Source organism: Micromonospora sp. USAFONa4, assembly GCF_057197825.1.
Genome location: NZ_CM170072.1, coordinates 455,078 through 512,748, shown reverse-complemented (window position 1 = coordinate 512,748; position 57,671 = coordinate 455,078). Strand labels below are relative to the sequence as shown.

Below are 57,671 nucleotides of genomic sequence, written 5' to 3'. Positions count from 1 at the left end.
GGCAGGCCCGCCCCGACGTCGATGAACTGCCGGATCCCGCACTCCTCGGCGAGGTGCCGGACGGCGCGGCCCAGGAACCGGCGGTTCTCCCACACCACGTCGCGGGTGAGCGTCTGTCCGACCCGCCCGATCACGGCCTCCGCCGCGGCCCGGTCCACCGGGTAGTTGTTCGTGCCGTGGAGGAAGTAGTCGTACATCCGCGCCGGCGACGGCCGCTCCACGGACTGGGCAGGTTCTGTCGACATCGGTCTCTCTCCTCGTACGTCGTTGGTGGGGAGTGCGGGTGGGGGCCGGCCCCGTCGGGGCCGGCCCCCGGGGTCAGCCGGTGACGGGGCTGCTCTGGTGCGAGAGCAGCAGCGGGCGGCCGTCGTCCTGGCGGACGATGATCCAGGTGGCCCGGATGTGCCGCTCGGGGGCGACCTCGCTCTCGCCGGCGAGGATGATGCCGCCGCCGGTGACCACCATGGCGACGTCCGGGTGCAGGAAGTTCACCGACACCGGGTAGCCCTTGACGTAGGCGCCCCGGTACGGGCCCGCGAACCCCTTGGTCATGAAGGCCCGGATCTCGTCGCGGCTGGTCAGCTGCTCGTCGCCCATGAGCAGGCTGCCGTTCTCCGCGAAGAGGTCGGCGAAGAAGTCCGGGTCGTTGGCCTTCCACGCGGCCTGGATCAGCTGCGGTACGGCCAGGACGGCCTTCTCGTCGTCGCTGACGAATTCCCGGTAGTAGGAGTGGTCCTCCGCGACGCGGGCGGCCTCGAGGATCTCCGTCGCGTCGCCCCACCGCGACGCTGCCTTGGTGGTCATGGGTGCTCCTTGCCGATCGTCACGGGGGGATGGACGGTCACCAGCGCAGCGTCGCGCCGGCGCCGCGCGGGCTGTTCTGGTAGCCGGCGAGCTTCCACTCGCCGTCTCGCTTGACGACGATCCACGTGGAGCGGACGGCGAGCTCCGGGGCGATCTCGGTCTCGCCCGGGGCGAGGATGCCGCCGTGGGTGCGCAGCAGGGCGACCTCGTCGTTGACGAACCGCACGTCGACGGGGTTGCCGGTGACGCCGGTGCCCTTGAACGGGCCGGCGTACGCGGCGGCCATGAACGAGTAGATCTCGTCGCGGCCCTTCTTGTAGACGTCGCCGGGGAGGATGAGGATGCCGTCCTCGGTGAAGCTGTCGGCGACGCCGGCGGCGTCGTTGCGGCTCCAGGCGGCGACCAGCCGCAGCGGAACGCCGAGGGCCTCCTTCTCCTTCTCACTGGTGAAGGGGCCGTAGTAGGCGTCGAGGTCGGGTCGGTTGGCCTGGGTGGTCGTGGTCATGGGGGTGCTCCTTCGTCGGTTCGGGCGGCGGGATGCGCCGACGCCGGGTACCGGTCGTGATCGCTACCCCGAATCGTTGCCGGGGCCCGTCACCGACTGCATCTCTCTGATTGCGCTGCCGGGCAGGCCGGGGCACGCCGTCGCGCCGGGGGGCACGCCGTCGCGGCGGCCGGTCGGGGCGGGGCGGGAGCGGGGGCGGGCGGCGGCTAATCCCGCGACACCGCACTTGCGGAGATGCGTCGACCTCCGGCGGGAGCAGACGATGCCAGGGCCACCCCAGGCGGGGCGCGCCCCGAGCGACCGCGCCGCCCGCCGCCGGTGACGGCTGGCCGGACCGGCCGCGACCGGGGCGGATGCCCCCGCCGGCCCGGTCCCGCGCCGTGCGCCCGGCGGTCACGCGGCGGTGGTGTAACCGCCGAACCGACGATTTTCGAGGAGGTCAGGGTGGACGTCACCCAGACGGTGCCCGGCACGGAACTGGTGCGTCGCGCGACGGAGCTGGTGCCCCTGTTGCAGAAGCACGCGAGCTGGTCCGAGGAGAACCGCCGCATGCACGACGAGGTGGTCGAGGCGATGGCCGACGCCGGCCTGTTCCGGATGCGGATCCCGAAGCGGTACGGGGGGTACGAGTCGGACACCCGGACGCTGACCGACGTGACGGCCCAGCTGGCCCGGGGTGACGGCTCCGTCGCCTGGACCGCCTCGGTGTGGTGCATCCCGGGCTGGATGGTCGGGATGTTCCCCGACGAGGTGCAGGACGAGGTCTTCGGCATGCCCGACGTGCGGGTCTGCGGCACGCTGAGCCCGACCGGCAACGCGCAGCCCCGGCCGGGGGGTGTGCTGCTCAACGGCCAGTGGGGCTTCATCAGCGGTGCCCTGCACAGCCAGTGGCAGGAGATCATCGCGATGGGGGCGGCGCCCGACGGCACCCCGATGCCCCTCATGATGCTGGTGCCCATGTCGGACCTGGAGGTCGTCGACGACTGGCACACCGCGGGGATGCGGGGCTCGGGCAGCGTCACCACCGTCGCCCGGGACGTCTTCGTGCCGCAGGAGCGGGTGCTACCGCTGCCGGCCGTGCTCCAGGGCCAGTACGCCTCGAAGCTCAACGCCGAGTCGCCGATGTACCGGGCGCCCCTGCTCGGCGTCGCCGCCGCGTCCTCGGTCGGCACCGTGATCGGGCTGGCCCGGGCCGCCCGGGAGGTGTTCTTCGAGCGGCTGCCCGGCCGGAAGATCACCTACACCGACTACGGCAGCCAGGCCGAGGCGCCGGTGACCCACCTCCAGGTGGCCGAGGCGACGCTGAAGGCCGACCAGGCCGAGTTCCACGGGTACCGGGTCGCGGACCTGACCGACAGCAAGGGCCGCTCGGGCGAGCCGTGGACGCTCGAGGAGCGGGTCCGCTCCCGCGCCGACGTGGGCGCGGTCTGCCAGCTGGGCCGCGAGGCGGTGGAGGTGCTGGCCCTGGCCAGCGGCGGTTCCTCGGTCTACAGCTCGGTGCCGATCCAGCGGATCGCCCGGGACGTGCACACGGTCAACCTGCACGCCCTGATGACCCCGCAGACCAACTTCGAGCTCTACGGCCGGGTGCTCTGCGGCCTGGAGCCGAACAGCTTCTACATCTGACACCGGCCCGGGCGGCGGCACCCGGCGACCGCCGGGTGCCGCCCCGGATCCGTACCAGCTGCGCTGATGTCACGCCTGCGGGCGGGCACGCGACGAGGAGGGGTGGATGTACGACTATGTAATCGTCGGGGCGGGATCGGCGGGCTGCGTGCTGGCCGCGCGACTGAGCGAGGATCCCGACGTCCGGGTCTGCCTCGTCGAGGCCGGCCCGGCGGACACGGCGCAGAACGTGCACGTACCGGTGGCGTTCGGCCAGCTGTTCCGCACCCAGCTCGACTGGGACTACGACACGCACGACGAGCCGCACCTGGACCGCCGCCGGATCTACCTGCCCCGCGGCCGGGTCCTGGGCGGCACCAGCTCGATCAACACGATGATCTACGTCCGGGGCCACCGGTCGGACTTCGACGGCTGGAACCAGCCCGGCTGGAGCTTCGACGAGCTGCTGCCGTACTTCCGGCGCTCGGAGGACAACGAGCGGGGCGAGTCGGCCTACCACGGCGTCGGCGGCCCGCTGCGGGTCTCCGACGGGCGGGCCCGCAACCCGATGGCCGCCGCGTTCGTCGAGGCGGGACGGCAGGCCGGCTACGGCGGCAACGACGACTTCAACGGCGCCGAGCAGGACGGCTTCGGGCTGTTCCAGCTCACCCAGCGCGACGGCCGGCGGGCCAGCACCGCCACCGCCTTCCTGCACCCCGTGGCCGACCGGCCCAACCTGACCGTCGAGCTCAACCTCCAGGTGCACCGGGTGCTCATCGAGAACGGCCGGGCGGTGGGCGTCGTGGGCCAGCGGCTCGGCGAGGACATCGAGATCCGGGCCGAGCGGGAGGTGGTGCTCTCCGGCGGGGCGTACAACAGCCCGCAGCTGCTCATGCTCTCCGGCATCGGGCCGGCGCAGCTGCTCGGCGCGCTCGGGGTGCCGGTCGTGCTGGACCAGCCGCAGGTCGGGCAGAACCTCCAGGACCACCTCCTGGTGCCGCTGATCTATGCCCACTCGCACCCGATCAGCCTGCTCGCCGCCGGCACGCCGGAGAACCTGGAGCTGTTCATGTCCGAGGGGCGCGGGCCGATGACCGCGAACGGCCCCGAGGCCGGCGGGTTCGTCCGGACCAGCGACTCCCTGGCCGCGCCCGACGTGGAGTTCCTGGCCGCACCGGTGATGTTCGCCGACAACGGCCTCGGGACGCCCACCGACCACGCGCTGTCCTACGGCCCGTCCATGTTGGCGCCCCGCAGCCGGGGTTCGGTGCAGCTCGCCCTGGCCGATCCCACGGCCAAGCCGAAGATCGTGCACAACTACCTCGCCGAGGAGTCCGACCTGGACGACGCGGTGGCGGCCCTGCGGATCGGGCTGGACATCGCCCGGCAGCCGGCCCTCACGCCGTACGTGGAGCGGCCGTACCGGCCGCCGGCGTCGGAGTCCGACGCCGACCTGCGCGACTACGTCCGCCAGTACGCGCACTCCATCTACCACCCGGCCGGCACCTGCGCGATGGGCGCCGTGGTCGACGCGGAGCTGCGTGTCCTCGGCGTCGACGGGCTGCGGGTCGCGGACGCGTCCGTGATGCCCCGCCTGGTCAGCGGCAACCCGAACGCCGCGACCATCGCCATCGGCGAGAAGGCCGCGGACCTGATCAAGGGGGTGGCCACGGCCACCGAGCCCGCGCTGGCCGCCGGTGCGGCGGGCCCGGCGCGGTAGCGCGTCGGGCGGGGCCGCGGCCGGCGACGCGACCGGCCGTGGCCCGAGGCGGCGACCACCAGCGGTACGCGCCGACGCGACCGGAGCGGCGGCGACCAGTCACATCCGACACCCGGCAGAGGAGCACACCATGACCAACAAGGCAGCGTCGCTCGTCGAGCAGTCCAAGCAGTGGGCGAAGCACTACGGGGCGTACAGCAACGGGGAGGAGGGCCACGCCTTCACCGCGCCGCTGCGCGTACGGGCCAACTGGGACGCCAACGACGCCGACGCCATCGCCGAGATGTTCACCGACAACGGCAGCATGCTGATGGGCGACGACCAGCTGAAGAGCCGGGACGAGATCCGCGCCTGGCTGACCGACGCGTTCGCCGGCCCGTACAAGGGGGCCCGGATGACCTTCGAGCCCGTCGAGATCAGCATGCTGCACCGGGACTCCGCCCTGATCGTCGCCGAGGGCGGCATCCTGCTGGCCGGCGAGACCGAGGTCGCCCCCGAGCGGAGCAGCCGCATCGTCTTCGTCACCGTCCGCGTCGACGACGACTGGCGGGTCCTGTCCTACCAGTCGAGCCCGGTCAAGGGCTGACCCGGCCCACCCCGTCGACCCGGGCCCGGGCGCGGGAGGCGACGACCGGCTCCGGCCGGCCGCGTCCCGCTACCGGGCCCGGGTCGCGTCGTACCCCCGCGTCCGCCGCCGGCCCCCCCGGCGGCGGTTCGTCGTACCTACGGCGGCCCGGCCGCCCTCCGTCGCCGCCCGGGACGGGGCCCACCGGGCCCGGTGGTCGGTGTGCTCGCGGCGCCCCGGCCCCGGCCCCGGTCCCGCTCCTGGTCCTGGTCCGCGGTCGCGCCGCGCCCTGGTGCCGACCCCGGTCGGCCGCAGGCGGTACGCGATGGTGGGGCCGGGCACACGGAAGCGACCACGGCGCTCGGCCGTGGTCGCGGGGTGTCCCGTGCGCCCCGGCGGCCCGGCCGGGGCGCACGGGACGTCAGGAGGTGGCGAACTGTCCCGGCCGCCGCCCCGGGCCGGCCGGGCCCCGGTACGCCTGGGCGATGTCCAGCCAGTGGTGGGCCTCGGCGCCGACGGCCTTCAGCGACAGGTCGTCGCGGTGCCGGCGCCGGGTCACCAGGAGGCAGAAGTCCTCGGCGGTGCCGTTGACGATCTGCTCGGCGTCCAGCGGCCCGAAGTGCCAGACCGCGCCCGACGGGGCGGTGATGACGAAGCGGAACGTGCTGCTCGGCACCTCCAGCCCACGTGCCAGGTAGCCGAAGTCCCAGGTGCGGACCGCGAACTCGACGAGCGGCCGGAGCCGGTCGGTGCGGCGGCGGCGCACGCCGAGGGCGTCGGCGATGTCCTGGCCGTGCCCGAACAGCTCCATCATCCCCGCCGCGGCGAGCACCGGCGCCGGGAGCGGCCGAACGAGCCAGGGCACCGGCTGTCCCGCCGGGACGGCGGCGAGGGCCTTCTCGGCGAGGGTCCGCTCCTCGCGCCACCGGGCCAGCAGCGCCGCCGGCGCCTCGGCCAGGTACGGGGCCATCGCCGCGTGCACGTTCGCGTCGAAGTCGCCGCTCATGCGCGACATGAGGGCCTTGAAGCCCGCCGCGTCGGCGGCGGCCAGGCCGGCCATCCGGAAGGTGGCGGTCAGGTGGGCGATCTGGTGCGCGACCGTCCAACCCTCGGCGGGGGTGGGGGTACGCCACCCGGCGTCGTCCAGCTCGGCGACCATGCGGTCGACGTCGTCGCCCTCGGCCTCCAGGGCGGCGAACACGTCCTGTTCTGCCACGCGCTCATCCTCTCGATGCGGTGCCGCCCCACCCGGACGGACGATGCGGGCCCCGGGCTTCGTCGCGGGGGGTGACCTCGACCGGTGCGGTGGCGCACGTCGCCGGCGCCGTGCGGCCGGCGGTTGACGGGGAAGCCGGCCGATCGGGTCGGTGCCGGCGCTTCAATCATCGGCGGGTGGCGTGGCGGGTGTCTTCTCCCACTGTGCGGAGCGCGACCGGCGGACACGTCCCGGTCCGAGCGTCTCCGTGGCCTCGCGGCCCGGCCCATCGTCGGGCGGCGGGTTGCCGCCGACCGGCGGATCCGCCTCGTGGCCGGCGGGACGCCCGCGCAGCCGGAGCGCGAACAGCCCGCCGAGCAGCAGGACGCCCACCACCACCCACAGGGCCGGCCGGACGGCGGGCAGGAACGCGTCGGCGAACGCGCCGGCGGCCACGTCGCGGTACCGGTCGGCGAGCTCCGGCGGGGCACCGGGCGGCACGACGAACCCGCCGGCCTGGCCGGCACCCAGCTTGACGCCCTCCCCGGCGGCCGCGCCGAAGCCGTGCAGGAAGTCCGCCCGGGCCTCGGGAGGCAGCTGCGCCGCCCCCGCGCGGGCGGCCTCTGGCAGGGTGTCGGCAAGCCGGTGTTGCAGGACGGCGCCGACGACGGCCGCGCCGAGCGCGCCGCCGACCTGCCGTGCGGTGTTGAGCACGCCCGCGGCGGCGCCGGCGAGTTGAGCGGGGACGTGGCGCATCGCCTCGGTGGTGGTCGGCGCGATGGACGCCCCCATGCCGATGCCGACGGCGACCAGCGGCAGGACGAAGGTGCCGGCCGTGGAGTGCGGCGTGACCAGCAGCGCCATGCCCAGCACGCCGAGCGCGTACACGGCGAGCCCGCCCGCGAGCAGGCGCCGGCCGCCGAGCCGGTCGGTGAGCCGCCCGGCGACCGGCGCGACGGCGCTGAGCACCACCGTCCAGGGCAGCGCGGCGAGGCCCGACTCCAGCGGGCTCATGCCGAGCAGCGCCTGCGTCTCGATCACGAAGACCAGCAGGAAGCCGTACAGCCCGAAGGAGCTGACGAGCGTGATCAGGGTCGCCGGGCCGAAGTTGCCGAGGCGGAACAGCCCGGGCGGGACGAGCGGCTCCCGCTGCCGGTGTTGGCGCAGCGTGAAGACCAACCCGCACAGCGCCGCGGCGGCCAGGATCGCCGGGATGCTGACGGGTCCGCGTACCGTGCCCCAGTCGTGCCGTTCGCCCTCGATGAGGGCGTACATGAGGCCCACCAGCGCGGCGGTGGCCAGGAGCACGCCGACCACGTCGAGGTGGCGCGGCCGGCGGGTGCGCAGGTCGGGGACGAGCCACCAGGCGAGGGCGACGCCCGCCACGCTGAGCGGCACGTTCAGATAGAAGATCCACTCCCAGCCGAGCCGGGTGATCACGAGACCGCCGAGGGTGGGGCCGCTGACGGCGGCCACGCCCGCGACGGCCGTGAAGATCCCGAAGGCGGCGCCCCGCCGCGCGGCCGGGAAGATGCCGGAGATGAGGACCAGCGCCTGCGGCAGCAGCGCCGCGGCGCCCACGCCCTGCACCACCCGCGCGGCGATGAGCTGCCCCGGGGACTGGGCCGCCCCGCAGAGCACCGAGGCCACCGCGAACAGCGCCATGCCGGCCATGAAGACGGTACGCGGGCCGAACAGGTCGCCGAGGCGCCCGGCGACGATCAGCAGCGACGCCAGCGCCAGCAGGTAACCGTTCAGCACCCAGAGCATGCTGTCGATCCCGGTGTCCAGGGACCGCATCATGTCCGGCACGGCGGTGTTGACGATGCTCGTGTCGAGCAGGATGAGGAAGTTGCCGAGGCACAGCACCAGCAGGGCCGCCCACGGGTTGACCGGTCGTGGCGTCGTCACCGCCTCGGCGTCCCGCTGCGGGTCACGGTTGCTCCGCACGCGACGCCTCCTGCCCGTCGTCGGCGTCGGTCACGCCGAGCGGGGCGGACCGCAGGCCGTCCTCGTACAGGGTCACGCCGATCCGGCGGGCCGTGGCGTGGCTCGCCCAGGCCGTGACCGTGACCAGCGCGGCGTCGTCGGCGCCGCCGTCGCGGCAGGCGGCGACGTCGGCGTCGGTCACCCGGTACGGCGCGAGCGCGGTCAGCAGCGCCAGCCGGGCGACGGGTCGCTCGGCCGGCGCCAGTTCGGCGACGGCGGCGTCGAACCACCGGCCGCCGCCCGGCTCCGGGGGCGGCGGGCCGGCCAGGCAGGCCAGGATCCGCTGCCGGACGTGCTCCGGCAGGGCGGCCTGCCCGGCGTGGTGGACCGCCTGGCCGGCCCGGGCGAAGGCGGCGGCCACGTGCGGCTGGCCGACGGCCCAGGTCAGGTCGGCCTCCGGCGGCGCGGGCGGCAGCAGCTCCAGGGAAAGCCCGGGTGGCCGTCCGGCGCGCGCCAGCGCCCCCATGATGCGGGCGGCGGTCCGCCGGACCCCGGCGCGGATCCCGGCCGGCGCCGGCGGCAACGGGGAGTCCTGGAGGAAGACGCTCACCATCCGGTTCAGGTAGTGGAAGGCCACCGCCACGCCGATCAGTTCCGGCCCGTGCGCGGCGGGGAACGGCGGGGGACGGCGGCGCGCCGCGCTGGTGTCCCCGCTGTGCCGGGCCCACTCGGCCAGGGCCCGCAGCCGGGGGTCGCCGATCCCGCCGACCCCGGCGCCCGGCCACCCGCCCGGGTCGCCCAGCAGCCCGGCAGCCGTGGCGCCGTGCACCTCCACGCAGTACGGGCACCGGTTGCTCTCGGAGACGGCGGCGGCGACCACCTCCTTCGCCTCGCGGCCCACCAGCCCTTCGGCGAGCAGCGTCTCGCGCAGCATCAGCCAGCAGGCCCGCAGCACGTCGGGGGCGGGGGAGTGCAGCAGCACCGGGGGCGCGAGGACGCCGAAGTCGTCGGCCATCTGCCGGTAGACCCGCGCGACGGGCCCGTCGGCGGCCTCCGGGGCGACCGGCGTCACGTGCCGGACGTGGGTCAGCATGGTGCGGCTCGTCACCCGAGCCAGTCGCCTGCCCATCGGTTTCCTTCCTGGTCGGGCGGGCCGGGGCCGGGGGCGGGGCGCGCCCCCGGCCCGTCGTGGTCCTAGCTGGGCACGACCTGGGGCACCGCGGTGACCGTGCCGTCGGGCAGCGAGCCGTGGTAGGTGACGTCGATGCCCCGCTGCTGCGCCGCGCGGACGATGCCGGGCACGGCGCGTTCGGCCAGCGCGGCGATGGTGAGGGCCGGGTTGACGGTGAGCGCGCCCGGCACCGCCGAGCCGTCGGTGACGAAGATGCCGGGGTGCTGCCGCAGCTCGTGCCGGTCGTCGAGGGCCGACGTCGCCGGGTCGTCGCCGATCCGGCAGGACGACAGCGGGTGCACCGTGTACGCGCCGACCACGTCGTTGGTCCACGGCATCACCCGGGCCAGCCCGTCGCGCTCCAGGATGTCCCGGGCGTCCGCGTCGGCGGCGGCCCAGCCCCGCAGCGTGTTGGCGGTGGGCCGGTAGCGCAACGGGCCCCGGCCGAGCATCTGCTGGGAGATACGGTCGGCGTTGCCGGTCGCCGGCGGCGGCCCGAAGACGCCCTCGTTGTCGTCCTCCGACATCGTGAACAGCGTCAGCCACGACTGCCAGCGGCGCAGCATCTCCTTCTTCTCCAGGCCGAACCAGCTCGGGCCCTGCGCGTCGGGCACCTGGGCGAGGATCGTGCCCAGCCCCAGCGGGAAGAAGAGCTGCTCCAGCGAGTACCGCTCGTACTCGGGCAGGTCGGGGTCGAGCCGGTCCCAGGTCGCCACCGTCGGCCCGCGGCCGATCTGGTTGGCGTCGTAGCCCTTTCCGTTGGGGCGGCTGAGCCCGAGCACCTCCCGGACCCGGTCGTCGTCGAAGACGGCCGTGTTGAGCCGCTCGCCGTTGCCGGAGAAGTACCGGCCGACGGCGGGGGGCATGGTGCCCAGCGTGGGCTCCGAGCGTTGCAGGATCACCGGCGTGGCCCCGGCCCCGGCCGCCACGATGACGATCTTGGCGTCGATCGTCCCGCTGTCGTGCAGGATCCGGTAGTCCTCCGCGTCGACGATGCGGTAGTGCACCCGGTATCCGCCGTCCTCGGTGCGGGAGAGGTGCTGCACCTCGTGCAACGGCCGGATCTCGGCGCCGTGCGCCAGGGCGGCCGGCAGGTAGTTGAGCAGCAGGGAGCGCTTCGCGTCGAAGCGGCACCCGGCCATCATCCAGTTGCAGTTGGTGCACTTGTCGACGTCCACGGCCGACGGCACGGGGTTGGCTGTGCGCCCGGCGTGCGCGCAGGCCGCCGCGAAGAGGCCGCCGGCGTACGGCACCTTGTCCCAGCTCTGCATCGTCACCGGCAGCGACTCGCAGACCCGGTCGTACCACGGGTCGAGCGTGGCGCGGGTGATGGCCGCCGGCCACATCCGGCGGCCGATGCTGCCCTGCCGCTCGAAGACGAACTGCGGCGCGCGCGGCATGGTGGCGAAGTAGACGACGCTGCCGCCGCCGACGCAGTTGCCGCCGAGCACGCTCATCCCGTCGCCGACGGTGAAGTCGAAGATCCGGGTGTACGACGAGCCGAGCTTGAAGTCGTGGTCGAACTCCTCGCTGGACAGCCACGGTCCGCGCTCCAGGACCACCACCCGCGCCCCGCCCGCAGCCAGGTGGTAGGCCGGGATCGCGCCGCCGAAGCCGCTGCCGATCACCACGACGTCGGTGCTTGCGCTACTGGTCATGCCGGGCTCCCTGTGGGGGTGGTGTGTGGGTGCAGTCGCGACAGCGGGCGTCCGTACGAGTACTCGGGGAACCGCCACAGCCCGTCGTCGTCGGGCTTGGTGATGCCGATCGCCAGCAGCCCCGGGTGCCCGGCGGCGAGCGCGTCGAGCGTGTTCATGTGTGCGGCGCTGTCATAGGCCATGTTGCTGAACAGGGCCAGCCCCACCCACATCTCCTTCTCCGGGTTGTCCGGGGCGAGCAGGTGGCTCAGCAGCGCGGTGCGGTGGTCGAACGCGAGCGCGACGAAGGGCGGCACCGCCGGGTCGAGGGTCAGGCCGTTCGCCTCGGCGTACCCGGTCGCGTGCGCGTTGAGGGCCTCACTGAGCGTTCCCAGCATCAGCGACAACCCGCCGGCCGGGTCCTCCATCAGGGCCAGCGCCCCGCACTCGACGGCGCCGCCGTCGGTCGAGACGCCGGCGATCGCCCGGTCGTCGGCGGACCGCTTCGCCCCGGGGACGATGGTGTCGGCGAACGCTTCCAGCGTCAGCACGCGTGCCTGCTGCTCCTCGGGTGTTTCCGGTTGCACGGCGGCTACCTCCTTCTGGGGCGGGCGCGTCGGTTACCGGTCCCGCCGGGACTGTTTTCGGGCAGCCTTGACCACCGCCCGCTAGGGCGACGGAGGCAAGGGATGAATTGGTGGTCGCCCGGAATGTCTTTCCGTGCGGTGTGGACGGTGCGCGAAGTTCTGCATCATCGTGGCTACCGACGCAGGTGGGACGCATCTTCTGTTTTGCTGAGGCCGATGTCCCGACGGCCGGGACGATTGGCGCGGAAATTGCGAACGGCGGCGGGCGCGCAATTTCCGCGCCACGTTCCACGCGGACGGCGCTGGCCTCCGCGCGGCGGACACGGCGGGCCGTCCCGCGCGGAGGCCAGCGCGGCCCGGCGGCGGCGAACGGTGGGGCAGGGCCGGCGCGCGAGCGAGCCCGCTGCTCCGGCGGCGCGTCCTGTCCTCGCGACGCGTCCCGTGCATGCGAGCGGCATGCGCTCGGAGCCGGTGCAGCGTGCCCTGGCCAGCGCCTCCCGGCCGTGGTCCGTGCGGGCGACCCGCGCGGGGCGCAGCCCGGCCGGGCCGGGGCGGGGGTCAGGCCGGTTCGGTGGCGCGGCGCGGCGCGCCGGTCGCCGGGAGCGCGGCGCGCCCGGCCTGCCGGCGGCTCAGCCGCCCGGTCCGGTGCAGCCAGCGCACGGTGTCGGCCAGGGTCTCGTCCAGCGACCGGCTCGCCGGCCCGAGCAGCTCCTCGGTCAGCGTGCCGTCCATCGGGCGGGCCGTGGCGCACAGGTAGATGGCGCCGTGCTCGGCGGGCAGGTGCACGGGCGAGAGCCGCTGCGCCGCGCTGACCAGGTGGCCCATCGGCAGCAGGGCCGCAGCCGGCAGCCGGAGGGTGGGCAGGGCCCGCCCGGTGACCCGGCGCAGCGCGTCGACGAACTCCCGGGTCGTGACGTACCGGCCGGGGGCCGGGAAGCGGCGGGGGCCGCGCCCCGGTTCGAGGACCGCCGCGTGCAGCCGGGCCACGTCCCGCACGTCGCCGACGGGGAAGCCGCCGGTCGGCCACATGGGCATCAGCCCGCGCAGCACGTTGCGTACCCGGGTCGTCTGGTCGCCCAGGTGCGGGTCGTCGGGCCCGAGCGAGGCCAGCGGATAGGTGATGACCACCGGCGCCCCGTCGTCCTGGTGCCGGCGCGCCACGTGCTCGGCGGCGGCCTTGCTGCTCAGGTACGCCTCCCGGGGCGCGCCCACCGGGGAGTCGACGGTCAGCGGCGACCCCGTGGCCGGCAGCAGCGCGCCGAAGGTGGAGACGTGCACGATCGGGTCGAGGCCCGCCGCCCGCGCCGCCCCGAGCACCACCTCGGTGCCGCGGAGGTTGACCGCCCGCATCCGCGCCCGGTCCCGCGAGTCGAAGCTGTACACGCCGGCGGCGTGCAGCGCGGCGGCGCAGCCGTCGGCGGCCCGGGCCACGTCGGCGGGGTCGGTGACGTCGCCGGTGACCAGCTCCACGCGCCCGGCGTCGGCGCCCAGCGTCGCCAGCACCCGCCGGGCGCGGGCCGGGTCGCGCACGAGCAGCCGGACCCGGTGCCCGGCGTCGAGGACGGCCGCCGCCGAGTGGGAGCCGATGAATCCGGTGCCACCGGTTACCAGGACCAGCATCGCGACTCCCGCGGGTGGGGGACTGGGTCGTCGCCCATCATGGGCGGGCGCTGCCGGGCCCTCCTTCTCCCAGGGTGCTCAACCGGCGTCGATGGCGTTGCCTGCGCCCCCGGACTCCCAATACTGGCATTGCCGCAATCGTGGGAGCCGTCGTCGTGACCGTCCGGCGGGGCGGCGCAGAGCAGGAGGCAGATCATGATCGCTCGTCGGGTGGCCTCGTCGGTGGTCCAGCGCCAGGTCAACTACGTCACGCCGGTGCCGCAGGGGTCCGCACAGGGCCTGGTGGACGCCGTCTACCGGCAGGTCGCGCAGGAGATGCAACTGGTGGTGCCGCCGGCGCAGCTGCACTCCCCGTCGCCGGAGGTGCTGGCGGCGTACTGGATGGTGATGCGGGAGCCGCTGCTGCCGACGGAGAACGTGGACCGGGCGACCAAGGAGGCGGTGGCCGCCGCGGTGTCCGTGGCGAACATCTGCCCGTACTGCGTGGACATGCACAGCGTCGGGCTCTACGAGCTCTCCACCGAGCACGACGCGGAGGCGATCGTGGCCGACCGGCTCACCGAGATCGCCGACCGGCGCATCCGCGTGGCGGCGGAGTGGGGCCGTACGGCACACCAGCCGCAGACCTCGCGGCCGGTCCTGCCGTTTCCGGAGCGGGACCGCCCGGAGCTGGTCGGCGTGGTGGTGGGCTTCCACTACATCGCCCGCGTGGTCAACGTGTTCCTCTCCAACTTCCTGCTCCCGCCGGGGCTGTCGCCGCGGGCGCGCCGGCGCCTGAAGCGGGGCATCGGCTGGGTGTTGCAGGGGACGCTGCGCGACGCCCGGGAGCCGGGCCGCTCGGTGGAGCTGCTGCCGCCGGCGCCGCTGCCGGCGGAGGCGGCCTGGGCGGCGGGCAGCCCGCACGTGGCCGGGGCGATGGCCCGCGCCTACGCGGCATTCGAGGCGGCCGGCGAGCGGGCGGTCCCGCCGGCGGTCCGGGAGCTGGTCGCGGAACGCCTCGACGCCTGGCGGGGGGAGGAGACCGGCCTGAGTCGACAGTGGTGCGAGCGGCTGATCGCGCCGCTGCCCGAGGCGGAGCGGGCCGCCGGCCGGCTGGCCCTGCTGACCGTGTTCGCCTCCTACCAGGTCGACGAGGAGGTGGTCACGGAGTTCCGCCGCCACCAGCCGGGCGACGCGGCCCTGGTCGACGCGGTGGCCTGGGCCAGCTTCGCGGCGGCCCGCCGGGTCGGCACCTGGTACGCCCCCGCCGGCTCGCCCGAGCCGGTCTGACGGATTCCCGACTTGAACTGCGCAACATTGGAGACGTGTCGGCGTGTCGGAGCCGACACGCTGGGTGAGGGGCGTGGTGTCTCTCGCGCCCGTGACCCTTCCAAGGAGGAAACGTGACCAGCTACCAGGCGACCCTGCCCGGAGCGTCCGGGCGTTGGGCGACACTCAACGGCGCGCACCACCGGGCGGCCCTGAACGCCTTTCTCGTGATCGTGCTGGCGCACTGGGCCGAGCACCTGGTGCAGGCGTACCAGATCTGGGGCCTGGGCTGGTCGCGGCCCGAGGCCCGCGGGGTGCTCGGCATGCCGTTCCCGTGGCTGGTCAGCTCGGAGTGGCTGCACTACGGCTACGCCATCGTGATGCTCGTCGGGCTGTGGATGCTGCGCCCCGGCTTCGTCGGGCGCAGCCGGAGCTGGTGGACCGCCGCCCTGGCGATCCAGTTCTGGCACCACATCGAGCACCTGCTGCTGCTGTTGCAGGCGCAGACCGGCCGGCACCTGTTCGACAGCCCCGTGCCCACCAGCCTGCTCCAGGTCGTGATCCCCCGCGTCGAGCTGCACCTGTTCTACAACACGGTCGTCTTCGTGCCGATGGTGATCGCGATGTACCTGCACCTGCGGCCCTCCCCGGCGGAGGCGGAGCTGATGTCGTGCAGCTGCCGGCAGCCCGAGGTCGCGGCCCAGCCGTCATGACCACCGTGGACGGCGCCCGTCCGCCGGCACCGCCCACGTCCGTCGGGGCGGTGCAGCGGGCGGCCATCGCCGTCGCGGTCGGCATCGTGCTGTCGATCGTGACGCTGCTGGCCTTCGGTACTCCGGCCGAGAGCCGGAGGTTCATGCTGAACCCGGGCGACGGGTCGGTCGTCGGCGTCGCGCCCGCCGAGGTGACACTCACGCTCGGCGGAGCCGAGTCGGCCGAGAACGTGCACCTGGCCGTCACCGGACCGACCGGGGCGGTCGTCTCGATCGGGAAGGCGGCCGTCCGCGACGGCCGCCTGGCCGTGCGGGTACGCGACGCCGGGCCGGGCACCTACCGCGTGGCCTACCGGGCCCTGTTGCCCGACGGCCGGCAGGTCGCCGGTCTGGCCGGCTTCACGGTGACCCCCGGCGCCGTTCCGGCCGGGCCCGTCGCCGCGCCGATCGGGGACGAGGCCGCGAACGCCGGCCACGACCACGCCCGGATCGACGGCATCAACGGCGTGCTCCTCCTGCTCGACCTGGGCCTCGTCGCGGTGGCCCTGCTGCTGATGTTCCTCCGTCCGCAGCGGGGAAGGGGGCCCGTCACCGGCCCGTGACCCGCCCGCCGGGCGGCCCTGCCCGTGGCGGCGGATGGAGCGCACAGCAGAAGACGCGGCCCCGGCCGACGCGAGGTGACGATGAAGTCACCCGCCGGCCGGGGCCGGCGTCGTCGTAACGACAGGGGGATCTGCCATGCCGACGGTACTGGGCTCCATGCGTCGACTGTTGATGGCGCCGACGCTCGCGGAGGTGACCTTCGCGCGTCGGGGTTTCCCCGGCCCCGCCACGGAGGTCACCCGCCGGCTGGAGGCGGTTCCGCAGTCGGTCGTCTGCGGATTCGAGTGGGGCATCGACACCCGCGACCCGTGGGAGCTGGAGCGCCGGCTCGCGCTCGTCGACCGGGAACTGCTCGGTTTCGCCTACGAGGGCGCCACGATGGCCTGCACCATCCTCGACGTGATGGGGCCCCGGCGCGGCACCCGCACCCGGGACCTGCTGCGGGGGCCCGGCGCGCCGCACCTCTTCCTCGCCTACATCGGCATCGGGTTCGCCATGGCCCGCCTGCCGCGACCCCTCTGGCGGCACGTCGTGCCGGACCTCACCGGCTCCCCGTACCACCCGACGATGACCTGGCTGGCCGTGGACGGCTACGGGTTCGACCGCGCCTACTTCGACCTCGACCGCTGGGTGACCCGGCAGGAGCGGCTGGCGGCGTACCCGTGGCAGGGCCACGGGGACTACTTCCTCCGGGCCACGGACCAGGGCCTCGGCCGGGCGCTGTGGTTCATCCACGGCGCCCGCACCGCCGACGTGGCCGGGGCCGTGCGGGCCTTCGCCGCCGACCGGCACGGCGACCTGTGGAGCGGGGTGGGGCTCGCCGCCACCTTCGCCGGCGGTGCCGACGCCGAGGCGCTCGCCGCGCTGCGCGCCGACGCCGGCCCGTGCGCGCCGGACCTGGCCCAGGGCGCGGTCTTCGCGGCCAAGGCCCGCAGCCACGCCGGGCACGTGCCGGCGCACAGCGAGGCGGCGATGCACTCGCTCGGCGGGCGGTCCGTGGCCGCCGCCGCGGCGCTCGCCGACGACGTGGCGGTCCGCGCGGAGCCGGCCGGACCGGTGCCCGCGTACGAGGTGTGGCGGCGCAACGTCCGCGCGCACTTCGAGCCGGCCGGCGTCAACCACGGCCGCTGAGAACCGCCCGCGTCGTCCCCCGGACGGTCGCTGTGCCGTCGCGTGTCGACGGTGCACGTGAATGTTCCGGATAGTTGCGACGAGTGCGCAAGGTTGAAGAAATCAATCCTTCCCGCGCTTGCCATCATCGAATTGGATGTCCATCCCCGGTAAACGGAAACACCGACCCTTTGGGGGAACGTGCCATGCAGAGCCTGCGTGATCTGCGGCGCAGAATCCTGACGCCAAATATCTCCGAGACGAAAATGGACGTGCGCGGATTCCACGTGAAGAACGAGGAATCGAAGGCGCTGCTCGAAACCGTCGGCGCCTCATTCCTCGCCGGTTACGGATACGCCGCCGAGGCGCCGACGGCCGAGGCGGCCGAACGCCGGCTGGAAACGGTGCCGACGCGTTTTCGTGGTTTCGCGTACGAGGGCGCCGCGATGGGCTTCGCCGTCCGCGACGCGCTGCGGCCGGGCCGCCCCCGGCACGTGGAGGCCATGCTCGCCGGCCGGGGCGACGCGCACGTCTACATGGCGTACGTCGGCGTGGGCTGGGCGATGGCCCGGGTGCCCCGGATGCGCTGGGGCCAGCTGCACGCCCCGGACCCGCTGCTGCGGTGGCTGGTGCTCGACGGCTACGGCTTCCACCAGGCGTACTTCCACACCGACCGGTACGTGTACGGGCAGTACCGCCACCCGCGGTTCCCGTGGCCGGCCGAGGGCCCGCGCGAGTACGCCGACCGGGTCATCGACCAGGGCATCGGGCGGGCCACCTGGTTCGTCGGCGGCACCGACGTGGACCGGGTGACGGAGATCTTCGCCGCGTTCCCCGCGCACCGGCGGGCCGACCTGTACGCCGGGGCGGGCCTCGCGGCCACGTACGCCGGGGGTGCCACCGAGGCGGACCTGCACCGGTTCCGCGACCGGGCCGGCGACTACCGGGTGGACCTCGCCCAGGGCAGCGCCTTCGCGGCCGGGGCCCGGGTACGCGCCGGCCTGGTCGTCCCGCACAACGAGGTCGCCACGCAGGTGTTCTGCGGCATGTCCACCGCCGAGGCGTCGAAGGTGACCGACGTGACCCTGCCCCGCGGGCAGGACGGCGGCACGCCCGCCTACGAGCGGTGGCGCCAGGCCATCGCCGCCGAGTTCGAGGGGCGGTGCTGACCGTGGCGCCCCACCCCGCGGCCCGTACCGCGCCCCGGCGGTCCACCACCGCACGCACCGAAGGAGAGACCTCGTGACAAGGATCGCTGTCGTGGGGATGGCGTGCCGCTACCCGGACGCCACGTCGCCCCGTGAACTGTGGGAGAACGCCCTCGCCGGGCGGCGGGCCTTCCGTCGGCTGCCCGACGTGCGGATGAGTCTGGACGACTACTGGGATCCGGACCCGGCCACGCCCGACCGCTTCTACGCCCGCAACGCGGCGGTCATCGAGGGCTACGAGTTCGACCGCATCGCCTACAAGATCGCCGGCAGCACCTACCGCTCGACCGACCTCACCCACTGGCTCGCCCTCGACATGGCGGCCATGGCGCTGGCCGACGCCGGGTTCCCGATGGCGGAGGGACTGCCCCGCGAGCGCACCGGCGTGGTCGTCGGCAACACGCTGACCGGCGAGTTCTCCCGGGCCAACCAGCTGCGGCTGCGCTGGCCCTACGTGCGCCGCATGGTCGCCGCCGCGCTCAAGGAGCAGGACTGGGACGACGACCAGCTCACCACGTTCCTCGACGACTTCGAGGCGACCTTCAAGGGCCCGTTCCCGGAGGTCGACGAGGACACCCTCGCCGGTGGGCTGTCGAACACCATCGCCGGGCGCATCTGCAACCACTTCGACTTCAAGGGCGGCGGCTACACGGTCGACGGCGCCTGCTCCTCGTCGCTGCTCTCCGTCGCCACCGCGTGCAAGACCCTCTCCGACGGCGAGGTCGACGTGGCGGTCGCCGGCGGGGTCGACCTCTCCATCGACCCCTTCGAGATCATCGGCTTCGCCAAGACCGGCGCGCTGGCGCGCGGCGAGATGCGGGTCTACGACCGCGGCTCGAACGGCTTCTGGCCCGGCGAGGGCTGCGGCATGGTGGTCCTGATGCGCGAGGCCGAGGCCCGCCAGGCGGGGCACCGCATCTACGCCACCATCGCCGGCTGGGGCATCTCCTCCGACGGCAAGGGCGGCATCACCCGGCCCGAGGTCGCCGGCTACCAGCTCGCCCTGCGCCGGGCGTACGACCGGGCCGGCTTCGGCATCGAGACCGTCGGGCTCTTCGAGGGGCACGGCACCGGCACGCAGGTGGGCGACGCCACCGAGCTCCAGGCCCTGTCCCTGGCCCGGCGCACCGCCGACGAGAACGCCGCCCAGGCCGCGATCAGCTCGATCAAGGGCATGATCGGGCACACCAAGGCGGCGGCCGGCATCGCCGGCCTGATCAAGGCCGCGATGGCGGTCCACCACGAGGTGCTGCCGCCCACCATCGGCTGCGTCGACCCGCACGAGATCCTCACCGCCGAGCAGTCCGCGCTGCGGGCCCTGCGCAAGGCCGAGGCGTGGCCGCGCGACGTGCCGGTGCGCGCCGGCATCACGGCGATGGGCTTCGGCGGCATCAACACCCACATCGTGCTGGAGAACGGGCAGCCGCGTCGCTCGTCCCGGCTGGACAGCCGCTTCCGCAACCTCGCCGCCTCGATGCAGGACGTGGAGCTGCTGCTCGTCGACGGGGGCAGCCCGCAGGAGCTGCGCGAGCGGTTGCAGCGTCTCGTCGAGTTCGTGCCCACGGTGTCGTACGCCCAGCTGGGCGACCTTGCCGCCACCCTGCACCGGGAGTTGCGCGACCTGCCGTACCGGGCGGGCGTGGTGGTCTCCTCGCCGGAGGACGGCGAGCGGCAGCTGCGCCGGATCTGCGACGCCCTCGACGCCGGCGAGGTACGCCTGTTCTCCTCCGACGGCCGCTGCTTCCTGGGCCACGTGAGCGGCCCGGGCCGCATCGGCTTCCTCTTCCCCGGGCAGGGGTCCGGCAAGGGCACCTCGGGTGGCGCGCTGCGCCGCCGCTTCGCCGACGTGGAGGAGGTGTACCAGCGGGCGGCGCTGCCGAGCAGCGGCGACATGGTCGCCACCGCGGTGGCCCAGCCGCGGATCGTCACCGGCTCGCTCGCCGGCCTGCGGGCGCTGTCGCTGCTCAACCTCGACGCGACGGTCGCCGTCGGGCACAGCCTCGGCGAGATCGCCGCCCTGCACTGGGCCGGCGTGCTCGACGAGGAGGCCCTGCTCCGGGTCGCCGGCGTGCGCGGCCGGACGATGGGGGAGCACAGCGCCTCCGGCACGATGGCCAACATCGGTGCCCCGCCCGAGCGGGTGGCCGGGCTGATCGCCGGCCTGTCCGTGGTGATCGCCGCGTACAACGGGCCGGAGCAGACCGTGATCGCCGGCTCGGAGGCCGCGGTGGAGGACGCCTGCGAGCGGGCCCGCTCCGCCGGCCTGCGGACCACGCGGCTGTCCGTGTCGCACGCGTTCCACTCCCCGCTGGTCGAGCCGGCCGCCGACGCCTTCCTCGACGCGCTGGCGGGGGAGCGGTTCGGAGCCGTCACCCGGCGGGTCGTCTCCACCGTCACCGGCGAACCGCTCGCCCACGACACCGACGTCTCCGCCCTCCTGCACCGCCAGATCACCGACCCGGTGCTGTTCAGCCAGGCCGTGGCCCTCGCCGCCAAGGAGGTCGACCTCTTCGTCGAGGTGGGCCCGGGGCAGGTGCTCTCCGGCCTCGCGGCGGCCAGCACCGACCTGCCGGCGGTGGCGCTCAACACCGACGACGAGTCGCTGGCGGGCCTGCTGCGGGTCGCGGCGGCCGCGTACGTCGTCGGCGCCGGCGGCGTGGAGGGCACCCTCTTCCACGACCGGCTGGTCCGGCCGCTCGAGGTGGGCCAGAACTTCCGCTTCTTCGCCAGCCCCTGCGAGTCCGCCCCGGTGGTGAGCCTGCCCAAGGGCGCCGGCGTCCGGGCGGCGGTCCCGTCGCCGGCGAACGGGCAGCGGCCGGAGTCGGAGCAGCCGGCCGGCGAGTCGAGCCTGCAACTGCTGCGCCGGCTGGCCGCCGAGCGGGCCGAGCTGCCGCTGGAGATGGTGCACGACGGCAGCCAGCTCCTCGACGACCTGCACCTCAGCTCGATCACCGTCGGCCAGCTGGTCAACCAGGCGGCGCAGCAGCTCGGCGTGCCGGCCGCGCAGACCCCCACCAACTTCGCGACGGCCACCGTCGGGCAGCTCGCCGAGGCCCTGGAGCAGCTCGCCCGGACCGGTCGGGACACCGACGCGGCCGGCCCGAGCATCGTGCACGGCGTCGCCGACTGGTGCCGGGCCTGGTCGGTGGACCTCGACGAGGCGCCGGCCCCGGCCGCCGCCCGGGCCGAGGCCGACGGAGCCTGGCAGCTGTTCGCCCCCGCAGGCCATCCGCTCGCCGAGCCGCTGCGCGCGGCCCTGCAGACCGCCGGCCTCGGCGCGGGCGTGCTGGTGTGCCTGCCGGAGCCGTGCGCGGAGGCCGATCTCGAACTGGCCCTGCGTGGCGCGCAGGCGGCGACCGCCGCTGCCCCCGGCACCCGCTTCGTCCTCGTCCAGCAGGGACCGGGCGCGGCCGGGCTGGCGAAGACGCTACGGCTGGAGGCGCCGCAGCTGCGCACCACCATCGTGCACACCCCGCCGGTGCCGGAGGCCGTGGCCCGGGTGACGGCGGAGGTCGCCGCCACCGACGGGTTCGCCGAGGTCCGCTACGACGCCGCCGGGCGGCGCCGGGTGCCGACCCTGCGCGGGCTGCCGGTGCGGTCCGCCGAGACGCGGCAGCCGCTGGGCGCCGAGGACCTGCTGCTGGTCACCGGCGGCGGCAAGGGCATCACCGCGGAGTGCGCCCTGGCGATGGCCGTCGACAGCGGCGCCGGCCTCGCCGTGCTGGGCCGCTCCGATCCCGCCCAGGACGACGAGCTGGCCGCGAACCTCAAGCGGATGGCGGACGCCGGCGTACGGGTGCGCTACGCCCGGGCCGACGTCTCCGACCCGGAGCAGGTGCGGCAGGCCGTCAACGGGCTCGTCGCCGAGCTGGGACCGGTCACGGCGGTGCTGCACGGCGCTGGCCGCAACGAGCCGGCGGCGTTGACCGGCCTCACCATGGACGCGTTCCGCCGCACGTTCGCGCCGAAGGTCGACGGCCTGCGCGCCGTGCTCGACGCGGTCGACGCCGACCGGCTGCGCCTGCTGGTGACGTTCGGCAGCATCATCGGCCGGGCGGGCCTGCGCGGCGAGGCCCACTACGCCACGGCCAACGACTGGCTGGCCGAGCTGACCGTCGACTTCGGCCGGCGCCACCCCAACTGCCGCAGCCTCTGCCTGGAGTGGTCGGTCTGGTCCGGCGTCGGCATGGGTGAGCGGCTGTCCGTGGTCGAGGCGCTGACCCGCGACGGCATCACCCCGGTCACCCCCGACCAGGGCGTGCAGATGCTCCGGCGCCTGCTCGCCGACCCGCAGGCACCGTCGGTGGTGGTGGTCAGCGGGCGTACGGAGGGCATCGACACGGTCCGGATGGATCGTCCGGAGCTGCCGCTGCTGCGGTTCGTGGACCGCCCGCTCGTGCGCTACCACGGCGTCGAGCTGGTCGCCGAGGCCGAGCTCAAGCCCGTCACCGACCTCTACCTGGACCACCACCGGCTGGACGGCAACCTGCTGTTCCCGGCGGTGTTCGGCATGGAGGCGATGGCCCAGGTCGCCGCCGCGGTGACCGGACGGACCGACACGCCGGTGGTCGAGCGGGCCGAGTTCCTGCGGCCCATCGTGGTGCCGCCGGAGGGCAGCACCACCATCCGGATCGCCACCCTCGTGGTCGACGACGACGTCGTGGACGCGGTCATCTACAGCGCGGAGACGGAGTTCAGCGCGGCGCACTTCCGGGCGCGGCTGCACTTCACCGGCACGCGACCGCCGGCGGGCCCGCCCGAGCAGGTGCCCGCCGGGCTGCCGGCGGTGCCGCTGGAGCCCGCCACCGACCTGTACGGCGACATCCTGTTCCAGGGTGGACGGTTCCAGCGGCTGCGCCGCTACCACCGGTCGGCCGCCCGGCACGTCGACGCCGACGTCGTCACGGCTCCGCAGACGCGCTGGTTCGCCGACTACCTGCCGGACGCCCTGCTCCTCGGCGACCCCGGCGTGCGGGACGCCCTCATGCACGGCAACCAGGTCTGCGTTCCCGACGCGACGCTGCTGCCGGCCGGGATCGAGCGGCTGCACCCGGCGGGGACCCGCCTGACCGGGGCGGAGGAGCTCCGCTACTGCGCCGAGGAGCGCAGCCGCGACGGCGACACCTACGTCTACGACATCGCGCTGCGCTCCGCCGACGGTGCGGTGGTGGAGCGGTGGGAGGGCCTGCGGTTGCGGGCGGTACGCAAGAAGGACGGCCGTGGCCCGTGGGTGGCGCCGCTGCTCGGCTCGTACCTGGAGCGGGCGGTCGGCGACCTGGTCGGCGGCGACGTCGCCGTCGCGGTGGAGCCGACCCCGACGGAGCAGGGCGGGCGCGGCGAGCCGTCCGGGCAGGGCACTCCGGACGAGACCCGTCGGCGGCGGGCCCGGACCGCGGTGGCCGCCGGCCGGGCCGCGGGCGGGCCGGTCGAGGTCGCGTACCGGCCGGACGGCCGCCCCGAGCTGGCCGACGGGCGGTCCCTCTCCGCCGCGCACGCCGAGGACCTGACGCTCTGCGTGGTCGGGACCGGGCCGCTGGCCTGCGACGTCGAGGCGGTACGCGCCCGGGAGGAGTCGGTCTGGCAGGGCCTGCTCGGCGCGCACGTCGACCTCGCCCGGCTCTGCGCCGCCGACGGCGGGGAGTCCCTGGACGCGGCGGCCACGCGGGTGTGGGCGGCGATCGAGTGCCTGCGCAAGGCGGGGCTCTCGCACCGGGCGCCGCTGGCCGCGGTGCCCTCGGACCGGGCCGGCTGGCTGGTCTTCGCCTCCGGCGACCTGCGGATCGCCACGCTCGTCACGACCGTGCGGGACCTGCCCCAGCCGATGGCGTTCGCGATCCTCACGGAAGGACGGGCCTAGGCGATGGACAAGTACTTCGAGTACCTGCACACGGTGGGCTTCGAGGAGACCAACCTCGTCGGCAACGTGTACTACGTCAACTACCTGCGCTGGCAGGGGCGCTGCCGGGAGATGTTCCTGAAGGAGCGGGCGCCGGACGTGCTGGCGGACGTACGCGACGACCTGAAGCTGTTCACCCTCCGGGTCGACTGCGAGTTCTTCGCCGAGATCACCGCGTTCGACGAGCTGTCCATCCGGATGCGCCTGGTGGAGCTGGCGCAGACCCAGCTGGAGTTCAGCTTCGACTACGTCAAGCTCGACCGGGACGGCGGCGAGACGCTGGTGGCCCGGGGCCGGCAGCGCATCGCCTGCATGCGCGGCCCGAACACCCGCACCGCGCCGGCGAGGGTGCCGGAGGCACTGGTGACGGCGCTCGCGCCGTACACCTCGGCGCGGCGCACCTGACGGCGCGAGGAGGAGACGTCGTGGACGTACAGCGAACACTCACCGTCGGGACGCCCGACGTGACGGCACTGCGGCGGGCGTACGGCGCGTTCGCGACCGGCGTCACGGTGGTGACCGTCGGCGGTGCCACCCCGCACGGGATGACCGCCAACTCGTTCACCTCGGTGTCGCTCGATCCGCCGTTGGTGCTGGTGTGCGTCGACCGGAACGCGGTGATGCACGCCTGTCTCTCCGAGACCCGGGAGTTCGCGGTCTCGGTGCTGACCGACGACCAGGAGAAGGTGGCCCGGTACTTCGCCGACGGGCGGCGACCGCTCGGCGGCGAGCAGTTCGACCAGGTGGACTGGCGGCCGGGCGCGACGACGGGGGCGCCGCTGATCAGCGGGGCCCTCGCCCACTTCGAGTGCGAGGTGTGGCGTTCCTACGACGGCGGTGACCACACCATCTTCCTCGGCCGGCTGCTCTCCCTGGAGCGCCGGTCGGACGGGGAGGCCCTGCTCTTCCTCTCCGGACGGTTCCGCCAGATCGAGTGCGAGCGGAGTGAGGCGGCATGACGACGATCGAGGGAGCGGCCCGGCGCATGCCGCCGGGCCCGCCCCGCTCCGCAGGCCTGCACATGCTGGTCCTGATGGGCCGGGACCGGCTGCGGATGATGACCCTGGCCGCGGAGCGGTACGGCGACGCCGCCCGGCTGCCGGTCGGCCCCAAGCAGCTCTTCTTCTTCAACCACCCCGACCACGCCAAGCACGTCCTGTCCGACAACAGCGCCAACTACCAGAAGGGCATCGGCCTGGTGCACGCCCGCCGGGCGCTCGGCGACGGCCTGCTCACCAGCGAGGGTGAGCTGTGGCGCAAGCAGCGCAAGGTGATCCAGCCGGCGTTCCAGAAGGGACGGCTCGCCCAGTACGCGGGGGTGATCGGCGAGGAGGCCGCGCTGCTGGTCGAGCGGCTGGTGGCGCGGGCCGGCGGCCCTCCGGTGGACGTGCTGGAGGAGATGACCACGCTGACCCTCGGGGTGCTCGGGCGGACCCTGCTCGACGCCGAGCTGAGCGGCTTCCACGGCGTCGGCGGTTCGTTCGCGGCCGTGCAGGACCAGGCGATGTTCGAGCTGGAGACGCTCAGCGCAGTGCCGCCATGGATCCCGCTGCCCCGGCAGTTGCGCTTCCGGCGCGCCCGCCGCCACCTCCAGCAGGTCGTCGACGAACTCGTCGCCGGCCGGGGCCGGGACGTGGACGGTCGCGACGACGTGCTCTCCCGCCTGATCATCTCGACCCGGCTGGAGAAGGACCCGCGGGTGGCCCGGCAGCGGCTGCGCGACGAGCTGGTCACGCTGCTGCTGGCCGGGCACGAGACGACCGCCAGCACGCTGGGCTGGAGCCTGCACCTGCTCGACCGGCATCCGGAGATCCGGCAGCGGGTCCGCGAGGAGGCCGTGACGGTCCTGGGCGACCGGCTGCCCGGATACGAGGACCTGCACCAACTGCGGTTCACGGCGATGGTGGTGGAGGAGGCCATCCGGCTCTATCCGCCGGTCTGGCTCCTGCCCCGCAAGGCCCAGCAGGACGACGAGATCGGCGGGTACCACGTGCCGGCGGGGGCGGACATCCTCATCTCCCCGTACACCCTGCATCGGCATCCCCGGTTCTGGGACGAGCCGGACCGGTTCGACCCGGACCGCTTCGACCCGTCGCGCAGCACGGAGCGCCCCCGGTACGCGTACATCCCGTTCGGCGCCGGCCCACGGTTCTGCGTGGGCAACAACCTGGGCATGATGGAGGCCACCCTCGTCCTGGCCATGCTGCTGCGCGACGTGCGCCTGGCGGGGGTGCCGGGTCGTCCGGTGGTGCCCGAGCCGATGCTGTCGCTGCGGGTGCGCGGTGGGCTGCCGATGACGGTGCACAGGGTCGACTGATCCCCGCGCAACGGTCCCGCGGGCGCCACGGCGTCCGCGGGACCGCCGCGTGTCCGCCCGGGCGTCCGCACCGCCCCGGGCCGCCGGCTCCGCGCTGGCGTGACGCGGGGGAGCGAACGGGGGCGTGACGCGGGGACGGCGCGAACGGGGCGTGGCGCGGCGGCCTGCACGGGGGTGGACATGGCGGCACCCCCGGCCGCCGTCGCGACGGCGTGCACGGGGGCCGGCCGGGCGGTGGACATGGTGGCACCCCGGCCGCCGACGCCGTTGCGGGCGCCGGCGGCCGGGGTACCTCGTGGCCGACCGCGGGTGACGCGGCGGTGGGGAGCGCCGCCCGAGGGGTACGCGGTGCTCCGCCGGGGGCGGGTCAGGCCGCGTACACCTCGGCCCGGTTCTCCCCCTGGGCCTGGCGTTCGCTCGCCGCCTTCCGGCTGTCGAGCAGGGCCAGGAGCACCGGTGGATCTATCTTGGACACCTGCTTGAGGTGGGCGTCCGCGGTCAGGGTCTGCCGGCCGCGGACGACCAACGGCCCCACCGCGGACACCATCACGCTGTCCTGCTCGAGCCGGAGCACGTCGCCGGAGACGGAGTGACACAGCAGGTACCAGGTGCCGTCGGGCACGTGCACGAAGCGGTAGACGCCCGGCGACTCCAGGATGGCGCAGCGCGCCGGCGGGCCCTCGGGGATGCGGTGCTGGAACAGCCCCATGAAGATGAGCCCGGGCACCGGCCCGCGGGCTGGGGCGGTGACCCGCCCGGTGATGGTGCCCTGCGTCAGGCCCGACGGTCGTTGGGTGGGGATGCGCGGGGCGAAGCCGCCCATCCGCCGGTACGTGGTGGGTGGCAGGCCGACGCTCTTGGTGAACCTGGTGCTGAACGTGCCGACGCTGTTGTAGCCCACCCGGAGGCTGATGTCCGTGACGTTGAGCCTGGTCGTGGTGAGCAGCCGCTTGGCCTCCTGCAGGCGGATCGCGGACAGGAACCGACCGGGCGAGATGCCGGTGACCCGCTGGAAGATCCGCGTGAAGTGGAACTTGCTGAACATGGCTGCGCGTGCCATGTCGTCCACCGTCAACTGCTCCGATAAATTGCTGCGCATCGTGTCGATCGCTCGTTCCACTGCCTGCTCTGCGCTGTCGTGCATTTGTCTCCCCCGGATTGCGGACAATCCCAATGTGTGGATGTGGCGAATTGGGCCGAGTCATTTGGGAGCATCGACCGCCACTATTCCCCGCTAACCGCAGTCGATGCTAGCCGAGCCCGGACGGCCGGTCAACACGTTCTGCGTTCGGAGAGTAGCGCGGAGTGACGAGGGGGGGCTTATCAATTCTTGCCCAGAATTGGCACGTGCCACTGTACGTTCCGGATGAAGATCGCTAAGATTGCGCTTCGTATTGTGGAACTCGCCAGTATCCGCGCCGCCTTCTATCAATCCTTAGCGTAATTTTTCGGACATCGGCGGCGCGTTCCGATGCGTGGCGATCAAGCGGCCCGTCGCTCCCGTCGCCAGCGTGTCCGATCCGCCGTGGATGAGCATCGATCAATGGCTAGCGATCGATCTCTATGGCAAGATTGCCCAAACGTTCGCCAGGGCGGAGGACGCGTGCGTATCTCGGAGCTCAGTCGACAGAGTGGCGTGTCGGTCCCGACGATCAAGTTCTATCTGCGTGAGGGATTGCTTCCGGCGGGCCTGCCCACCGGTCGCAACCAGGCGGACTACAGCGAGCGGCACCTGCGCCGGATCCGACTGATCCGGACCCTGAGCGGGATCGCCGGGCTCGACCTCTCCTCGGTCCGGGAGATCCTGGCGGCCATCGACGACGACGCGGTCAATCTGCGCGACGCGTACCAGGTGCTGGACCGCGCCCTCTACCTCGACGGATCGGAGACGTTGGGCAGGGCCGCCGTGGACTGCGCACGCACGGAGGTGGCCGAGTTCGCCGACGCGCTCGGCTGGTCCCGCGAGACCAGTGCCTCCGGCGGCGAGGTGCTGGCGCAGGTGCTGGCGGGGCTGCGCAGCCTCGGCTGCGAGGCCGAAGCCTCCTTCTTCCTCGCCTACGCCCGCGCCGCCGAGCAGCTCGTCGTCGCGGAACTCGACCTGCTCGCCGGCGACGGCGGGACCGAGAAGGGTCCCGCGATCGTGCGCAGCGTCCTGTTCGGGGTCGCCCTGTCCGCCCTGCGCCGCATGGCGCACGAGCACCACGCCGCCCTGCGATTCCCGCTGAATGCGGTCGAGTGCGGCCCTCGAACGGGTGAGATGCCGGATCCAACCGGCCGGTAACGTGCGCGCCCTCCTCGGCCACTGAGCAACTTTTGAGAAGAACTCAAGCCGTGCTCCCGCGAACATAAGTGGGCCGGCGGCGACTTTCGCGGCCGGTTCACCAGGCATCGTGAAGGGACCGCACGCCATGCCTCGATCGGCTGAGAATGGGCAGCGCCGGCCACGTACGCCGTAGCGCCCCGCGTGAGTGAATGCCCCGTTCATGCGGCAATGAACTGCCGTTGGATGACAGCGAAAAAATTGTCGCCGGGACAATTCACTCCATTTCTCGGTCGGCGACACTGCCCGTCGCCAGACCCGGCCGCACGGCGAGATCAGCCGCTGCACGGCACGGGTGGTGGCCCAATCTGGAGGGGAACCCCTTGCCATCCCAACCCGTCGGCGCCATCCGCCGAATCATTCCCGCTGTCTTCGTGCTGGTCCTCGTGGCCGCGTTCTTCGCCGTCGCCCGGCTGCCCGGCGCGTCGGCCGAGGAGCGTCAGACGCTGGCGTCGCGGTTCGGCTTCACCGAGCTGCCGATCGCGCTGCCGCCCGGCCTGCCCGAGCGCTCCGTGCGACCGGTCAATCCCGAGTACGAGCACATCCGCGCCTGGGTGTCGTCGGTCGGCGCCGCCGTCGCGGCCAACGACCTCGACGGCGACATGATCGCCAACGACCTCTGCCTGGTCGACACCCGCAGCGACAGCATGATCGTCACGCCGTCGCCCGACGGGCCCGCCCGGTACGCGCCCTTCGTGCTGGACCCCGCGCCCCTGCCCACCCACAAGGCGATGGCGCCGATGGGCTGCGTGCCCGGCGACTTCAACGGCGACGGCCGCACCGACCTGCTCGGCTACTACTGGGGCCGGACGCCTGTGCTGTTCCTGCACCGCGCCTCCGCCACGGGACCGCTGACCAAGGCGACCTTCCACCCCACCGAGCTGGTCGGCAAGCCGTCCGCCTCCTCCAGCGGCGAGTACCAGGGCAAGCTCTGGAACACCAACGCGGTCTCGATCGCGGACTTCGACGGCGACGGCCGGCCGGACATCGGCGTCTTCAACTACTTCCCCGACAGCCAGGTGCTCGACCCGGCCGGCCAGCCGAACGTCGAGATGAACCACTCACTGTCCCGGGCGCAGAACGCCGGCGGGGCGCACGTCCTGCGCTGGACCGCCGCCACCAGCGGCGACAACCCGAGCGCCACGTACGTCGAGCAGACCGCGATCCCGCCGCAGTACGCCACCGGCTGGACCCTCGGCGCAGGCTCCGCCGACATCGACGGCGACCTGCTGCCCGAGCTGTACCTCGCCAACGACTTCGGTCGGGACCGCTTCTTCCACAACGTCTCCACGCCGGGCCAGATCCGCTTCGAGATCGCGGAGGGGCGCCGGGGCTATCGCACCCCGAAGTCCATGGTGGTCGGCCACGACTCGTTCAAGGGCATGGCCATCGAGTTCGGCGACCTCGGCGGCACCGGCAAGTTCGACATGTTCGTCAGCAACATCACCACCTCCTGGGGCCTGGAGGAGAGCAACTTCGTCTGGCGCAACAACTCGTCGAGCCTGGCCGACGCCCGCAAGCGGTTGAGCGAGGGCAAGGCCGTCTTCGACAACAAGGCCGCCGAGCTCAACATGGCCTGGGTCGGCTGGGGCTGGGACGTCAAGATGGCGGACTTCGACAACAGCGGCGAGATGTCGGTGGTGCAGACCGCCGGGTTCGTCAAGGGCAAGATCAATCGTTGGTCCTGGTTGCAGGAACTGGCCATGAGCAACGACCTCATGCTCCGCAACCCGGCCATGTGGCCCAAGGCCGAGCCGGGCGACGACATCGCCGGCTCCGAGCCGTTCGCGTTCTGGGTCCGGGAGGAGAACGGTCGCTACGCGAACATCGCCGCCGACCTCGGCATGACCGACAGCACGCCGAGCCGGGGAGTGGCCGTCGCCGACACCAACGGCGACGGGGGCCAGGACTTCGCGGTGGCCCGCCAGTGGGGTGCCCCGTCCTACTACCGCAACGACAAGCCCGGCAGCGGCAACTTCCTCGGCCTGCGCCTGTGCCGCCCCGGTGAGGACGGCCGCGGCACGCCCGCGTACGGGGCCCAGGTCCGGGTGAAGACCGCGGACGGTCGTACCCGCGTCGCCCAGCTCGACGGCGGCAGCGGTCACTCGGGCAAGCGCAGCTTCGACGTCTTCTTCGGTCTCGGTGACGCCGGCGCCAAGCCGGTCTCGGCGGAGATCGCCTGGCGCGACCTGAACGGTGGCGTGCACAAGCAGACCCTCGACCTCGCCGCGGGCTGGCACACGGTCATGCTCACGGACAAAGCCCAGGAGATGAACGCCAAATGACCGACGTCCGAGACAACGCCCGCACCGGCACCGACGTGCGGGGGGTGGGGGGCACCGCGGTCGCCGACGCCCCGGTCAGCCCGGTGCCGAGCGTCACCTTCGACCGCAACGCGGCGGTGGCGGCCACTCCCGGGGCGCCTCCGCGGGTCGACCGGCGGGACCCCCGCTACCTGGCCCTGCGTAACTTCGCCATCTCCATGAGCATCTTCAACATCCTCGGCTACACGGTGCTGGGCTTCGAACAGCCCTGGACCTGGCCGTTCTTCGCCCTGGCGATCGGCTACGCCACCGAGATCGTGGTCGAGCTGGTGACCGCCCGCGCCAACAAGCGCCCCGCCGCGTTCACCGGCAACGGCGCCTGGGGGATGTACACGTTCCTGCTGCCCACCCACATCACCGCGCTCGCCGCGAACATGCTGCTCTACGCCAACGACAACTTCTGGCCGATCGCCTTCGCGGTGGTCGTCTCCATCGGTCAGAAGGCGATCTTCCTGGCGCCGATCAGGGGCCGCATGCGGCACTTCATGAACCCGTCCAACTTCGGCATCACGGTGACCCTGGTCGCCTTCTCCTGGGTCAACATCGCCCCGCCGTACCACTTCACGGAAGAGGTCCCGGACATGGTCCGGATCCTCGTGCCGCTGGTCATCCTGACGGCCGGCACGGTGCTCAACGGGGTGCTGACCAAGAGGGTCATGCTCGTCGTGGGCTGGGTCGGGGGCTTCGTGATCCAGGCGCTGGTGCGGCACTTCATCTGGGACGTGGCGCTCTGGGCGGCCCTGCTGCCGATCACCGGTGTCGCGTTCGTGCTCTTCACCAACTACATGATCACCGACCCCGGAACCACGCCCAGCTCGGGTCGAGCGCAGTTCATGTTCGGCGGCAGCGTCGCGGCCGTGTACGGCGTGCTGATCACCTTCAACGTCGTCTACACGCTCTTCTTCGCCGTGACGATCGTCTGTCTCGCCCGGGGCCTGCTCTGGTGGGGCATCTGGCTGCGTGACCGCTCCCGGCGGGCGAACACGCCGGAGGTGCGGCCCGCCGTCACCTGACGCACGGGCGGTCCGTCGCCGGCGTGGCCCCGGGTGGGCGCGCCGGCGACGGACCTCGTTGCGACCGACCCGCATGCAGAGAGGAGAGCGAGGCGATGAGCGTGCACCACAGCCCGCAAGCCCCACCGCGAGGTGTGCCGCCGGAATCCGTACCCCGGCGGGTGGCCCGCCCCGGACGGACGGCGGTGATCAGCGCCGCGGCGGGCGTGCTGCTCGCCGTGCTCTGGTCGTTCGAGCTGGTGGACTCGGTCATCGGCGACACCGTCGCCGACACCCTGCTGGGCCACGACGCGAAGGGCACCGCCATCACCGGCACCGCGGCGGGGCTGCTGTTCGCCTTCGTGTCCGGCTTCGCCGGCACCTTCACCGCCTGCAACATCGCGATGGCGGCCTCGGTCGGCCCGATGAGCCAGGCCGGCGCGGCCGGGCACCGCCACGGCGTACGGTCGCTGCTGCGGCCCGTCGCCTGGTTGACGGTCGGCATGCTGGCGGTGTCGGCGACCTACGGCGCGCTCGGGGTGCTCCTCGGCGAACGGCTGCCGCAGCTGTCCACCGACACCGTGGGCGGGATGCCCGTACGCCTGATCCAGTCGTCGGTGGTCTTCGGCCTGATCGGTCTCGCGCTGACCTACCTCGGGCTGGCGGCCCTCGGCCTGCTGCCCGACGTCTTCGCCCGCCGGCCGGTGGCGCGGGTCGTCGTCATGGGCGCCCTGGTCGGGGGGTTCCTGGTCGGCCGGCCGTACCCGCTGTTCAACAAGCTGTTCCACTGGGCCGTCGACACCGGCAACCCGGCGTACGGCGCACTCGCCTTCGCCCTCCAGTCGCTGGGCAACGTGCTGATCGTCGCGGCGCTCTTCGCGGTCCTGATCCTGGCCAGCCGGGGTCGGTTCCTCGCCTGGATGGCGTCGCCGCGGCGCGCCGCGACCGTGACCGGCGCGCTGCTGGTCGCGCTGGGCGTCTTCACCGTCGTGTACTGGGACCTGCGCGTGCCCGCGATCTTCGGGGTGGGCTGGTTCCCGACCATGCCGTACAACTGACCGGTGCGACGACCGACGGCGCCCCCGGTCCGGCATGGACCGGGGGCGCCGTCGGCTCGGTCAGCGGGCGTTGCCGGGCACCGGCCCCGGGGCGCCCGCGAGGCTGCCGGTCCCGGCCATGGGCCGGGCGCGTCCGGCGGTGGCCGCCATCCAGCCGGTCGTGATCAGCAGCAGGGCCGCGATGTAGGTGGTCATCACGGCCAGGCCGTGCCCGGGGATCCGGGAGCCGGCGGCGTCCATCCCGATCAGCAGGTCGGAGACCAGGAACAGCCCACCGCCCAGGGCCACCCGCCGGGAGACGCCGGCTGCGGCGGCGGCCATCAGGCTGAGCGCGAGGCTGTAGCCGAGCACCGGCAGCCGCAGCGGGCCGAGGGAGTTCCACAGCACCAGGTTGGCCGCCACCCAGCAGGCGAGGTAGGCGGCGACCGCGACGACCGGCGGGCGCCGGTGGCGCAGGAAGGCGGTCAGGAAGGCCACCTGGGTGCCGAGGAAGCAGCCCATGCCGACGAGGAACGCCGTGTCGCCGGAGACCAGCAGCGCGATGTCGCCGCCGGTCGCGAAGACCAGCCCGACGGCCACGGGGTCGACGCGTCGGCGTGCCCGCAGCAGGTGGAGCAGCAGCACCGGCGCGAGCAGGGGCTTGGCCAGCCACTGCAGGAGGGTCGAGTCGGTCGCCACGCCGATCAGCTCGACGGCGGCCACCACGCCGAACAGCCAGAGGATCCTCATCGGGCCACCGCCGGCTGCGCCTGCGGGGTGGGCTGCCAGCCCGGCCGGCCGAACACGTGGCCGAGGCGGTGCCGCCAGGACGAGGCGGCCCGGGCGTCGGCCCAGATCGCCCGGTACTCGTGCGTCGCCACCCGCAGCGGGTTGTACGTGCCGACGTTCTTGGTCAGGCCGTAGCGGACGGTGGCCCGCTCGGGCTCGAAGGTGCCGAACAGCCGGTCCCAGACGATCAGGATGCCGCCGTAGTTGCGGTCGAGGTACTCGGTGTTGGCGCCGTGGTGGACCCGGTGGTGCGAGGGCGTGTTGAAGAACCACTCGACGGGCCGGGGCAGCCGGCCGACCCGCTCGGTGTGCAGGAAGAACTGGTACAGCAGGCTGACCGACTGCTGGAGGAAGATCATCCAGGGCGGGATGCCGAGCAGGGCCAGGCCCAGCCAGAACGGTACGGACGTCATCGGGGTCCAGCTCTGCCGCAGGGCCGTGGAGAGGTTGAAGAAGACGCTGGAGTGGTGCACCACATGCCCGGCCCAGAGCAGCCGCACCTCGTGGTGGGAGCGGTGGAACCAGTAGTAGGCGAGGTCGTCGGCGAAGAAGAGCAGCACCCACGTCCAGACGCTGGTGGGGGAGAGCTGGATCGGCGTGAGGGTGTACGCGGCGGCGTAGAGGCCGACCGTCGCCAGCTTCCACGGCACGCCGATGACCTGGCTGCCGGCGCCCATGGTCAGGCTGGTGGCGGTGTCGCGCAGCTCGTATCCGCGTTCGCCGTCGTCGGGGGCGAACCGGTAGGAGAGCGCCTCGACGACGATGAGGAGCAGGAACGCCGGTACGGCGTAGAGCACGGCGGGGATCATGCCCGGGCTTCCCTTCTCGGTGCTGCGGCGGGGGTGGTGAGGGGGGCGGTGAGCAGGGCCCGTGCCTCGCGGGCGGCGTCGGCGGCCCGGCCGGTGACGACGGCGTCGGCGAGCCGGCGGTGGCCCGCGACGTCGAGCAGTTCCGCGGCGCGCCGCTGCGGCGGCACCTCGCCGACGGCGAGCGCGCCGGCCACGAGACTGTTGAAGGCCAACAGGTAGGCGGTGTTGCCGGAGCCGGCGACGATGTGCCGCCAGAGCACGATGGTGGCCTCGCCCATCCCGGTGAGGTCCGGCGCCAGGCCCGCGTACTCCTCGACGGCCCGCAGGATCGCGGCCCGCACCGCCGGGTCGCCGCGCTCGGCGCAGAGCCGGGCCGCGTCGACGCCGATGCAGGCCCGCATCTCCAGCATGTCGCGGACCAGGGTGTCCACCGGGAGGGTGTCGTGGAAGCGGGTGAGCGACAGGGCGAGGTCGAGCCCGGCGTGCACCCGCCAGTCCAGCACCCGGGTGGCGCCGCCCTGGCTGACCCGCACCAGGCCGAGCTGCTGGAGGCGGCGCAGGGCCTCCCGCACGGCGTGCCGGTTGACTCCGAAGGTGGCGGCCAGCTCCCGCTCGCCGGGCAGCGCCTCGTCGGGGCGGTAGACGCCGCTGACGATCGCGTCGCGGATCTGGCCGAAGACGTGGTCGGAGACCGAGGAGCGGGGGACGGGAGCGAACGCCATGCCGTGGAGTGTGGGGCAGACCACATCAACCCGTCAACTGGTTGTACCACTTCGATCGGCGCTTGCTATGCAACGAGTTGCATAGCAGGATGGCGGGCATGGCGCTCGAACACGCGATCCTGGTCTCCCTGCTCGAACGGCCGGGCTCCGGCTACGAGCTGGCCCGGCGTTTCGAGCGCTCCATCGGCCGCTTCTGGACGGCCACCCACCAGCAGATCTACCGGGTGCTGAAGCGGATGGAGGCCGACGGCTGGGTCACCGCCGAGGAGATCGGCCAGGAGGGCCGCCCCGACAAGCGGTCCTTCTCGGTGGCGCCGGCCGGCCGGGCCACGCTGGTGGACTGGCTGCGCGCACCCGTCCAACCCGAGGCGGTCCGGCACGAACTGGCCGTCAAGATCCGCGGGGCCGCCTTCGACGACGCCGCCGGCCGCGCCGCGCTCGCCGCCGAGGTCGAGCGCTACCGCGCCACCCACGAGGAGACGCTCGCCCGCTACCTGGCCGGCGAGCGGCGGGACTTTCCCGACCCCGCCGCGCCCGACGCCGCAGCGGCGCTCCAGCACGTCGTGCTGCGCGGCGGCATCGCGTACGAGCGGATGGTGCTCGCCTGGCTCGACGACGTGCTGGCCACCCTGCGCACCCTGGACGACTGACCCACCCCACCGAAGGGAGTCCCGTCATGGCGGACTCGCTCCTGCTCGACCCGCACAGCTACGACCCCACCCACCTCGACGACACCTCCCGCCGGCTGCTGCGGGCCACCGTCGACTGGTTCGAGGGCCGGGGCAAGAAGGCGCTGCTCGACACCTACGACCGGCACGAGTGGTACGCCGACTTCCTGGACTTCGCCGCGAAGGAGGGGCTGTTCGCCGCCTTCTGCACGCCGGCCGCCGACGGGGGAGGGGACCCGGCGAGGCGCTGGGACACCGCGCGCAACGCCGCGCTCAGCGAGATCCTCGGCTTCTACGGCCTCGGCTACTGGTACACCTGGCAGGTCACGGTGCTCGGCCTCGGCCCGGTCTGGCAGAGCGACAACGCCGCCGCGCGGGCCCGCGCCGCCGGGCTGCTCGCCGACGGCCACGTGATGGCGTTCGCCCTTTCCGAGCGCGCCCACGGCGCGGACATCTACTCGACCGACATGGTGCTCACCCCCGACGGCGACGGCGGGTTCCGCGCCACCGGCGCCAAGTACTACATCGGCAACGGCAACGTCGCCGGGCTGGTCTCCGTCTTCGGCCGCCGCGCCGACGTCGAGGGACCGGACGGCTACGTCTTCTTCGCCGCCGACAGCCGCCACCGGGCCTACCACCTGGTCCGCAACGTGGTGAACGCGCAGATGTACGTCAGCGAGTTCCGCCTCCAGGACTACCCGGTGCGCCCCGAGGACGTGCTGCACACCGGGCGGGCCGCGTTCGACGCCGCGCTCAACACCGTCAACGTGGGCAAGTTCAACCTCTGCACCGCCTCGATCGGCATCTGCGAGCACGCCATGTACGAGGCCGTGACCCACGCCCACAACCGGGTCCTCTACGGCCGGCGGGTCACCGACTTTCCGCACGTGCGGCGCGAGCTGACCGACGCGTACGCGCGCCTGGTCGCGATGAAGCTGTTCAGCGACCGCGCCGTCGACTACTTCCGCTCGGCGGGCCCGAACGACCGCCGCTACCTGCTGTTCAACCCGATGACCAAGATGAAGGTCACCACCGAGGGCGAGCGGGTCGTCGACCTGCTCTGGGACGTCATCGCCGCCAAGGGCTTCGAGGCGGACACCTACTTCGACAAGGCCGCCAAGGACATCCGCGGGCTGCCCAAGCTCGAAGGAACGGTGCACGTCAACCTCACACTGATCATGAAGTTCATGGCCAACTACCTGTTCCACCCGGCCGAACACCCGCCGGTGCCGACCCGGCACGACGCCGCGGACGACGAGTTTCTCTTCCGGCAGGGCCCGGCCCGGGGCCTCGGCACGATCCGCTTCCACGACTGGCGCGCCGCCTACGACGCCCACGCCGAGGTGCCCAACGTGGCCCGCTTCCGCGAGCAGGCCGACGGCTTCTGCGCGCTGCTGGCGGCCCACGCCCCGAGCGAGGAGCAGCAGGGCGACCTCGACTTCCTGCTCGCCCTCGGCCAGCTCTTCGCGCTGATCGTCTACGGCCACCTGATCCTGGAGCAGGCCGAGCTGACCGGCCTGGACCGCGACGTGCTCGACGAGATCTTCGACGTCCTGGTCCGCGACTTCTCCGCGTACGCCGTCGACCTGCACGGCCGGGCGGCGACCACCGGGGAGCAGGCCGCCTGGGCGCTGGCGCACGTCCGCCGGCCCGTGGCGGACCCGGGGCGTACGGCGCGGATGTGGGCGCGGGTGGCGGCGCTCAGCGGCGCGTACGAGATGCGCCCCTGACGCTGCGGGCCGTGGGGGCCGACGGCCGGCTGCCCGGTGCGGGACGGTCGGCCGCCGCCGGTCACCACCCGGCACCGGGGTCGGCCGGCCGTCACCACCCGGCGCCGGGTCAGCCGGCCGTGACCACCTGGTTCGCCGGCTGCGGCGCCGGCGCCTCGGCCGGGGCCCGCCCGCCGTCGCCGGGGGCGGGCGCCGCCGCGTCCTCGCCGCCGTCCGGGGTCGCGTCGTCGGCGGGTCGCACCGCCACCGGCGCCGGCCGGTCCGGCCTCGGCCGGGCCGCGACCTGCGGGTACTCGGCGGTCTCCGCGCCGCCCGTGGCGGCCGCCATGACCGCCGCCGCGGCCAGGTCGGCGACCCGCTTCGCCTCCCGCTTCACCCGGGCGCGGACCTCCTTGGCGTGCTGCTCGGCGGAGTCCGCGGCCCGGCGCGCCTCGTCGAGGCGGCGCAGCTCGTCGGTCAGCTCCTGCCGGGTCCCGGCGAGGCGCTGCTGCACCTCGGCGAACTCGTGCTCGACTCCCGTGCTCTCCTGCCGCGCCTGGGCCAGCTGCTGCTGGGCGGCGTCCAGCTCGGACTGCATCCGCGCCAGCGCCTCCCGCCGGTCCCGGATGCCCTGCTGCGTCGCGGCGAGCTGCTGCTGGTGGGTCGCGGCCTGCTCGTCCACGTGCTGGCGCACCTTGGCCGCGTACTGCTGGGCCTCCGCGATCAGCGTCGCGATCTCCTGCTCGGCCGCCGTACGCTGGGCACCGAGCTCCCGCTCGGCGGACGCGAGCTGCTCGGCGATCTCCTGCTCGGCGGCGGCCCGCCGGTCGTTGATCTCCCGCTCCACGCCGGCCTGCCACTGGCCCAGCTCCTGCTGGGTCTTCGCGCGCGCCGCCTGCACCTCCTGCTGGATCTGGGCGCGGGCCGAGGCCAGGAACGCCTCGGACTCGACGCGGGCCTGCTCGACCTGCTGGGCGGTCTGCTCGTCGATCCGCTTCGCCTCCTGCACCGCGTGGTCGTGGGCCGCCTCGCCCGCCGCCCGCAGCCGTTCCGCCGCCTCCCGGATCCTGGCCAGCTCGGCCTGGGCGTTGGCGCGGCGTTCCTCGTGTTCCCGGTCGTGCTCGTCGCGCCGCGCGGCCGCCTCCTCCGTCAGCTCCCGCAGCGTCGTGGTGGCCTGCTCGCGGGCCTCGGCGAGCACCCGCTCCGCCTCGGCCTCGAGTTCGGCGGCCCGCTGCCCGGCGGCGTCGGTGATGGCCCCGGCCTGCTTCTCGGCCAGGGCCAGGATCTGGTCGACCATCGGACCGAGGTCGCGGAAGGACGCCCGGTCCGGCTGCGCCGGCCGGTCCCGCAGCTCGGTCGCCTCCGCCCGCAGCCGGTGCACCTCGACGGTCAGCTCCCGCAGCTGGGCCGAGGCCCGTTCCCGCTCCGCGGCCCGCGCCGACCGTTCGCCGTCGACCTGCTCGACGTAGCGGTCCACCTGCCGCTTGTCGTAGCCGCGCAGCGCGAGGTCGAAGCTCGGCCGCGAGGCCGCGTCCTCGCGTGCCGCGAACGGGTCGTCGCCGTGGGACATGCATCCTCCTCCGTACGATCGCGAGCGCCGCGTCGGCGGGAGAGCCGCCCCACGGGCCGTGCTGAGGCGCCACGCTACCGTCGCGGCCGTACGCCCCCGCGAAAAGGGTGACCACATGCGACGGCCCCGCGGGACCGGGTGGCCCGCGGGGCTCGGTGTGCGCGTCCGGGAGCGGGGTGTCCGGTTCGTGGTGCACCTCCCGGTGGTGGGGGTGGGCACCGGTGGGCCGCCGCGCTGAGCGCCGGACGCGGCGACCCACCGGCCGTCCGGCCGCCGCGCGGGACGGCGCGGCGGCCGGCGTCCTAGAGGAGCAGCCGGTCCGCGCCGGCCAGCGCCCCGACGACCGCCGGCACCGCGGGTGCCGGCAGCACCGGACCGCGGCGCAGGGTCGGCGTCCAGCCGGCGTCCGGGGCCAGGTCCGGCTCGTGCGCCGCGTTGTACGCGCCCACGAGGTCGACCGGGCGGGCCCGGTCCCCGGCGGCGCGGACCCAGTTGCCCCGGGTGGTGACGGCGGTGCCGCCCCAGTCGTAGAGCAGGTTGTCGGCCGTGACGCCGGCGCCGAGGGTGAAGAAGTTGTTCTCGGCGACCACGGCGGACTGCACCCCGACGCCGATCGCGTACTCGAAGCCGTCGCCGGCCAGCCGGTAGTGGTTGTTCCACACGTCGACCTGGCCGAAGCGCACCCGGGGCAGCCGCTGGAGCACCCCGTCGAAGAGGTTGTGGTGCAGGCTCACCTTCAGCCGCCCGACGTCCGGGCCGACGGTGTTGGACGAGCCGATCAGCATGACCTTGTCCCGCCCGACGAACCGGTTGTACGACACGGTCACCAGGCTCGCGGTGTGCGTGACGTCCACCGACCCGTCGTGCACCTGGTACGGCCGGCCGAGGTGCACGGGCTGGCCGCTGTCCGGGTTGTCGCCGTCGGTGAAGGTGTTGTGGTCGATCCAGACGTGCTCGCTGCGGCGCACCGAGATCTGGTCGTACTGGGAGTTCCAGTTGCCGGCGGCGCCGTCGGTGGGGGACCAGGCGGGGAAGCAGTCCCGGGCGTCGTCGAAGGTCAGGTTCCGCACGATCGTGTTGTGCGCGCCGTCGAGCATCAGCGTCAGGCCGGTCAGCCGGGCGCCGCGCAGGCCGACGATCGTGGTGTTCGGGCCGACGTTGATCTGGGTCTGCCGGGTCTGGTTCGTCACCGAGCGCACCCGTGCCGCCTCCAGCGGCCCGCTCGGCGCCACCCGGCCCCAGACCGCGGGGTCGTACGCCGCGAGGTACGCGGCCAGCGAGTACTCCGGGTCGGCGAGGTCGGCGCAGTCGAGGATGCTCCCGTCGGGCCCCTCGAAGCCGCCGACCTCGCCGCTGACGTAGATGATCTTCGGGGTGGCGTTGCCCCGGTTGGTGGCGTTGTCGCCGCCGAGGGCCGCGACCAGCTCGGCCCGGCTGGAGACCACGTGCACCTGCTCCGGGGCCGCCGCCGAGCCGCCGGTCGTGCCGGTCCCCTCAGCCGCCCAGCCGTCCCCGGCCGGCAGCGCCTGCCGGCCGAGGTGCCGGGCGAACCAGGAGAGCCCGCCGTCGGCCGTGTCGACCGCGCCGTTGCGCGCCGGAGCGGCCCCGCCGCCCGGGGCCGCCGTCACGCTCCCGGGTGTCGCCGCGAGCGTCACGGCGACCATCGCCGCGCCCACTGCCTTCTTCCACATCTATCGGACCACCTGTTCGTTGCCGGTCGGGTATCAGGCAACGGTAGGTTTCGCGTTTTAGGCGAGTCAATGACGAACGTGTGCAGAAGTGTTGCAACTGATCAAATCGGCCGGTATCGCCCCGGCCGCCCTCGGTCGGGTTGACGCCCCTATATCCGATATGGACCCATCTCAGGCGGGCGGCTCAGTTGCAGTGGGTTGCGGTTCCTCCTGTCCCGTCAGCGCTCTGCGGTGCGGCGCCACCGCCCACGGCACCCCCAGCTCCGACAGCAGCGCCCCCTCGTCGGCCGCCCGGCGCAGCAGCCGGTTCACCCCGCGCACGGTGAGCACCCGCTCCGGGCCGTCGCCCGTGGCGGTGACGAGGTCGCCGCCGAGCAGCGTCGGCTCCGGCGCGGTCGTGACCGCCTCCAGGACCGCGGTGAACGGGGCGGTCCGCGCCAGGGGCGCGATCAGCGGCACCGCCGGGTCGGCCCGGTGGGCGAGGAGGTTCTCCAGCAGCCCGCGCCGGCCCGGCACCTCGCGTGCGCCGGCGTCGCCGGGCAGCAGCAACCGGTCGGTCGGATACTCCAGCACGGCCCGGCCGGCGGTGCCCGTCACGATCACCTCCCCGGCGACGAAGTCCTCCCCGGCCAAAGTCACCGCCGCGACGATCGGCGGTCCCGAACGGGACGACACCCGCAGGGTCGCGGTGTCGTCCACCTCGATCGGCCGGACGCGGTAGCGCTCCACCTCGATCCGCGCGGGGACCACCGGCCCGTTCCCGGCGGCGGCCTCGGCGACCGCCAGGCACTGCATGACCGCGTGCGCCAGCGGGTTGGCCAGGGCGCCGTCCAGCACCGGCCGGCCGTGCAACGTCCGCCGACCGGCCCACGGCGCCCGCGCGTAGTAGGCGTCGGAGCGCTGCCAGGACGCCACCGTCGCGATGCCGGTGACGGTACCGAGCCGCCCGGCCCGGACCGCGCCGGTCAGCTCCGTCAGCGCCGCCGAGCCGAGCGCCTGGAAGCCCACCTGGCACGCCCGGCCCGTCGCGGCGAGGGCGTCGGCCAGCTCCCGGTGCTCGGCGGTGGACAGCACCGGCGGCTTCTCCAGCAGCAGGTCGGCGCCCGCGGCGAGCACGTCCAGCGCGATCGGCAGGTGGGTGTGCGGTGGGGTGCAGACCACCACCACGTCCGGCCGGGCCGCCCGCAGCATCTCCCGGTGGTCGGCGCAGACGACCGTGCCGTCGGGCACCGGCGCCGCCGGCTCGTCCTCGATCGGACGTACGTCGACCAGGGCGACCAGCCGCAGCCGCCCGGCGGCGTGCAGCGGGGCGACGACCCGCCGGTGCCAGCGCCCGTGCCCGTTCGCCCCGACGATCGCGACCCTCGGCACGGCGCCGGCCCGTCCCGGCGACGCCCCCGCGGCGGGGGCCGTCACCGGGCGCCCGCCAGCGTCGCGGCCACCCCGTGCCGTTGCAGGGCGGTCAGCCACCCGGTCACCTCGGCGCGCACCTCGTCGTCCTCGGCCACCTCGGCGGGGAAGACCTCGCGCAGCGCGAACACCGCGTCGACGGCCCCCGCCGGGGTCTTCGCTCCGGCGGCGAGCGCGGCGCGAATCTCCTCGGCGAGCGGGTCGGCCAGCGGCAGGGGACTGCCGTCGTCGGCGTGGCCCTGCGCGAAGCGCAGCCAGGCGGCCACCACCAGCGTGGCCCAGTGCGCCGACCGGCCCGCGACCCGCAGATCGGCGATGGTGTGCAGGATCCGCTGCGGCAGCTTCTGCGAGCCGTCCAGGGCCACCTGGAGGGTGCGGTGGTGGATCGCCGGGTTGGCGAACCGGGTCAGCACCTCCTCGCCGTACGCGACGACCGAGACGCCCTCGGGCGGGTCGAAGCTGGCCGCCACGTCCTCGGCGACCAGCTGCCGCAGCACGGTCGTCAGGTGCGGCAGGGCCAGCGCCTCGGCGATCGTCTCCCGGCCGGCCAGCGCACCCAGGTAGGCGGCGGCCGAGTGCACGCCGTTGAGGGCGCGCAGCTTCAGCCGCTCCCAGGGCCCCGCGTCGGCGGTGAGCACCGCGCCGGCCCGCTCCCAGGCCGGCCGGCCGCCCGGAAAGTCGTCCTCGATCACCCACTGCCGGTACGGCTCGGCGACCACCGCCGCCAGGTCGGCCACCCCGAGGGCCCGCTCGGCGTCGGCGAGGGTCTGCGCCGTGCTGGCCGGCACGATCCGGTCCACCATGGTGCCGGGGAAGCTGACGTGCTCCCGTACCCAGCCGGCCAGCGGCTCCGGCACCCCCGCGTACGCCACCGACTGCTCGACCAGGCCGCGCAGCCGGCGGCCGTTGGCGGGCAGGTTGTCGCAGCTGACCAGGGCCAGCGGCGGACCCTGCGCGGCGGCGCGGGCGAGCAGCCCGCGCAACAGCAGGCCCGGGACGGTGACCGGCGCCCGGTCGGTGCGCAGGTCGGCGGCGACCTCCGGGTCTGGCCGCAGCCGGCCGGTCACCGGGTCGAGCTGGTACGCCTTCTCCGTCACGGTGAGGGTGACCACCCGGATCGCCGGGTCGGCCAGCAGCGCCACCACGGCGGCGGGGTCGCCGGCGGCGTGCCGGGTGCCCGCCAGCGCGCCGATGACCCGGGTGTGGCACCCCTCGGCGCTGGTGGTGGTGACGCTGAACAGGTTGTCCTGCGCGGCCAGCGTCGTCACCACGTCGGGGTTGCGTGGCGCGACGCCGACGATGCCCCAGTCGCCCCCGGCCCGCGCCATCGCCTCCTCGGTGTAGACCGCCTGGTGGGCGCGGTGGAACGCGCCCAGCCCGAGGTGCACGATCCCCGCCGGCACGCTGCCCGGGCGGATCAGCGGGCGGCTCCCGGTCGGCAGCCGGCGTAGCGTCCCGAGACCGAGCCGGGCGGCGCCGGTCATCGCCACACCGGTCCGTCCGGGAAGCGGAACTCGGCGATCGACTCCGGCTTCATCGTGGAGCTGTAGCCGGGCGCCTCCGGCAGCAGGTAGCGACCCTCGCGGGTGCGTACCGGGTCGACGAAGTGCTCGTGCAGGTGGTCGACGTACTCGACCATCCGGCCGTCGAGGCTGGTGCCGACCCGCAGGTAGTCGAAGACGGCCAGGTGCTGGACGTACTCGCACAGGCCCACGCCGCCGGAGTGCGGGCAGATCGGCACGCCGAACTTCGCCGCCATCAGGATCTCGGCGAGGACCTCGTTGACGCCGCCGACCCGGCAGGCGTCGATCTGCATCACGCCGATCGCCTCGGCCTGGAGCAGCTGCTTGAAGATGACCCGGTTGGCGGCCACCTCACCGGTGGCGACCCGGCACCGACCGTCGGTCAGGTCGGTGACAGCCCGCGCGATCCGGGCGTGCCCGAGGATGTCGTCGGCGTGCGTCGGCTCCTCGATCCAGTACGGGTCCACCTCCGCCAGGGCGGTCATGTTGGTGATCGCCTCGTCGACGTCCCAGACCTGGTTGGCGTCCATCATCAGCAGCGCGTCCGGCCCGATCTCCTCCCGGATGATCCGCGCCCGCCGCAGGTCGTCGGCCGGCAGCCCGCCGACCTTCATCTTCATCGCCCGCCACCCCTCGGCGTACGCCTGCCGGGTCAGCGCGCGGACCTTGTCGTCGGGGTAGCCCAGCCAGCCCACCGAGGTGGTGTACGACGGGAACCCGTCGCGTTCCAGCCCGGCCCGGCGCTCGTCCAGCCCGACCAGTCCCTTGTCGAGGATGGCCGCCGCCTCGTCCGGGGTGAGGGCGTCGGTGATGTGGTGGAAGTCGATGCTGGCCACCAGCTCCTCGGTGGGCAGCTCGGCGAGCAGCTGCCACATCGGCTTGCCGGCCAGCTTGGCCCGCAGGTCCCAGACCGCGTTGACCAGGGCGCCGGTGGCCATGTGGATGACCCCCTTCTCCGGGCCCAGCCAGCGCAGCTGCACGTCGGCGCTGAGCGAGCGCCAGAACGCCACCGGGTCGGCGAAGATCTCCTCGACGGTGCGGCCCCGCACGTGGTGGGCGAGGGCCTCGATCGCGGCGCAGGTCAGCTCGTTGCCGCGACCGTTGGTGAAGGTGAACCCGGCTCCGGTGACGCCGGCGTCGGTGCGCAGCTCGACGTAGCTGGCCGAGTAGTCGCCCCGGTTGATCGCGTCCGAGCCGTCGCCCGCGGCGGCGGTCGGGAACCGCACGTCGTGCACGTCGACGGCGGTGACGGTGACACTCACAGGACATTCTCTCCGATCTTGAAGACCTTCTTCGGCAGCCGGTACGCCAGGTCGACGATGGTCTCGGCGGCCTCGTCCTCGCCGAGGCGGTGCTCGGTGACCAGCCGGGCCAGGTAGGCGGCGTCGACCCGGCGGGCCACGTCGTGGCGTACCGGGATGGAGCAGAACGCGCGGGTGTCGTCGACGAACCCGGCGGTGTTGTAGAAGCCCGCGGACTCGGTGACCGACTCGCGGAAGCGGCGCAGCACCTCGGGCGAGTCCAGGAACCACCACGGCGCACCGAGGTACAGGGCCGCGTACCCGCCCGCCAGGGGGGCCAGTTCCCGGCTGAAGGTGTATTCGTCGAGGGTGTAGAGCACCACCCGCAGCCGCGGGTCGTTGCCGTACGCGTCCAGCAGCGGGGTCAGCGCGTGCAGGTACTCGGTGGCCTGCGGCAGGTCGCCGCCGACGTCGCGGCCGTGCCGCGCGTACAGCCAGCGGTTGTGGTTGCGCACCGAACCGGGATGCAGCTGCATGACGAGGCCGTCGTCCAGCGACATCCGGGCGAACTCCAGCAGCATGTGCGCCCGGAACGTCTCCGCGTCGGCCGCGTCGGCGAGCCCACGCAGGCCCTTGTCGTAGAGGCGCGCCGCCTCGTCCGCGCCCAGCGCCAGGGTGCGCGCGGTGGGGTGGCCGTGGTCGGTGCAGGTGGCGCCGGCCGCGATGAAGGCCGCCCGGCGTTGGCGCAGCGCCGCCAGGTAGCCGGCGTACGTGCCGGTGTCCTCGCCGGTGATCTCGCCGAGCCGCGCGACGTTGCCGGCCCAGTTGTCGAACTCCATGTCGGCCACGTTGTCCGGCCGGAACGTGGTGATCACCCGGCCGCCCGGCCCGCCCCAGCCGTCGGCGGCGAGCTTGGCGTGCTGCCCGAGGTCGTCCAGGGGCGACTCGGTGGTGGCGAGCACCTCGATGCCGAACCGCTCGAACAGCGCCCGGGGCCGGAACTCCGGCTCGGCGAGCCGGGCCGCGAGCTCGTCGTAGACGGCGTCGGCGGTGGCCGGGGAGAGCGGGGTGCGCACCCCGAACACGTCGGTGAAGGTCTGCTCCAGCCAGAGCCGGGAGGGGGTGCCCCGGAACAGGTGCCAGTGCGCGGCGAAGCGCCGCCAGATGGTGCGCCCGTCGGGCTCCGTGGGGCTGCCGTCGACGGTGGGCACGCCCAGGTCGGCCGGGGGGACGCCCTGGCTGAGCAGCATCCGGGTGAGGTAGTGGTCGGGCACGATGAGCAGCCGCGCCGGATCCGGGAACGGGCGGTCCTCGGCCAGGATCGCCGGGTCGACGTGCCCGTGCGGGGAGATGATCGGCTGGGGCGCGGCCAGCGCGTACAGCCGGCGGGCCACCGCGCGCTGCGCGGGGTCGGCGGGGAAGAGCAGGTCGGTCGTGGGCACGGGTGGGGCTCCTCGGAGGTGTTCGTGGCTCAGGAGAGGTCGAGCAGGTCGGCGACCCGGACCGGGGCGCCGGTGGTGAAGGAGCGGTTCGCGGCCAGCCCGGTGAGCAGGGCGAGGGCGCCGTCGCGGGCGGTCGCCGCCCGCCCCATCGGGTCCGGCTCGCCGGCGATCAGGACCCGGGCCATCCGGGCGTCGGCGCCGCCGTGCCCGGAGCGGGTGTGCCCGGCCACGGGTACGACCTGCGGCGGCGCCCAGAACGGCCGCAGGGTCAGCGTGGCGGAGCCGGCCTCGGCGGCGGCCTCGTCGCCGTGCAGCGCCGCGCCCTTCAGCGCGCCGGCGGACGCCGGGCTGACGTGGTCGCTCTCCACGACCTCCAGCTCCAGGCGGCCCCGGCTGCCGTTGACCATCACCCGGTAGCCCTCGTAGGGGGCGTACGCGGTGAGGTGGTAGGTCATCGTCGCGCCGGTGGAGTAGCGGGCGAGCACCGCCATGTCGTCCTCGATGTCCACGCCCGGGGCGAAGACGTTGCGGTCGCGCTGGTAGCCGTCCTCGGCCTCGGCGTCGAGGTAGAGCTCGCGCAGTTTCGGGTGCGCGTCGAGCCGCAGCGCGAACGGGTCGTCGTCGGCGGCGGGGGAGCCGTGCGCCCGCTCGTAGTCGCGGGCGTAGCCGTGCCGGCGGCCCGCCTCGCCGTAGAAGAACAGCCGGCCGGTGGCGTACACCTCGACGGGGGTGGCGTCCAGCCACCAGTTGACCAGGTCGAAGTGGTGGCCGGCCTTGTGCACCATCAGGCCGCCGGAGTGCGCCTTGTCGCGGTGCCAGCGGCGGAAGTAGTCGGCGCCGTGCCGCACGTCGAGCAGCCACTCGAAGTGCACCGAGCCCACCTCGCCGATCGCGCCGTCGGCGAGCAGCTCGCGCAGCTTCTCGTGCAGGGGGTTGTAGCGGTAGTTGAACGCCACCCGCACCTGCCGCCCGGTGTCGGCGACCGCGTCGAGGATCTGCCGGCAGCCGGCCGCGTCCACGGTCATCGGCTTCTCGGTGATGACGTCGCAGCCGGCCCGCAGCGCCGTGTCGACGTGCGCGGCGTGGGTGTCGTCCACGCTCGTCACCACCAGCACGTCGACGCGCTCCTTGGCGAGCATGGCGGCCAGGTCCTCGGCCCGGTACGTCGGCACCGGCGGGTGGCCCAGCTCGCCGAGCCACCGGTTGTGGGCGTCCATCCGGGCCTGGTTGACGTCGGCGAACGCGACGAGCTCGGCGGTGTCGGCGTGGTCGCGCACCAGCGCCCGGACGAACATCTCGGCCCGGGACCCGGTGCCCACCAGGGCGTGTCGGACCCGCTGACCGGTGCTGGACGACATGTCGACCGCCTCCCGTGTTGCTGCAAAGGTTTGCAGCGAAATAACCACGCGCCGCGCGGCGGCGTCAACGATGGATGCCAAACCGGCGGCATAGATCCGATTTGATCCGCATTTCAGCGCATGGTGGGAGCGTGGCCGAAACGCATCTGTAACCATCGGCCGTTGACACCGGCACAACCGTTTGCATTAATTGGCGGCACCTGACGTGACCCCAGCCACACTGGACGAAGGGCCCCGCCGTGCCAGCCACCATCCGAGACGTCGCCCGGGCCTCCGGCGTGCACATCTCCACGGTCTCCCGCACGTTCTCGGCCCCGCACCTGGTCAACCCGGAGACCCGGGGCCGGGTGCTGGCCTGCGCCGAGGAGCTCGGCTACCGGCCCAACCGCGCCGCCCGCGCCCTGATCACCGGCCGTACGCACAACGTCGGACTGATCATCGCGGACATCGCCAACCCGTTCTTCCCGCCGCTGATCAAGGCGGCGGAGAGCCAGGCCCGCCAACGCGACTACCACGTGTTCGTGGCCGACACCAACGAGGACCCGATCGCCGAGGAGGAGCTGGTCCACGCCCTCGCGAAGCAGGTGGACGGGGTGCTGCTGTGCAGCCCGCGGATGAGCAATAGCATGATCGAGCAGCTCAGCCGCGAGGTGCCGCTGGTGGTGATAAACCGGCAGGTCGCCGGCCTGCCGTGCGTCACCATGGACGTCGGGCAGGGCGCCCGGTCGGCCATCGAGCACCTGCTCGGCCTCGGCCACCGGCGGATCGCGCTGCTCAGCGGGCCGCGCGGCTCGTGGACCAGCCGGGAGATCCGCCGGGCGGCCGGCGTCGCGGCGCGGGCCGGCGGCGCCGAGTTCACCGTCCTCGGGCCCAACCAGCCCACCGAGACCGGCGGCGCGGCCCTCGCCGAGCAGGTCCGCCGCAGCGAGGCCACGGCGGTCCTCGCCTACAACGACCTGATGGCGATCGGCCTGATCGAAGGGCTCGACGCCGTCGGGATGCGCGTCCCGCAGGACGTGAGCGTCGTCGGTATCGACGACATCGCCCTGAGCCGGCTCACCCGGCCCAAGTTGACGACGGTGGCCACGCCCAACGCGGCCGCCGGCCGGACGGCCGTCGACATGCTCCTGCAACACGACACCGTCGCCGCCCGTGGCTCACGCGGCGGTCGGGGTGTCACGAGCGACGACCGTCGTACCACCGCACAGGTAATGCTCCAGACCGAACTGGTCATCCGCGACTCGACCGCCGCCGCGCCGGCAGACGGTCGGAACCGCCCCGACGCCGAGTTGGTCGTCCCGGGCCCGCATCGCCTTGCGGGCCCGGGTCGCCCGACCGCGGCCACCGGTGGCGTCGTCGCCTCCTAACGCCAAGGAGTGAGCGCACATGCACCCCGCAACGCCCCCCACCACTGGCACGCAGGCCGTGCCCGTTCACCGTACCCCCGTCCCCCGACGGCGTCTGATCCGCGGCCTGCTCGCCGCGGTCGTCGCCCTGCCCCTGGTCCTCGGTGCCGCCGGCTGCGGCGGCGACGACGAGGCCAGCACCGACCCGAACGCCCCGGTCAAGCTCTCGGTCTTCTGGTGGGGCGGTGAGGCCCGGGCGAAGCTGACCGAGGAGGCCCTCGCCCTCTACACCAAGAAGCACCCGAACGTCACGTTCGAGAAGACGTGGCAGGCCAACCAGGGCTACTTCGACAAGCTGGCCACACTCACCGCCGGCGGCAACCCGCCGGACCTCTTCCAGATCGACGACAACTACCTGGCCGAGTACGCCTCGCGCAGCACCACCCTCGACCTGACGTCGTACAAGGACTCCGGCGACCTCGACGTGTCGAAGTTCCCCAAGAGCCTCTGGCAGTACGGCGTGGTCGACGGCAAGCTCGCCGGCGTGGCCTCGGGGGAGAACACCCAGGGCCTGGTCTACAACAAGACCCTGCTGACCAAGAACGGCCTGCCCGAGCCGACCACCGGCATGACCTGGGAGGAGCACATCGCCTGGGCCGAGCAGGTGGCGAAGAAGACCAAGGTGCCCGGCACCCAGGACCCGAGCGCCGACTACAAGGCGTTCTGGGTGTGGCTGCGCCAGCAGGGCAAGGACCTCTACAAGGGCAAGGAGCTCGGCTTCACCGCCGAGGACGTGACGAAGTGGTTCGACCTGTGGAAGGGCGCCCGGGACCGGGGCGCCACCCCGACCCCCGACGTCATCCACGAGGGCAACGCCACCGACATCACCAAGCAGCTCGTGGTCACCGGCAAGGCCGGCACCAGCTGGGTCTGGGTCAACCAGATGCCGGAGCTGAAGAAGAACACCAAGGACGAGCTGGGCGTCATCGCCTACCCCGGTGACCCGAGCGCCCAGTGGGCCCGCGCCTCCATGTACTGGTCGGTGTTCAAGGGCAGCAAGCACAAGGACGTCGCGGTCGACGTCATCAACTTCCTGGCGAACGACCCCGAGGCCGTCAAGATCCTCGGCACCGACCGGGGCCTGCCGTCGAACCTGGACCTGCGCCGGGTGGTCAGCGACGACGTCACCGATCCGGCGATGAAGCAGTCGATCCAGGTCGAGTCCGACCTGGCGGAGAAGTTTGGCGAGGCGCCGCAGGTCCCGCTCAAGGGGCACAGCAAGGTCCGCGCCGAGCTGATCAAGGCCGCCGAGAACGCCCAGTACGGCCGGATCAGCTCCGCCCAGGCGGCGGAGCAGTTCATCGCCGCCTGCAAGTCCGCCATCGCCTGACCTGACGCCACACGGAGAGGAATCGGTTCGTGGCTCTGACCACGGCGCCCGACCCGACCCGACGTACCGGACCCGTCCCGACCCCCGCCGGCAGGCGTGGGGTCGGGCGGGCCCGGCACGGAGACGGTCTGGCCGGCTACGTCTTCCTGTCGCCCTGGCTGCTCGGCCTGATGGCCGTCACGGCGATACCCATGCTCCTGTCGCTCTACCTGAGCTTCACGAACTACGACATCCTCACCCCCTTCTCCGAGGTGGAGTGGGTCGGATTCGCCAACTACGAGCGCATGTTCACCGCCGACCCGTCGTACTGGCACTCGGTGCGGGTGACGCTCACCTTCGCCCTGGTCGCCGTGCCGCTGAAGCTGGCGGCCGCGCTCGGGGTGGCCCTGCTGCTCAACCGCGCCTGGCGCGGCGTCGGGCTGTTCCGCGGCCTGTTCTACCTGCCGTCGCTGCTCGGCGGCAGCGTCGCGCTGGCCATCGTCTGGGTGAACATGTTCAACCGCGAGGGCGCGTTCAACTCGCTGCTGGGCGTCTTCGGCATCGAGGGCAAGCCGTGGGTCAACGACCCCGACTGGGCCCTGGAGACCCTCATGGTGCTCGCCATCTGGCAGTTCGGCGCGCCCATGGTGATCTTCCTGGCCGGCCTCAAGCAGGTGCCCACCGAGCTCTACGAGGCGGCCTCCGTCGACGGCGCCGGCAAGTGGCGGCAGTTCGTCGCCGTCACCCTGCCGATGCTCTCGCCGGTGATCTTCTTCAACCTGGTGCTGGAGACCATCAACGGCTTCCAGGGCTTCACCGCCGCGTTCGTGCTCAGCAACGGCACCGGCGGCCCGGTCGACTCCACCCTGATGTACACGCTGAACCTCTACATCACGGGCTTCACCAACCTGGAGATGGGCTACGCCTCGGCGATGGCCTGGGTCTTCCTGCTCGCCATCGCGATCATCACCGCGATCTTCTTCAGCACCGGGCGGTTCTGGGTGCACTACTCGGACGGGGAGGACCGGTGACGGCGACGGCGACCCCGACGGCAACCCCGGCGACGACCGGCCCGCGCGGCCCGCGCCGCCCGGGTGGCGGCGGCGGGCAGGCCGTGCGCCTGCTCATCCTGATCGCGATCGTCGCGGTCGTGCTCTACCCGCTCTTCTGGATGATCGGTACGTCCCTGAAGAGCCAGGAGGAGATCGTCAACAACATCGGCCTGCTGCCGAACGAGTTCACCCCCGGCAACTACGCCGACGGCTGGACCAACTTCGACTTCAGCTTCGGCCGGTTCTTCCTGAACAGCGCGATGGTCAGCCTGCTGACCGTGGTCGGCAACGGCGTCTCCTGCCTGCTCGCCGCGTACGCCTTCGCGCGGCTGCGGTTCCGGCTGCGGGGCGTCTGGTTCGCCGTGATGATCGGGACGCTCCTGCTGCCCGGGCACGTGCTGATCGTGCCGCAGTACATCCTGTTCCGCAGCCTGGGCCTGGTGGGCGGCGAGTGGCCGTACCTGCCGCTGCTGATCCCGCAGTTCCTGGCCACCGAGGCGTTCTTCGTCTTCCTGATGGTGCAGTTCATGCGGGGCATCCCGCGCGAGCTCGACGAGGCCGCCAAGATCGACGGTGCGAACGCCTTCGGCATCTTCCGGCACGTGATCCTGCCGCTGAGCCGCCCGGCGCTGGTCACCACGGCGATCTTCTCGTTCATCTGGACCTGGAACGACTTCTTCCGGCAACTCGTCTTCCTCTCCGACCTCGAGGACTACACCGTGCCGGTGGCGCTGACCCTGTTCATCGACTCGACGAGCCAGAGCGCCGTCGGCCCGATGTTCGCCATGTCGGTGCTGTCGCTGCTGCCGGTGTTCCTGTTCTTCGTGGCCTTCCAGCGGATGCTGGTGGAGGGCATCAACACGAGCGGACTCAAGGGATGAGGCCGCACCCGGACGACGGGCCGGACCGGGAGGACGGGCCGGCCCGTCGCGACTGGCGGGACGTGCTGACCGACGCCACGGACCTGGCGGTGCTCGGCATCGTCCTGACCCTGGCGGCGCTTCCGGTGGTCACCGCGGCGGCGGCCGTCGCCGCCGCGAGCGCGGCGGTGCACGACCGGTACACCGTAGGGTCCTGGCCCTCCGCGCGGGAGAACCTGACCCGCTACGGCCGCGCCCTGCTGCCCGGCGTGGGGGTGAGCGTGCTGACGGTCGCCGCCTTCGGACTGCTCGCCGTGAACGTCGCCGCGCTGGCCGGTGGCCGGGTCCCCGGCGGGGCACCGCTGCTCCTGGTCACCGTCGTGCTGGCCGCCGCCCTGGCCGGGTACGCCGCGCTGGTGGTGGTGGAGGTCGGCCGCCGCGGTGGCCGTGGCTGGCGGGAGGCCGCCGGTGCCGCCGCCGGCGCCTGCCGTGCCCGCCCGGGCACCTGGGCCGCCGCTGGCGGGGTCAGCGCCGTCGCCGCGCTGCTCGCCGTCCTGGTCATCCCGGTCGCGGTGCCCATCCTCGCCGGGTACGTGGTCGCCGCCCTGCACGCCGTAGCGCGGCGGACCGTGCCCGCCCCGGTGGGACAGTCGTGACGGGCGACGACCGGCGGGCCGCCGTGACCGAGAACGATCGGCAGCTCAGCGTCGACGACGTGCCGGTGGCCCGGTACGTCGTCGACCCGGCGATCGACCCCCGGCACGGCCCCCGCCCGTACCTGCACCCCGTGCGGACCCTCGGCGGGACCGTGGTCACCGACGCGTTCCCGGCCGACCACGTCTGGCACCTCGGCGCGTCCCTGGCCGTGCAGGACGTCGACGGCACCAACCTGTGGGGCGGGCGCACCTACGTCCGCGACACCGGCTACACGTGGCGCGACGACCACGGCCGCATCGCGCACACCCATTGGGAGACCCGCGACCCGCAACGGCTCGCGCACCGGCTGGAGTGGCGGGACCGGGACGGGGCGGTGCTGCTCACCGAGCGGCGGGAGCTGGTCGCGCAGCGGGTCGGCGAGTGGGCCTGGGCCCTCGACGTCGGATACACGCTGACCGCCCCCGCCGACCGGGACGTCGCCCTGGGCAGCCCGGCGACCAACGGACGCCCGGGCGGCGCCGGCTACGGCGGCTTCTTCTGGCGGGCGGTCAGCGCGACACCCGCGCGGGTGTGCACCGCCACCGCCGAGGGGGAGGAGGCGGTCAACGGCAGCGACGCGCCGTGGCTGGCCTTCACCGGCACCGGGCCGGACGGGGCCGCGTACACGCTCGTGCTGGCGGGGCTCGCGGAGGGCGACCGCTGGTTCGTCCGCACCGCGATGTACCCGGGGGTCTGCGTGGCGTTCGCCTTCGACCGGCCCAGGGTGATCACCGCGGGTACGAGTCGCACCGGGCGGCACCGGGTGGTCGTCGCCGACGGCACGCTCGACCAGGCGACGGCCGCCGCGTTGGCCGCCGGCGGGACGGTGTGACGCGGCCCTCCCACCCCCGATTTGACGATCTTGCCGGGCGGGCGTAACTTTCTCTCTGCCAGCGCGGAACGGACGAACAGGGCGAAAGCCCTGGCGAGGCCGGAGCGCGGTGAGACCATCGGTCCGGGTGGGGTTCCCCCACCGGGATCGGCACGGGCGGTGCCCCGGATTCGTCGCGAGGCGGATTTGGCGAGGCGGAACCGACCGGGTAAGGTTCACGGCCGGCAGGGAACCGGGCGAGCTCGCGGGAAACCGCGGAGCGGCCGGTCTGCCGAACTTCCCGAAGACCGTCGGCGAGAGTCGAGTCATCGGGGTGCCCGGAAAATGGGTTGAAGTGGTGCGGATCGCTACGAAGCGGTTTGACATGGCGGAAACCACCGGGTAACGTAGTAAAAGTGCCCGGCGCGGGAAGCGGCGGGTGTGGTGAACTAAATGCCCCGGGTCGGGTGCTCCACGGTGTGGGGTTTCTGGGCGGTGTGTGGTTGTTCTTTGAGAACTCAACAGGGTGCTTGATAAGCCAGTGCCAATTATGATTTATACCCTGGACTGGTCAGGCTTCGGTTTGGCTGGTCTTGGATTCCTTTGGCAACACTTTTGTTGTCGGGACAGTTTTTCAACAAGTTTTTGTTGGAGAGTTTGATCCTGGCTCAGGACGAACGCTGGCGGCGTGCTTAACACATGCAAGTCGAGCGGAAAGGCCCTTCGGGGTACTCGAGCGGCGAACGGGTGAGTAACACGTGAGCAACCTGCCCTAGGCTTTGGGATAACCCTCGGAAACGGGGGCTAATACCGAATAGGACCACCGGTCGCATGGTTGGTGGTGGAAAGTTTTTCGGCCTGGGATGGGCTCGCGGCCTATCAGCTTGTTGGTGGGGTGATGGCCTACCAAGGCGACGACGGGTAGCCGGCCTGAGAGGGCGACCGGCCACACTGGGACTGAGACACGGCCCAGACTCCTACGGGAGGCAGCAGTGGGGAATATTGCACAATGGGCGGAAGCCTGATGCAGCGACGCCGCGTGAGGGATGACGGCCTTCGGGTTGTAAACCTCTTTCAGCAGGGACGAAGCGTAAGTGACGGTACCTGCAGAAGAAGCACCGGCCAACTACGTGCCAGCAGCCGCGGTAAGACGTAGGGTGCGAGCGTTGTCCGGATTTATTGGGCGTAAAGAGCTCGTAGGCGGCTTGTCGCGTCGACTGTGAAAACCCGCAGCTCAACTGCGGGCCTGCAGTCGATACGGGCAGGCTAGAGTTCGGTAGGGGAGACTGGAATTCCTGGTGTAGCGGTGAAATGCGCAGATATCAGGAGGAACACCGGTGGCGAAGGCGGGTCTCTGGGCCGATACTGACGCTGAGGAGCGAAAGCGTGGGGAGCGAACAGGATTAGATACCCTGGTAGTCCACGCTGTAAACGTTGGGCGCTAGGTGTGGGGGGCCTCTCCGGTTCCCTGTGCCGCAGCTAACGCATTAAGCGCCCCGCCTGGGGAGTACGGCCGCAAGGCTAAAACTCAAAGGAATTGACGGGGGCCCGCACAAGCGGCGGAGCATGCGGATTAATTCGATGCAACGCGAAGAACCTTACCTGGGTTTGACATGGCCGCAAAACCGGCAGAGATGTCGGGTCCTTCGGGGGCGGTCACAGGTGGTGCATGGCTGTCGTCAGCTCGTGTCGTGAGATGTTGGGTTAAGTCCCGCAACGAGCGCAACCCTCGTTCGATGTTGCCAGCGCGTTATGGCGGGGACTCATCGAAGACTGCCGGGGTCAACTCGGAGGAAGGTGGGGATGACGTCAAGTCATCATGCCCCTTATGTCCAGGGCTTCACGCATGCTACAATGGCCGGTACAATGGGCTGCGATACCGTGAGGTGGAGCGAATCCCAAAAAGCCGGTCTCAGTTCGGATCGGGGTCTGCAACTCGACCCCGTGAAGTCGGAGTCGCTAGTAATCGCAGATCAGCAACGCTGCGGTGAATACGTTCCCGGGCCTTGTACACACCGCCCGTCACGTCACGAAAGTCGGCAACACCCGAAGCCGGTGGCCCAACCCTTGTGGAGGGAGCCGTCGAAGGTGGGGCTGGCGATTGGGACGAAGTCGTAACAAGGTAGCCGTACCGGAAGGTGCGGCTGGATCACCTCCTTTCTAAGGAGCACCTTCCGACGAAAGTCGGTAAGGAGCCCGCACTGCCCGAATGTGGTGGTGGGGTGCTCAATGGCGGAGACACTGGTGAGTTGGATGCCGGCAACGGCCGGGATACCTAGTACGGCCATCTTTCGGGGTGGTGTGGAACAGTTCCTCCTGGTGCGGCTGGGGTTTGGCGTAGAGCACCCTGTTGGGTCCTGAAAGAACAACCGGTGGTTGTTTCTTTCGGAGCCATTGCTTCGCCTGTGGGTGGAGCTGGTTGCCAGGCATGGCCTGGTCTCGCATACCGATCACTGTGGTGGTGCTGGTGTGGGGCTGTGGGGTTGTGGGTTGGTCGTTTGTTGAGAATTGCACAGTGGACGCGAGCATCTTTGTGGTCAAGTTGTCAAGGGCGAACGGTGGATGCCTTGGCACCAGGAGCCGATGAAGGACGTGGGAGGCCGCGATAGGCCTGGGGGAGCTGTCAACCAAGCTGTGATCCCAGGGTGTCCGAATGGGGAAACCTGGCTGGAGTCATGTCCAGTCACCCACACCTGAACACATAGGGTGTGTGGGGGGAACGCGGGGAAGTGAAACATCTCAGTACCCGTAGGAAGAGAAAACAAATAGTGATTCCGTGAGTAGTGGCGAGCGAAAGCGGATTGAGGCTAAACCGGCTGCGTGTGATACCTGTCAGGGGTTGCGTGGTTGGGGTTGTGGGACCCTGCTGAATGAGCTGACACTTGTTCGAGAAGTTACAAAGCCAGTTGCTAGCCGAACAGTCTGGAAAGGCTGACCGTAGGCGGTGAGAGTCCGGTAGGTGAAAGTGGCTGGTCTTCTGTGGGTGTTCCCGAGTAGCGGCGGACCCCTGTAATCTGCCGTGAATCTGCCAGGACCACCTGGTAAGCCTAAATACTTCCTGGTGACCGATAGCGGACGAGTACCGTGAGGGAATGGTGAAAAGTACCCCGGGAGGGGAGTGAAATAGTACCTGAAACCGTTCGCCTACAATCCGTCGGAGCCTTGCGGGGTGACGGCGTGCCTTTTGAAGAATGAGCCTGCGAGTTAGTGGCATGTGGCGAGGTTAACCCGTGTGGGGGAGCCGTAGCGAAAGCGAGTCTGAATAGGGCGATTCAGTCGCGTGTCCTAGACCCGAAGCGGAGTGATCTAGCCATGGGCAGGCTGAAGCGCGGGTAAGACCGCGTGGAGGGCCGAACCCACCAACGTTGAAAAGTTGGGGGATGACCTGTGGTTAGGGGTGAAAGGCCAATCAAACTCCGTGATAGCTGGTTCTCCCCGAAATGCATTTAGGTGCAGCGTCGCGTGTTTCTTGCCGGAGGTAGAGCACTGGATGGTCTAG

At 72.7% G+C, this 57,671-nt stretch carries 44 protein-coding genes and 2 rRNA genes (2 of these 46 running past the window's edge); 26 read left to right on the top strand and 20 right to left on the bottom strand.

Features of this window, described 5'->3' with window-relative positions; all coding sequences use genetic code 11:
• From AC0OO9_RS02185 to AC0OO9_RS02175, 3 genes are all read right to left on the bottom strand, one after another.
• Positions 1-245 carry the 5' end (the start) of an SAM-dependent methyltransferase gene (locus AC0OO9_RS02185; RefSeq protein ID WP_484515125.1) on the bottom strand. Its footprint begins 556 nt before the window's first position, so the window shows 245 of its 801 coding nt (coding positions 1-245); its start codon is at positions 243-245; its stop codon lies off the left edge, out of view.
• Positions 246-318: 73 nt separating this feature from the next.
• Entirely contained in the window at positions 319-804 is a 486-nt protein-coding gene (locus AC0OO9_RS02180; protein ID WP_327028756.1) for an SgcJ/EcaC family oxidoreductase, read from the bottom strand.
• 37 nt (positions 805-841) lie between these two features.
• Positions 842-1,309: an SgcJ/EcaC family oxidoreductase gene (locus AC0OO9_RS02175; protein WP_132238216.1), complete on the bottom strand. Its 468-nt coding sequence runs from the start codon at positions 1,307-1,309 to the stop codon at positions 842-844.
• Between the two features lie 444 nt (positions 1,310-1,753).
• Here AC0OO9_RS02175 and AC0OO9_RS02170 point away from each other — a divergent pair, with 444 nt between their 5' ends.
• The 3 genes from AC0OO9_RS02170 (at position 1,754) to AC0OO9_RS02160 (ending at position 5,220) form a co-directional block, all read left to right on the top strand.
• A complete protein-coding gene (locus tag AC0OO9_RS02170; protein ID WP_484515122.1) occupies positions 1,754-2,935 on the top strand; it encodes an acyl-CoA dehydrogenase family protein in 1,182 nt (393 codons plus the stop codon).
• Positions 2,936-3,041: 106 nt separating this feature from the next.
• Complete coding sequence (locus AC0OO9_RS02165; RefSeq protein WP_484515120.1) at positions 3,042-4,634, top strand: GMC family oxidoreductase; 1,593 nt, start codon at positions 3,042-3,044, stop codon at positions 4,632-4,634.
• Positions 4,635-4,764: 130 nt separating this feature from the next.
• Entirely contained in the window at positions 4,765-5,220 is a 456-nt protein-coding gene (locus tag AC0OO9_RS02160; protein ID WP_132238210.1) for an SgcJ/EcaC family oxidoreductase, read from the top strand.
• A 400-nt stretch (positions 5,221-5,620) separates the two neighbouring features.
• Here AC0OO9_RS02160 and AC0OO9_RS02155 read toward each other — a convergent pair whose 3' ends face one another.
• The 6 genes from AC0OO9_RS02155 to AC0OO9_RS02130 all read right to left on the bottom strand — a co-directional run bounded on the left by AC0OO9_RS02155 (position 5,621) and on the right by AC0OO9_RS02130 (position 13,338).
• Complete coding sequence (locus AC0OO9_RS02155) at positions 5,621-6,415, bottom strand: TIGR03084 family metal-binding protein (RefSeq protein ID WP_484515118.1); 795 nt, start codon at positions 6,413-6,415, stop codon at positions 5,621-5,623.
• 162 nt (positions 6,416-6,577) lie between these two features.
• Entirely contained in the window at positions 6,578-8,344 is a 1,767-nt protein-coding gene (locus AC0OO9_RS02150; protein ID WP_484515116.1) for an MFS transporter, read from the bottom strand.
• Positions 8,328-9,416 (bottom strand): carboxymuconolactone decarboxylase family protein, encoded by a 1,089-nt coding sequence (locus AC0OO9_RS02145; protein ID WP_484517833.1) that lies wholly within the window; start codon positions 9,414-9,416, stop codon positions 8,328-8,330. The genes AC0OO9_RS02150 and AC0OO9_RS02145 overlap by 17 nt, the downstream gene beginning before the upstream one ends.
• A 101-nt stretch (positions 9,417-9,517) precedes the next feature.
• The gene (locus AC0OO9_RS02140) at positions 9,518-11,152 is read right to left on the bottom strand and encodes an FAD-dependent oxidoreductase (RefSeq protein WP_132238204.1); all 1,635 of its coding nucleotides are present in this window, start codon (positions 11,150-11,152) and stop codon (positions 9,518-9,520) included.
• A complete protein-coding gene (locus AC0OO9_RS02135) occupies positions 11,149-11,718 on the bottom strand; it encodes a DUF5987 family protein (protein ID WP_132238202.1) in 570 nt (189 codons plus the stop codon). The genes AC0OO9_RS02140 and AC0OO9_RS02135 overlap by 4 nt, the downstream gene beginning before the upstream one ends.
• Positions 11,719-12,276: 558 nt before the next feature.
• Positions 12,277-13,338: an SDR family NAD(P)-dependent oxidoreductase gene (locus AC0OO9_RS02130; protein ID WP_484515114.1), complete on the bottom strand. Its 1,062-nt coding sequence runs from the start codon at positions 13,336-13,338 to the stop codon at positions 12,277-12,279.
• 195 nt (positions 13,339-13,533) lie between these two features.
• Here AC0OO9_RS02130 and AC0OO9_RS02125 point away from each other — a divergent pair, with 195 nt between their 5' ends.
• The 9 genes from AC0OO9_RS02125 to AC0OO9_RS02085 all read left to right on the top strand — a co-directional run bounded on the left by AC0OO9_RS02125 (position 13,534) and on the right by AC0OO9_RS02085 (position 26,433).
• A complete protein-coding gene (locus AC0OO9_RS02125; RefSeq protein WP_484515112.1) occupies positions 13,534-14,607 on the top strand; it encodes a carboxymuconolactone decarboxylase family protein in 1,074 nt (357 codons plus the stop codon).
• Between the two features lie 113 nt (positions 14,608-14,720).
• Positions 14,721-15,299: a hypothetical protein gene (locus AC0OO9_RS02120; RefSeq protein WP_225852009.1), complete on the top strand. Its 579-nt coding sequence runs from the start codon at positions 14,721-14,723 to the stop codon at positions 15,297-15,299.
• The gene (locus AC0OO9_RS02115) at positions 15,296-15,901 is read left to right on the top strand and encodes a copper resistance CopC family protein (protein WP_484515110.1); all 606 of its coding nucleotides are present in this window, start codon (positions 15,296-15,298) and stop codon (positions 15,899-15,901) included. Before AC0OO9_RS02120 ends, AC0OO9_RS02115 begins: the two co-directional genes overlap by 4 nt.
• 136 nt (positions 15,902-16,037) lie before the next feature.
• On the top strand, positions 16,038-17,033 hold the full coding sequence (locus tag AC0OO9_RS02110; RefSeq protein ID WP_484515108.1) for a DUF1702 family protein: 996 nt from the start codon (positions 16,038-16,040) through the stop codon (positions 17,031-17,033).
• Positions 17,034-17,218: 185 nt separating this feature from the next.
• Positions 17,219-18,181, top strand: coding sequence for a DUF1702 family protein (locus tag AC0OO9_RS02105; RefSeq protein WP_132238192.1), 963 nt, complete (start codon positions 17,219-17,221; stop codon positions 18,179-18,181).
• A gap of 73 nt (positions 18,182-18,254) precedes the next feature.
• On the top strand, positions 18,255-24,077 hold the full coding sequence (locus AC0OO9_RS02100) for a type I polyketide synthase (protein ID WP_484515106.1): 5,823 nt from the start codon (positions 18,255-18,257) through the stop codon (positions 24,075-24,077).
• A 3-nt stretch (positions 24,078-24,080) separates the two neighbouring features.
• Positions 24,081-24,521, top strand: a complete 441-nt coding sequence (locus AC0OO9_RS02095) for an acyl-CoA thioesterase (RefSeq protein WP_132238187.1) — start codon at positions 24,081-24,083, stop codon at positions 24,519-24,521.
• Positions 24,522-24,541: 20 nt separating this feature from the next.
• Positions 24,542-25,075: a flavin reductase family protein gene (locus tag AC0OO9_RS02090; RefSeq protein WP_484515104.1), complete on the top strand. Its 534-nt coding sequence runs from the start codon at positions 24,542-24,544 to the stop codon at positions 25,073-25,075.
• Positions 25,072-26,433: a cytochrome P450 gene (locus tag AC0OO9_RS02085; RefSeq protein ID WP_484515103.1), complete on the top strand. Its 1,362-nt coding sequence runs from the start codon at positions 25,072-25,074 to the stop codon at positions 26,431-26,433. Before AC0OO9_RS02090 ends, AC0OO9_RS02085 begins: the two co-directional genes overlap by 4 nt.
• A 367-nt stretch (positions 26,434-26,800) precedes the next feature.
• Here the strand turns inward: AC0OO9_RS02085 and AC0OO9_RS02080 are convergent, their stop codons facing one another.
• Positions 26,801-27,577, bottom strand: coding sequence for a helix-turn-helix domain-containing protein (locus AC0OO9_RS02080; RefSeq protein ID WP_484515101.1), 777 nt, complete (start codon positions 27,575-27,577; stop codon positions 26,801-26,803).
• Positions 27,578-28,036: 459 nt separating this feature from the next.
• Between AC0OO9_RS02080 and AC0OO9_RS02075 the strand changes: the two genes are divergently transcribed.
• The 4 genes from AC0OO9_RS02075 (at position 28,037) to AC0OO9_RS02060 (ending at position 33,127) form a co-directional block, all read left to right on the top strand.
• Positions 28,037-28,714 carry a MerR family transcriptional regulator gene (locus AC0OO9_RS02075; protein ID WP_484515099.1) on the top strand — a complete coding sequence of 226 codons (678 nt, stop codon included), beginning with the start codon at positions 28,037-28,039 and terminating at the stop codon, positions 28,712-28,714.
• Between the two features lie 413 nt (positions 28,715-29,127).
• The gene (locus AC0OO9_RS02070; protein ID WP_484517832.1) at positions 29,128-31,038 is read left to right on the top strand and encodes a CRTAC1 family protein; all 1,911 of its coding nucleotides are present in this window, start codon (positions 29,128-29,130) and stop codon (positions 31,036-31,038) included.
• A complete protein-coding gene (locus AC0OO9_RS02065) occupies positions 31,035-32,090 on the top strand; it encodes an enediyne biosynthesis protein (RefSeq protein ID WP_484515097.1) in 1,056 nt (351 codons plus the stop codon). Before AC0OO9_RS02070 ends, AC0OO9_RS02065 begins: the two co-directional genes overlap by 4 nt.
• A gap of 95 nt (positions 32,091-32,185) precedes the next feature.
• Entirely contained in the window at positions 32,186-33,127 is a 942-nt protein-coding gene (locus AC0OO9_RS02060; protein ID WP_484515095.1) for a hypothetical protein, read from the top strand.
• Positions 33,128-33,187: 60 nt separating this feature from the next.
• Here the strand turns inward: AC0OO9_RS02060 and AC0OO9_RS02055 are convergent, their stop codons facing one another.
• From AC0OO9_RS02055 to AC0OO9_RS02045, 3 genes are read right to left on the bottom strand one after another with little or no spacing between them, the layout of a single operon-like run.
• The gene (locus AC0OO9_RS02055) at positions 33,188-33,856 is read right to left on the bottom strand and encodes a lysoplasmalogenase (RefSeq protein ID WP_484515094.1); all 669 of its coding nucleotides are present in this window, start codon (positions 33,854-33,856) and stop codon (positions 33,188-33,190) included.
• Entirely contained in the window at positions 33,853-34,704 is an 852-nt protein-coding gene (locus AC0OO9_RS02050; protein WP_484515093.1) for a sterol desaturase family protein, read from the bottom strand. The genes AC0OO9_RS02055 and AC0OO9_RS02050 overlap by 4 nt, the downstream gene beginning before the upstream one ends.
• The gene (locus AC0OO9_RS02045; protein WP_484515091.1) at positions 34,701-35,426 is read right to left on the bottom strand and encodes a FadR/GntR family transcriptional regulator; all 726 of its coding nucleotides are present in this window, start codon (positions 35,424-35,426) and stop codon (positions 34,701-34,703) included. Before AC0OO9_RS02045 ends, AC0OO9_RS02050 begins: the two co-directional genes overlap by 4 nt.
• Before the next feature lie 98 nt (positions 35,427-35,524).
• On the opposite strand from AC0OO9_RS02045, the gene AC0OO9_RS02040 reads away from it, so the two are divergent.
• Together AC0OO9_RS02040 and AC0OO9_RS02035 are read left to right on the top strand one after the other, a co-directional pair.
• On the top strand, positions 35,525-36,076 hold the full coding sequence (locus tag AC0OO9_RS02040) for a PadR family transcriptional regulator (protein WP_484515090.1): 552 nt from the start codon (positions 35,525-35,527) through the stop codon (positions 36,074-36,076).
• 26 nt (positions 36,077-36,102) lie between these two features.
• Entirely contained in the window at positions 36,103-37,824 is a 1,722-nt protein-coding gene (locus tag AC0OO9_RS02035; protein ID WP_484515089.1) for an acyl-CoA dehydrogenase family protein, read from the top strand.
• Between the two features lie 109 nt (positions 37,825-37,933).
• Here the strand turns inward: AC0OO9_RS02035 and AC0OO9_RS02030 are convergent, their stop codons facing one another.
• The 7 genes from AC0OO9_RS02030 to AC0OO9_RS02000 all read right to left on the bottom strand — a co-directional run bounded on the left by AC0OO9_RS02030 (position 37,934) and on the right by AC0OO9_RS02000 (position 48,038).
• A complete protein-coding gene (locus AC0OO9_RS02030) occupies positions 37,934-39,373 on the bottom strand; it encodes a hypothetical protein (RefSeq protein ID WP_484515088.1) in 1,440 nt (479 codons plus the stop codon).
• Positions 39,374-39,675: 302 nt separating this feature from the next.
• Positions 39,676-41,064, bottom strand: coding sequence for a pectate lyase family protein (locus AC0OO9_RS02025; RefSeq protein ID WP_484515087.1), 1,389 nt, complete (start codon positions 41,062-41,064; stop codon positions 39,676-39,678).
• A 171-nt stretch (positions 41,065-41,235) separates the two neighbouring features.
• On the bottom strand, positions 41,236-42,480 hold the full coding sequence (locus AC0OO9_RS02020; protein ID WP_484515085.1) for a Gfo/Idh/MocA family protein: 1,245 nt from the start codon (positions 42,478-42,480) through the stop codon (positions 41,236-41,238).
• A complete protein-coding gene (locus AC0OO9_RS02015; RefSeq protein ID WP_484515084.1) occupies positions 42,477-43,958 on the bottom strand; it encodes a mannitol dehydrogenase family protein in 1,482 nt (493 codons plus the stop codon). The genes AC0OO9_RS02020 and AC0OO9_RS02015 overlap by 4 nt, the downstream gene beginning before the upstream one ends.
• Entirely contained in the window at positions 43,955-45,259 is a 1,305-nt protein-coding gene (locus AC0OO9_RS02010) for an enolase C-terminal domain-like protein (protein WP_421450438.1), read from the bottom strand. The genes AC0OO9_RS02015 and AC0OO9_RS02010 overlap by 4 nt, the downstream gene beginning before the upstream one ends.
• Positions 45,256-46,680 carry a glucuronate isomerase gene (gene uxaC, locus AC0OO9_RS02005; RefSeq protein ID WP_484515082.1) on the bottom strand — a complete coding sequence of 475 codons (1,425 nt, stop codon included), beginning with the start codon at positions 46,678-46,680 and terminating at the stop codon, positions 45,256-45,258. Before uxaC ends, AC0OO9_RS02010 begins: the two co-directional genes overlap by 4 nt.
• A gap of 29 nt (positions 46,681-46,709) precedes the next feature.
• Positions 46,710-48,038 carry a Gfo/Idh/MocA family protein gene (locus tag AC0OO9_RS02000; protein WP_357580713.1) on the bottom strand — a complete coding sequence of 443 codons (1,329 nt, stop codon included), beginning with the start codon at positions 48,036-48,038 and terminating at the stop codon, positions 46,710-46,712.
• Positions 48,039-48,277: 239 nt separating this feature from the next.
• Between AC0OO9_RS02000 and AC0OO9_RS01995 the strand changes: the two genes are divergently transcribed.
• The 8 genes from AC0OO9_RS01995 to AC0OO9_RS01960 all read left to right on the top strand — a co-directional run.
• Positions 48,278-49,405 (top strand): LacI family DNA-binding transcriptional regulator, encoded by a 1,128-nt coding sequence (locus tag AC0OO9_RS01995; protein ID WP_132238147.1) that lies wholly within the window; start codon positions 48,278-48,280, stop codon positions 49,403-49,405.
• Between the two features lie 19 nt (positions 49,406-49,424).
• Positions 49,425-50,774, top strand: coding sequence for an ABC transporter substrate-binding protein (locus tag AC0OO9_RS01990; protein WP_484515079.1), 1,350 nt, complete (start codon positions 49,425-49,427; stop codon positions 50,772-50,774).
• A gap of 29 nt (positions 50,775-50,803) precedes the next feature.
• Positions 50,804-51,784 (top strand): carbohydrate ABC transporter permease, encoded by a 981-nt coding sequence (locus tag AC0OO9_RS01985; protein ID WP_132238143.1) that lies wholly within the window; start codon positions 50,804-50,806, stop codon positions 51,782-51,784.
• Positions 51,781-52,686: a carbohydrate ABC transporter permease gene (locus AC0OO9_RS01980; RefSeq protein WP_421450429.1), complete on the top strand. Its 906-nt coding sequence runs from the start codon at positions 51,781-51,783 to the stop codon at positions 52,684-52,686. The genes AC0OO9_RS01985 and AC0OO9_RS01980 overlap by 4 nt, the downstream gene beginning before the upstream one ends.
• Entirely contained in the window at positions 52,683-53,321 is a 639-nt protein-coding gene (locus AC0OO9_RS01975) for a hypothetical protein (protein WP_484515077.1), read from the top strand. Before AC0OO9_RS01980 ends, AC0OO9_RS01975 begins: the two co-directional genes overlap by 4 nt.
• Positions 53,322-53,344: 23 nt before the next feature.
• The gene (locus AC0OO9_RS01970) at positions 53,345-54,193 is read left to right on the top strand and encodes a DUF6807 domain-containing protein (RefSeq protein ID WP_484515075.1); all 849 of its coding nucleotides are present in this window, start codon (positions 53,345-53,347) and stop codon (positions 54,191-54,193) included.
• A gap of 624 nt (positions 54,194-54,817) precedes the next feature.
• Positions 54,818-56,332, top strand: a 16S ribosomal RNA gene (locus tag AC0OO9_RS01965).
• Positions 56,333-56,707: 375 nt separating this feature from the next.
• A 23S ribosomal RNA gene (locus AC0OO9_RS01960) occupies positions 56,708-57,671 on the top strand; it runs 2,148 nt beyond the window's last position.
• Together the 16S and 23S rRNA genes form the textbook arrangement of a ribosomal RNA operon.

What these genes read in the sequence shown, in the direction of transcription:
- AC0OO9_RS02060 (WP_484515095.1), top strand. Translation starts at nt 32,186, where the DNA reads ATGAGCGTGCACCACAGCCCGCAAGCCCCACCGCGAGGTGTGCCGCCG.
- AC0OO9_RS02015 (WP_484515084.1), bottom strand. Translation starts at nt 43,958, where the DNA reads ATGACCGGCGCCGCCCGGCTCGGTCTCGGGACGCTACGCCGGCTGCCG.
- AC0OO9_RS01990 (WP_484515079.1), top strand. Translation starts at nt 49,425, where the DNA reads ATGCACCCCGCAACGCCCCCCACCACTGGCACGCAGGCCGTGCCCGTT.
- AC0OO9_RS02125 (WP_484515112.1), top strand. Translation starts at nt 13,534, where the DNA reads ATGATCGCTCGTCGGGTGGCCTCGTCGGTGGTCCAGCGCCAGGTCAAC.
- AC0OO9_RS02110 (WP_484515108.1), top strand. Translation starts at nt 16,038, where the DNA reads ATGCCGACGGTACTGGGCTCCATGCGTCGACTGTTGATGGCGCCGACG.
- AC0OO9_RS02000 (WP_357580713.1), bottom strand. Translation starts at nt 48,038, where the DNA reads ATGTCGTCCAGCACCGGTCAGCGGGTCCGACACGCCCTGGTGGGCACC.
- AC0OO9_RS02165 (WP_484515120.1), top strand. Translation starts at nt 3,042, where the DNA reads ATGTACGACTATGTAATCGTCGGGGCGGGATCGGCGGGCTGCGTGCTG.
- AC0OO9_RS02065 (WP_484515097.1), top strand. Translation starts at nt 31,035, where the DNA reads ATGACCGACGTCCGAGACAACGCCCGCACCGGCACCGACGTGCGGGGG.
- AC0OO9_RS02025 (WP_484515087.1), bottom strand. Translation starts at nt 41,064, where the DNA reads ATGTGGAAGAAGGCAGTGGGCGCGGCGATGGTCGCCGTGACGCTCGCG.
- AC0OO9_RS02095 (WP_132238187.1), top strand. Translation starts at nt 24,081, where the DNA reads ATGGACAAGTACTTCGAGTACCTGCACACGGTGGGCTTCGAGGAGACC.
- AC0OO9_RS01975 (WP_484515077.1), top strand. Translation starts at nt 52,683, where the DNA reads ATGAGGCCGCACCCGGACGACGGGCCGGACCGGGAGGACGGGCCGGCC.
- AC0OO9_RS02055 (WP_484515094.1), bottom strand. Translation starts at nt 33,856, where the DNA reads ATGAGGATCCTCTGGCTGTTCGGCGTGGTGGCCGCCGTCGAGCTGATC.
- AC0OO9_RS02080 (WP_484515101.1), bottom strand. Translation starts at nt 27,577, where the DNA reads ATGCACGACAGCGCAGAGCAGGCAGTGGAACGAGCGATCGACACGATG.
- AC0OO9_RS02035 (WP_484515089.1), top strand. Translation starts at nt 36,103, where the DNA reads ATGGCGGACTCGCTCCTGCTCGACCCGCACAGCTACGACCCCACCCAC.
- AC0OO9_RS02085 (WP_484515103.1), top strand. Translation starts at nt 25,072, where the DNA reads ATGACGACGATCGAGGGAGCGGCCCGGCGCATGCCGCCGGGCCCGCCC.
- AC0OO9_RS02045 (WP_484515091.1), bottom strand. Translation starts at nt 35,426, where the DNA reads ATGGCGTTCGCTCCCGTCCCCCGCTCCTCGGTCTCCGACCACGTCTTC.
- AC0OO9_RS02130 (WP_484515114.1), bottom strand. Translation starts at nt 13,338, where the DNA reads ATGCTGGTCCTGGTAACCGGTGGCACCGGATTCATCGGCTCCCACTCG.
- AC0OO9_RS02145 (WP_484517833.1), bottom strand. Translation starts at nt 9,416, where the DNA reads ATGCTGACCCACGTCCGGCACGTGACGCCGGTCGCCCCGGAGGCCGCC.
- AC0OO9_RS02050 (WP_484515093.1), bottom strand. Translation starts at nt 34,704, where the DNA reads ATGATCCCCGCCGTGCTCTACGCCGTACCGGCGTTCCTGCTCCTCATC.
- AC0OO9_RS02180 (WP_327028756.1), bottom strand. Translation starts at nt 804, where the DNA reads ATGACCACCAAGGCAGCGTCGCGGTGGGGCGACGCGACGGAGATCCTC.
- AC0OO9_RS02160 (WP_132238210.1), top strand. Translation starts at nt 4,765, where the DNA reads ATGACCAACAAGGCAGCGTCGCTCGTCGAGCAGTCCAAGCAGTGGGCG.
- AC0OO9_RS02040 (WP_484515090.1), top strand. Translation starts at nt 35,525, where the DNA reads ATGGCGCTCGAACACGCGATCCTGGTCTCCCTGCTCGAACGGCCGGGC.
- AC0OO9_RS02030 (WP_484515088.1), bottom strand. Translation starts at nt 39,373, where the DNA reads ATGTCCCACGGCGACGACCCGTTCGCGGCACGCGAGGACGCGGCCTCG.
- AC0OO9_RS02105 (WP_132238192.1), top strand. Translation starts at nt 17,219, where the DNA reads ATGCAGAGCCTGCGTGATCTGCGGCGCAGAATCCTGACGCCAAATATC.
- AC0OO9_RS02115 (WP_484515110.1), top strand. Translation starts at nt 15,296, where the DNA reads ATGACCACCGTGGACGGCGCCCGTCCGCCGGCACCGCCCACGTCCGTC.
- AC0OO9_RS02175 (WP_132238216.1), bottom strand. Translation starts at nt 1,309, where the DNA reads ATGACCACGACCACCCAGGCCAACCGACCCGACCTCGACGCCTACTAC.
- AC0OO9_RS02140 (WP_132238204.1), bottom strand. Translation starts at nt 11,152, where the DNA reads ATGACCAGTAGCGCAAGCACCGACGTCGTGGTGATCGGCAGCGGCTTC.